Annotated in this window: 66 protein-coding genes and 1 pseudogene (2 of these 67 only partly in view); 23 read left to right on the top strand and 44 right to left on the bottom strand. The window is 63.5% G+C overall.

Annotated elements, in window-relative coordinates:
- From arsK to B5V02_RS05980, 7 genes are all read right to left on the bottom strand, one after another.
- Positions 1–668: the 5' portion of an arsenite efflux MFS transporter ArsK gene (gene arsK / locus B5V02_RS06010; RefSeq protein ID WP_111543257.1), read on the bottom strand. The gene continues 574 nt to the left of window position 1, outside the view; 668 of the gene's 1242 nt are visible here — the first part of the coding sequence; its start codon is at positions 666–668; the stop codon falls past the left edge of the window.
- Positions 661–2088: an NAD(P)-binding domain-containing protein gene (locus B5V02_RS06005; protein ID WP_111543256.1), complete on the bottom strand. Its 1428-nt coding sequence runs from the start codon at positions 2086–2088 to the stop codon at positions 661–663. The genes arsK and B5V02_RS06005 overlap by 8 nt, the downstream gene beginning before the upstream one ends.
- A gap of 44 nt (positions 2089–2132) precedes the next feature.
- Entirely contained in the window at positions 2133–2453 is a 321-nt protein-coding gene (locus B5V02_RS06000) for an ArsR/SmtB family transcription factor (protein WP_111543255.1), read from the bottom strand.
- 63 nt (positions 2454–2516) lie between these two features.
- Positions 2517–2939, bottom strand: coding sequence for an arsenate reductase (glutaredoxin) (arsC, locus tag B5V02_RS05995; protein ID WP_111543254.1), 423 nt, complete (start codon positions 2937–2939; stop codon positions 2517–2519).
- Positions 2936–3625, bottom strand: a complete 690-nt coding sequence (locus B5V02_RS05990) for an aquaporin (RefSeq protein ID WP_111543253.1) — start codon at positions 3623–3625, stop codon at positions 2936–2938. The genes arsC and B5V02_RS05990 overlap by 4 nt, the downstream gene beginning before the upstream one ends.
- 5 nt (positions 3626–3630) lie before the next feature.
- The gene (locus B5V02_RS05985) at positions 3631–4140 is read right to left on the bottom strand and encodes an arsenate reductase ArsC (RefSeq protein WP_111543771.1); all 510 of its coding nucleotides are present in this window, start codon (positions 4138–4140) and stop codon (positions 3631–3633) included.
- Between the two features lie 11 nt (positions 4141–4151).
- Entirely contained in the window at positions 4152–4484 is a 333-nt protein-coding gene (locus B5V02_RS05980) for an ArsR/SmtB family transcription factor (protein WP_111543252.1), read from the bottom strand.
- 20 nt (positions 4485–4504) lie between these two features.
- Here B5V02_RS05980 and B5V02_RS05975 point away from each other — a divergent pair, with 20 nt between their 5' ends.
- On the top strand, positions 4505–4726 hold the full coding sequence (locus B5V02_RS05975; RefSeq protein ID WP_111543251.1) for a hypothetical protein: 222 nt from the start codon (positions 4505–4507) through the stop codon (positions 4724–4726).
- Here B5V02_RS05975 and B5V02_RS05970 read toward each other — a convergent pair.
- From B5V02_RS05970 to B5V02_RS05925, 10 genes are all read right to left on the bottom strand, one after another.
- Positions 4719–5417 (bottom strand): RES family NAD+ phosphorylase, encoded by a 699-nt coding sequence (locus tag B5V02_RS05970; RefSeq protein ID WP_111543250.1) that lies wholly within the window; start codon positions 5415–5417, stop codon positions 4719–4721. The genes B5V02_RS05975 and B5V02_RS05970 overlap by 8 nt on opposite strands.
- Positions 5411–5839 carry an MbcA/ParS/Xre antitoxin family protein gene (locus B5V02_RS05965; RefSeq protein ID WP_111543249.1) on the bottom strand — a complete coding sequence of 143 codons (429 nt, stop codon included), beginning with the start codon at positions 5837–5839 and terminating at the stop codon, positions 5411–5413. The genes B5V02_RS05970 and B5V02_RS05965 overlap by 7 nt, the downstream gene beginning before the upstream one ends.
- Positions 5840–5961: 122 nt before the next feature.
- Positions 5962–7395: an aldehyde dehydrogenase family protein gene (locus B5V02_RS05960; protein WP_111543248.1), complete on the bottom strand. Its 1434-nt coding sequence runs from the start codon at positions 7393–7395 to the stop codon at positions 5962–5964.
- A gap of 155 nt (positions 7396–7550) precedes the next feature.
- Complete coding sequence (locus B5V02_RS05955) at positions 7551–8018, bottom strand: GNAT family N-acetyltransferase (protein ID WP_111543247.1); 468 nt, start codon at positions 8016–8018, stop codon at positions 7551–7553.
- Positions 8019–8239: 221 nt separating this feature from the next.
- Positions 8240–8980: an SDR family oxidoreductase gene (locus tag B5V02_RS05950; protein ID WP_111543770.1), complete on the bottom strand. Its 741-nt coding sequence runs from the start codon at positions 8978–8980 to the stop codon at positions 8240–8242.
- A gap of 63 nt (positions 8981–9043) precedes the next feature.
- Complete coding sequence (locus tag B5V02_RS05945) at positions 9044–9640, bottom strand: flavodoxin (protein ID WP_111543246.1); 597 nt, start codon at positions 9638–9640, stop codon at positions 9044–9046.
- Positions 9641–9663: 23 nt separating this feature from the next.
- Positions 9664–10653 carry an aldo/keto reductase gene (locus B5V02_RS05940; RefSeq protein WP_111543245.1) on the bottom strand — a complete coding sequence of 330 codons (990 nt, stop codon included), beginning with the start codon at positions 10651–10653 and terminating at the stop codon, positions 9664–9666.
- Positions 10654–10672: 19 nt separating this feature from the next.
- On the bottom strand, positions 10673–11665 hold the full coding sequence (locus tag B5V02_RS05935; protein ID WP_111543244.1) for an aldo/keto reductase: 993 nt from the start codon (positions 11663–11665) through the stop codon (positions 10673–10675).
- Positions 11666–11714: 49 nt separating this feature from the next.
- Positions 11715–13133 carry an MFS transporter gene (locus B5V02_RS05930; RefSeq protein ID WP_208647042.1) on the bottom strand — a complete coding sequence of 473 codons (1419 nt, stop codon included), beginning with the start codon at positions 13131–13133 and terminating at the stop codon, positions 11715–11717.
- Between the two features lie 19 nt (positions 13134–13152).
- On the bottom strand, positions 13153–13548 hold the full coding sequence (locus B5V02_RS05925; RefSeq protein WP_111543243.1) for a (R)-mandelonitrile lyase: 396 nt from the start codon (positions 13546–13548) through the stop codon (positions 13153–13155).
- A gap of 152 nt (positions 13549–13700) precedes the next feature.
- On the opposite strand from B5V02_RS05925, the gene B5V02_RS05920 reads away from it, so the two are divergent.
- From B5V02_RS05920 to B5V02_RS05905, 4 genes and pseudogenes are all read left to right on the top strand, one after another.
- A complete protein-coding gene (locus tag B5V02_RS05920; RefSeq protein ID WP_111543242.1) occupies positions 13701–14594 on the top strand; it encodes a LysR family transcriptional regulator in 894 nt (297 codons plus the stop codon).
- Positions 14595–14786: 192 nt separating this feature from the next.
- A pseudogene (locus B5V02_RS05915) lies at positions 14787–15784 on the top strand (carbon-nitrogen hydrolase family protein).
- A 173-nt stretch (positions 15785–15957) separates the two neighbouring features.
- On the top strand, positions 15958–16344 hold the full coding sequence (locus tag B5V02_RS05910; RefSeq protein ID WP_111543768.1) for an ester cyclase: 387 nt from the start codon (positions 15958–15960) through the stop codon (positions 16342–16344).
- Between the two features lie 147 nt (positions 16345–16491).
- Positions 16492–17553, top strand: a complete 1062-nt coding sequence (locus B5V02_RS05905) for a YeiH family protein (RefSeq protein WP_111543241.1) — start codon at positions 16492–16494, stop codon at positions 17551–17553.
- Between the two features lie 59 nt (positions 17554–17612).
- Here the strand turns inward: B5V02_RS05905 and B5V02_RS05900 are convergent, their stop codons facing one another.
- From B5V02_RS05900 to B5V02_RS05885, 5 genes are all read right to left on the bottom strand, one after another.
- Positions 17613–18110, bottom strand: coding sequence for a GAF domain-containing protein (locus B5V02_RS05900; RefSeq protein WP_111543240.1), 498 nt, complete (start codon positions 18108–18110; stop codon positions 17613–17615).
- Positions 18111–18289: 179 nt separating this feature from the next.
- Positions 18290–18772, bottom strand: a complete 483-nt coding sequence (locus tag B5V02_RS05895) for a GYD domain-containing protein (RefSeq protein ID WP_245445721.1) — start codon at positions 18770–18772, stop codon at positions 18290–18292.
- Positions 18773–18892: 120 nt separating this feature from the next.
- Entirely contained in the window at positions 18893–19051 is a 159-nt protein-coding gene (locus B5V02_RS40440; protein ID WP_167458376.1) for a hypothetical protein, read from the bottom strand.
- 149 nt (positions 19052–19200) lie between these two features.
- On the bottom strand, positions 19201–20838 hold the full coding sequence (gene groL / locus B5V02_RS05890; RefSeq protein WP_111543238.1) for a chaperonin GroEL: 1638 nt from the start codon (positions 20836–20838) through the stop codon (positions 19201–19203).
- A gap of 92 nt (positions 20839–20930) precedes the next feature.
- On the bottom strand, positions 20931–21269 hold the full coding sequence (locus tag B5V02_RS05885) for a co-chaperone GroES (protein ID WP_111543237.1): 339 nt from the start codon (positions 21267–21269) through the stop codon (positions 20931–20933).
- A gap of 247 nt (positions 21270–21516) precedes the next feature.
- On the opposite strand from B5V02_RS05885, the gene B5V02_RS05880 reads away from it, so the two are divergent.
- Together B5V02_RS05880 and B5V02_RS05875 are read left to right on the top strand one after the other, a co-directional pair.
- Complete coding sequence (locus B5V02_RS05880; protein WP_111543236.1) at positions 21517–21771, top strand: hypothetical protein; 255 nt, start codon at positions 21517–21519, stop codon at positions 21769–21771.
- Complete coding sequence (locus B5V02_RS05875; RefSeq protein WP_111543235.1) at positions 21768–22034, top strand: DUF1488 family protein; 267 nt, start codon at positions 21768–21770, stop codon at positions 22032–22034. The genes B5V02_RS05880 and B5V02_RS05875 overlap by 4 nt, the downstream gene beginning before the upstream one ends.
- Before the next feature lie 67 nt (positions 22035–22101).
- Here the strand turns inward: B5V02_RS05875 and B5V02_RS05870 are convergent, their stop codons facing one another.
- The 4 genes from B5V02_RS05870 to B5V02_RS05855 all read right to left on the bottom strand — a co-directional run bounded on the left by B5V02_RS05870 (position 22102) and on the right by B5V02_RS05855 (position 24034).
- The gene (locus tag B5V02_RS05870) at positions 22102–22323 is read right to left on the bottom strand and encodes a DUF6500 family protein (RefSeq protein ID WP_111543234.1); all 222 of its coding nucleotides are present in this window, start codon (positions 22321–22323) and stop codon (positions 22102–22104) included.
- 72 nt (positions 22324–22395) lie between these two features.
- Positions 22396–22587 (bottom strand): hypothetical protein, encoded by a 192-nt coding sequence (locus B5V02_RS05865; RefSeq protein WP_111543233.1) that lies wholly within the window; start codon positions 22585–22587, stop codon positions 22396–22398.
- Positions 22588–22592: 5 nt separating this feature from the next.
- On the bottom strand, positions 22593–22799 hold the full coding sequence (locus tag B5V02_RS05860; RefSeq protein ID WP_111543232.1) for a hypothetical protein: 207 nt from the start codon (positions 22797–22799) through the stop codon (positions 22593–22595).
- 167 nt (positions 22800–22966) lie between these two features.
- The gene (locus tag B5V02_RS05855) at positions 22967–24034 is read right to left on the bottom strand and encodes a diguanylate cyclase domain-containing protein (protein WP_111543767.1); all 1068 of its coding nucleotides are present in this window, start codon (positions 24032–24034) and stop codon (positions 22967–22969) included.
- A gap of 276 nt (positions 24035–24310) precedes the next feature.
- Here B5V02_RS05855 and B5V02_RS05850 point away from each other — a divergent pair, with 276 nt between their 5' ends.
- From B5V02_RS05850 to B5V02_RS05830, 5 genes are all read left to right on the top strand, one after another.
- Positions 24311–25348 carry a LacI family DNA-binding transcriptional regulator gene (locus B5V02_RS05850; RefSeq protein WP_111543231.1) on the top strand — a complete coding sequence of 346 codons (1038 nt, stop codon included), beginning with the start codon at positions 24311–24313 and terminating at the stop codon, positions 25346–25348.
- A gap of 63 nt (positions 25349–25411) precedes the next feature.
- Complete coding sequence (locus B5V02_RS05845; RefSeq protein WP_111543230.1) at positions 25412–26659, top strand: ABC transporter substrate-binding protein; 1248 nt, start codon at positions 25412–25414, stop codon at positions 26657–26659.
- Between the two features lie 209 nt (positions 26660–26868).
- The gene (locus tag B5V02_RS05840; protein WP_111543229.1) at positions 26869–27798 is read left to right on the top strand and encodes a carbohydrate ABC transporter permease; all 930 of its coding nucleotides are present in this window, start codon (positions 26869–26871) and stop codon (positions 27796–27798) included.
- Positions 27798–28655, top strand: a complete 858-nt coding sequence (locus B5V02_RS05835) for a carbohydrate ABC transporter permease (protein WP_111543228.1) — start codon at positions 27798–27800, stop codon at positions 28653–28655. Before B5V02_RS05840 ends, B5V02_RS05835 begins: the two co-directional genes overlap by 1 nt.
- 22 nt (positions 28656–28677) lie before the next feature.
- On the top strand, positions 28678–30657 hold the full coding sequence (locus B5V02_RS05830) for a glycoside hydrolase family 127 protein (protein WP_111543227.1): 1980 nt from the start codon (positions 28678–28680) through the stop codon (positions 30655–30657).
- A gap of 36 nt (positions 30658–30693) precedes the next feature.
- On the opposite strand, the gene B5V02_RS05825 is transcribed toward B5V02_RS05830, so the two are convergent.
- The 6 genes from B5V02_RS05825 to B5V02_RS05800 form a co-directional block, all read right to left on the bottom strand.
- Positions 30694–31269 (bottom strand): dihydrofolate reductase family protein, encoded by a 576-nt coding sequence (locus tag B5V02_RS05825; protein WP_111543226.1) that lies wholly within the window; start codon positions 31267–31269, stop codon positions 30694–30696.
- Positions 31270–31355: 86 nt separating this feature from the next.
- Complete coding sequence (locus B5V02_RS05820; protein ID WP_111543766.1) at positions 31356–31841, bottom strand: SRPBCC family protein; 486 nt, start codon at positions 31839–31841, stop codon at positions 31356–31358.
- Between the two features lie 197 nt (positions 31842–32038).
- Positions 32039–32572: an SRPBCC family protein gene (locus B5V02_RS05815; RefSeq protein WP_111543225.1), complete on the bottom strand. Its 534-nt coding sequence runs from the start codon at positions 32570–32572 to the stop codon at positions 32039–32041.
- Positions 32569–32937 carry an ArsR/SmtB family transcription factor gene (locus tag B5V02_RS05810; protein WP_111543765.1) on the bottom strand — a complete coding sequence of 123 codons (369 nt, stop codon included), beginning with the start codon at positions 32935–32937 and terminating at the stop codon, positions 32569–32571. Before B5V02_RS05810 ends, B5V02_RS05815 begins: the two co-directional genes overlap by 4 nt.
- Before the next feature lie 87 nt (positions 32938–33024).
- Positions 33025–33759 (bottom strand): gamma-glutamylcyclotransferase, encoded by a 735-nt coding sequence (locus tag B5V02_RS05805; protein ID WP_111543224.1) that lies wholly within the window; start codon positions 33757–33759, stop codon positions 33025–33027.
- Positions 33760–33879: 120 nt separating this feature from the next.
- Positions 33880–34398 (bottom strand): Hsp20/alpha crystallin family protein, encoded by a 519-nt coding sequence (locus tag B5V02_RS05800; RefSeq protein ID WP_111543223.1) that lies wholly within the window; start codon positions 34396–34398, stop codon positions 33880–33882.
- Between the two features lie 200 nt (positions 34399–34598).
- On the opposite strand from B5V02_RS05800, the gene B5V02_RS40435 reads away from it, so the two are divergent.
- A complete protein-coding gene (locus tag B5V02_RS40435; RefSeq protein WP_167458375.1) occupies positions 34599–34736 on the top strand; it encodes a hypothetical protein in 138 nt (45 codons plus the stop codon).
- A 112-nt stretch (positions 34737–34848) separates the two neighbouring features.
- On the opposite strand, the gene B5V02_RS05790 is transcribed toward B5V02_RS40435, so the two are convergent.
- Entirely contained in the window at positions 34849–35757 is a 909-nt protein-coding gene (locus B5V02_RS05790; protein ID WP_111543221.1) for a LysR family transcriptional regulator, read from the bottom strand.
- A 122-nt stretch (positions 35758–35879) separates the two neighbouring features.
- Here B5V02_RS05790 and B5V02_RS05785 point away from each other — a divergent pair, with 122 nt between their 5' ends.
- Together B5V02_RS05785 and B5V02_RS05780 are read left to right on the top strand one after the other, a co-directional pair.
- Complete coding sequence (locus B5V02_RS05785; RefSeq protein WP_111543220.1) at positions 35880–37097, top strand: MFS transporter; 1218 nt, start codon at positions 35880–35882, stop codon at positions 37095–37097.
- Between the two features lie 54 nt (positions 37098–37151).
- Positions 37152–37844, top strand: a complete 693-nt coding sequence (locus B5V02_RS05780) for a DUF2270 domain-containing protein (RefSeq protein WP_111543219.1) — start codon at positions 37152–37154, stop codon at positions 37842–37844.
- A 108-nt stretch (positions 37845–37952) separates the two neighbouring features.
- Here the strand turns inward: B5V02_RS05780 and B5V02_RS05775 are convergent, their stop codons facing one another.
- On the bottom strand, positions 37953–38096 hold the full coding sequence (locus B5V02_RS05775; protein WP_111543218.1) for a hypothetical protein: 144 nt from the start codon (positions 38094–38096) through the stop codon (positions 37953–37955).
- Positions 38097–38326: 230 nt separating this feature from the next.
- On the opposite strand from B5V02_RS05775, the gene B5V02_RS05770 reads away from it, so the two are divergent.
- Together B5V02_RS05770 and B5V02_RS05765 are read left to right on the top strand one after the other, a co-directional pair.
- Positions 38327–38800 (top strand): helix-turn-helix domain-containing protein, encoded by a 474-nt coding sequence (locus tag B5V02_RS05770; protein WP_111543217.1) that lies wholly within the window; start codon positions 38327–38329, stop codon positions 38798–38800.
- Positions 38801–39063: 263 nt separating this feature from the next.
- Positions 39064–39531: an FAD-binding oxidoreductase gene (locus tag B5V02_RS05765; RefSeq protein ID WP_146606018.1), complete on the top strand. Its 468-nt coding sequence runs from the start codon at positions 39064–39066 to the stop codon at positions 39529–39531.
- On the opposite strand, the gene B5V02_RS05760 is transcribed toward B5V02_RS05765, so the two are convergent.
- The 6 genes from B5V02_RS05760 to B5V02_RS05735 form a co-directional block, all read right to left on the bottom strand.
- Positions 39528–40418: an SDR family NAD(P)-dependent oxidoreductase gene (locus B5V02_RS05760; RefSeq protein ID WP_111543215.1), complete on the bottom strand. Its 891-nt coding sequence runs from the start codon at positions 40416–40418 to the stop codon at positions 39528–39530. The genes B5V02_RS05765 and B5V02_RS05760 overlap by 4 nt on opposite strands.
- Positions 40415–41194: a hypothetical protein gene (locus tag B5V02_RS05755; RefSeq protein ID WP_111543214.1), complete on the bottom strand. Its 780-nt coding sequence runs from the start codon at positions 41192–41194 to the stop codon at positions 40415–40417. Before B5V02_RS05755 ends, B5V02_RS05760 begins: the two co-directional genes overlap by 4 nt.
- Positions 41195–41205: 11 nt before the next feature.
- Positions 41206–41799: a protein-S-isoprenylcysteine O-methyltransferase gene (locus B5V02_RS05750; RefSeq protein ID WP_111543213.1), complete on the bottom strand. Its 594-nt coding sequence runs from the start codon at positions 41797–41799 to the stop codon at positions 41206–41208.
- A 194-nt stretch (positions 41800–41993) separates the two neighbouring features.
- Complete coding sequence (locus B5V02_RS05745) at positions 41994–42566, bottom strand: hypothetical protein (RefSeq protein WP_111543764.1); 573 nt, start codon at positions 42564–42566, stop codon at positions 41994–41996.
- 148 nt (positions 42567–42714) lie between these two features.
- Positions 42715–42855, bottom strand: coding sequence for an ABC transporter (locus tag B5V02_RS41435; protein ID WP_111543212.1), 141 nt, complete (start codon positions 42853–42855; stop codon positions 42715–42717).
- Positions 42856–43059: 204 nt separating this feature from the next.
- Entirely contained in the window at positions 43060–43656 is a 597-nt protein-coding gene (locus B5V02_RS05735) for a L,D-transpeptidase (protein WP_111543211.1), read from the bottom strand.
- A gap of 226 nt (positions 43657–43882) precedes the next feature.
- Between B5V02_RS05735 and B5V02_RS05730 the strand changes: the two genes are divergently transcribed.
- From B5V02_RS05730 to B5V02_RS05710, 5 genes are all read left to right on the top strand, one after another.
- On the top strand, positions 43883–44635 hold the full coding sequence (locus B5V02_RS05730) for an SDR family NAD(P)-dependent oxidoreductase (protein ID WP_111543210.1): 753 nt from the start codon (positions 43883–43885) through the stop codon (positions 44633–44635).
- Positions 44636–44946: 311 nt separating this feature from the next.
- On the top strand, positions 44947–45372 hold the full coding sequence (locus B5V02_RS05725; RefSeq protein ID WP_146606017.1) for a hypothetical protein: 426 nt from the start codon (positions 44947–44949) through the stop codon (positions 45370–45372).
- Between the two features lie 467 nt (positions 45373–45839).
- Entirely contained in the window at positions 45840–46028 is a 189-nt protein-coding gene (locus B5V02_RS05720) for a DUF2934 domain-containing protein (RefSeq protein WP_111543208.1), read from the top strand.
- Between the two features lie 88 nt (positions 46029–46116).
- The gene (locus tag B5V02_RS05715; protein ID WP_111543207.1) at positions 46117–47412 is read left to right on the top strand and encodes a mechanosensitive ion channel family protein; all 1296 of its coding nucleotides are present in this window, start codon (positions 46117–46119) and stop codon (positions 47410–47412) included.
- Positions 47413–47947: 535 nt separating this feature from the next.
- Positions 47948–48211, top strand: a complete 264-nt coding sequence (locus B5V02_RS05710) for a hypothetical protein (protein ID WP_111543206.1) — start codon at positions 47948–47950, stop codon at positions 48209–48211.
- Between the two features lie 335 nt (positions 48212–48546).
- Here the strand turns inward: B5V02_RS05710 and B5V02_RS05705 are convergent, their stop codons facing one another.
- From B5V02_RS05705 to B5V02_RS05690, 4 genes are read right to left on the bottom strand one after another with little or no spacing between them, the layout of a single operon-like run.
- Positions 48547–48792: a MoaD/ThiS family protein gene (locus B5V02_RS05705; protein WP_111543205.1), complete on the bottom strand. Its 246-nt coding sequence runs from the start codon at positions 48790–48792 to the stop codon at positions 48547–48549.
- On the bottom strand, positions 48792–51056 hold the full coding sequence (locus tag B5V02_RS05700; protein WP_111543204.1) for a xanthine dehydrogenase family protein molybdopterin-binding subunit: 2265 nt from the start codon (positions 51054–51056) through the stop codon (positions 48792–48794). The genes B5V02_RS05705 and B5V02_RS05700 overlap by 1 nt, the downstream gene beginning before the upstream one ends.
- A gap of 1 nt (position 51057) precedes the next feature.
- Positions 51058–51534 (bottom strand): (2Fe-2S)-binding protein, encoded by a 477-nt coding sequence (locus tag B5V02_RS05695; protein ID WP_111543203.1) that lies wholly within the window; start codon positions 51532–51534, stop codon positions 51058–51060.
- Complete coding sequence (locus B5V02_RS05690; RefSeq protein WP_111543202.1) at positions 51534–52394, bottom strand: FAD binding domain-containing protein; 861 nt, start codon at positions 52392–52394, stop codon at positions 51534–51536. The genes B5V02_RS05695 and B5V02_RS05690 overlap by 1 nt, the downstream gene beginning before the upstream one ends.
- Positions 52395–52653: 259 nt before the next feature.
- Between B5V02_RS05690 and B5V02_RS05685 the strand changes: the two genes are divergently transcribed.
- Positions 52654–52961: the 5' portion of an SRPBCC family protein gene (locus B5V02_RS05685; protein WP_111543201.1), read on the top strand. 136 nt of this gene lie beyond the right edge of the window; the window shows 308 of its 444 coding nt (coding positions 1–308); its start codon is at positions 52654–52656; the stop codon falls past the right edge of the window.

Below are 52961 nucleotides of genomic sequence, written 5' to 3'. Positions count from 1 at the left end.
AGCATCAACAGGAACGCCGCCCGGCCGCGCCGCGGATCGAGCAGCGCGGCCGCTTCATGGGCCGGCCCGCGCTCTTGCGGCGTGGCCGTCGCGTGACGGCGCGACAGCCGCATCAGCCAGGCGTGGATCGGCAGGCAGAGCCCGAGATTGAGCGCGGCGAACAGCAGATACACCTCGCGCCATGTCAAATCCGCATGCAGCGCCGAGGTCAGCGGCCAAAACAGGGTCGAGGCAAACCCGGCGATGAGCGTCAGGTGGGTGATGCTGCGTTGCGGCCGGGGCACCCCGATCTGCACGATCGCCACGAAGGCGGCGCTGTAGAGGACGAAGCTGGAGGCCAGTTCCATTGCCAGCAACGCCAGAACAAACGTCACGCGGCCGGGCGAGACGGCGCACAGCGCCAGCGCGACGGCTGCCGCGACCGAGCCGATGGTCATGATGCGCCCGGCGCCAAACCGGTCGGCCCAGCGCCCGGCCGTGGGCGCGAACAGGCTGCCGGCAAACAGCGAGGCGGACAAGGCGCCGAACACCCACCCTTCCGCGAGGCCGAATTCCCTGGCCATCGCCGGCGCCAGGATCGAGAAGCTGTAATAGAGCGTGCCGTAGCCGATGATCTGGGTCAGCCCTAGTCCCCAGATCGCCTTGCGCAGGACAGACCGGTCAGGCATCGGCGCGTACGGCCTCCGTCGCCTTGGCGCCAACCGAGGGGCGGCCTGTCGCGCAACCGCAGCCCGACGCGCCCTTTGCCTTGGCGTCCGCATCCTCGATGCAGCAGGCATCGACATTGGCGGGCGCAGGTCCGCCGCAGCAGCCTTCGCTGTCCGATCCCGTCACGACATCGGCGCTGCACACGCCGGTCTCCGGCAGCACCAGCCGCACCTCGCGGGCCGCGACATGGTCTCCGGCAATGTCGGCGACCACCGAGCGGACCTGCTCGTAGCCGGTCGCCATGAGGAAGGTTGGTGCGCGGCCGTAGGATTTCGAGCCGACGATGGTGAAGCCGGGTTCGGGGTGCGCTAGGTCCCGGATGCCATGCGCGGGAACGGTGCCGCAGGAGTGGAAATTCGGATCGATCAGCGGCGCCAGCGCCGGCGGCGCTTCGACGGCGGGATCGAGCGCGATGCGGATTTCGCCGAGGAATGACAGGTCGGGCCGGAAGCCGGTGGTGACGACGATCCGGTCGACGGCAAGGCTGAACGGTTTGCCGGCCAGGCTGGCGTCGACGGCAAGCCCCTCGCTCTCCATCTCGATGCGATTGACGGCGAAGGCCGCCAGCATGTTCAGCCGTCCGTCCGCCATCGCCTGCTTGGCGGCGAGGCCAAGCGCGCCACGTTCCGGCAACTGGTCGTTCAACCCGCCGCCAAGCAGCCGGTCGACGCTGGCATGACGCAGCGCCCAAAATATCTCGGTGCTGGGCGCTGCGTCCTGCAGCTCCATGAGCGCCAGGGCGACGTTGATGGCCGAGTGCCCGCCGCCGATGATGAGGACACGCTTGTCCGCATAGCTGTCCCTGGCCTTGCCGACCACGTCGGGAATGCCGTAGGCGATGCGCCCGCAAGCCGCGCCTTCGCCGGGAACCGGCAGGCCGTCGACGCCGATGGGGTTTGGCCGCGACCATGTTCCGGACGCGTCGATGACGGCGCGCGCGAGAACGCGGTGCTCGCCGCAGGTATCGCGATAACCGATGACGAAGGGAGCGTCCTTGCGACCGTCATTGGCGACCTTGTCATGTCCCTGACGGGTGATCGCGGTGACCTCGGCGCCGAGCTTCAGGTTGTCGGCGATCCCGGGAAGTGCGGCAAGCGGCGCCAGATAATCGCGCACGATCTCGCCGCCGGTCGGCAGGCCCCGCATGTCCGGCGCCGTCCAACCGGAGTGGCCGAGCAGCGCCCGCGCCGCCGCGTCGATATTGTATTGCCATGGCGAGAACACCCGCACATGGCCCCAATCGAGCAGTGCAGCGCCCACGCTTTCGCCGCGTTCCAGGATGAGCGGACGGATGCCGCGTTCGACGAGATGGGCGGCGGCGGCGAGGCCGACCGGGCCTGCGCCGATCACCGCGACGGGAAGATTTGCCATCATGTCCATATGTTCGATCCTTCCGGTATCTTCGAATTACAGAGCAAAAAAAATCAGGCCAGCGCCTTGCCGACGGCAGGCGCGCAGGTGGCATCGGCGCAGCACTCGTCGGCGAGATAGCCGATCAGGGCATTCATGCCGGGATAGTTGGCGCGGCAGATCAGCGTCGTCGCTTGCCGCTCCTGCGTGACAAGGCCGGTGTCGACCAGCCGTTTGAGGTGATGCGACAGCGTCGAGGACGGGATGTCGAGCTTGCCCTGGACGCTGCCGACGGCAAGCCCACCGTCACCGGCGCGCACGAGGATGCGGTAGAGCTGAAGCCGCGTCGGGTTGCCGAGCGCTTCAAGCTGGGCGGCTGCTTTTTCGAGTTTCATGGAAATAAGCTACGCGGCGCCTGTCGAGTCGTCAACACAATTTCGAAAAATATGGAAATAGCGTCAGCCGAGCCGCTTGCCCGAGGCGTCGAAGACCACCTCGCCATCCTCCTTGGTGAACGCGCCGATCTGCGGGTTGGGCAGGATGTCCAGCACCTTTTCCGACGGCCTTGCCAGCACGACGCCGAGCGGGCTCACCACGATCGGCCGGTTGATCAGGATCGGATGTGCCAGCATGAAATCGAGGATCTCGTCGTCGGACCATTTCGGGTCGGCGAGGCCGAGTTCGGTATAGGGCGTGCCCTTCTCGCGCAGTAACTCACGCGGTGTCATGCCCATGGCCGCGATCAACTCGACCAGCCTTTCGCGCGACGGCGGCGTCTTCAGATATTCAATCACCTCCGGCTCCTCGCCCGACTGCCGGATAATGGCCAGCGTGTTCCGGGAAGTGCCGCAGTCAGGGTTGTGGTAGATCGTAACAGTCATTCGGCAGCCTTCATGTGTCTCATTGGTTTCGGTTCGGCAAGCAGCCAGCCCGCCAGGGCCATGGCCAACAGTGCTCCCAGCAATTCGGCGGCTACGAAGCCCGGCAGGTCGACCGGGCGGATGCCAGAAAACGTGTCGGAAAAAGCGCGGGCGATAGCGACGGCCGGATTGGCGAAGGAGGTCGAAGCGGTGAACCAGTAGGCGGCCGTGATGTAGAGCCCGACCAGCCAGGGGATCGCGTCGGAGCGGAAGCGCAGGCCTGCCAGGATGGTGAAGACAAGGCCGAAGGCGGCGACTGCCTCCGCGAGCCACTGCCCGGTTCCGGTCCGCACCGTCGCGGAGGCTTGCAGGATCGGCAGTTCGAACATGGCGTGGGCCAGAAACGTCCCGGCAATGCCGCCCGCGACCTGGGCGATGACATAGGCAAGCGCCGCGTTCGCCTCGATCTCGCGACGGAGCGCGAATACCAGCGTGACGACGGGATTGAAGTGCGCCCCCGAGATCGGTCCCAGTATCGTGATCAGCACGACGAGGATCGCCCCCGTCGGCAAAGTATTGCCCAGCAGTGAAACGGCGACGTCGTGCGTCAGCCGGGCGGCCATGATGCCGGAGCCGACCACGGTCGCGACCAGCAGCGCGGTTCCCAAGGCTTCCGCGACGATGCGGCGTGGCAGATCGTTCGCCACGGCGTTCAGCCGGCCTTCGGCAGGGTGCCGCCGATCTCGTCCAGGCGCTTCTGCAAGGCAAGCTTGTCGACCATGTTCATCGGCAGGCTGACGAAGATCGAGATGCGGTTGTTGAGCATGCGGTAGGCTTCGGCGAAGGCCAGGTGCCTTTCGGCGTCGGTGCCTTCTACCTCCGCCGGGTCGGGGATACCCCAGTGCGCCGTCATCGGCTGTCCCGGCCAGACCGGGCAGGATTCGTTGGCTGCGTTGTCGCAGACCGTGAAAACGAAATTCATCTCGGGAGCGCCTGGAACCGAGAATTCCTCCCAGTCTTTCGAGCGCGCGAAGGACGTGTCGTAGTTGAGGGTTTCCAGAAGCTGGAGGGTGTAAGGGTGGACCTTCCCTTTGGGATGCGACCCGGCCGAATAGGCCTTGAACTTGCCAGCGCCAACGCGGTTCAGGATTGCTTCAGCGAGGATCGATCGTGCCGAATTGCCCGTGCAGAGAAACAATACGTTGTAGATTTGATCGCTCATGGGTTCCTTCCTCAGCATTTGCAGGTCACAGCCTGGATAACTGGCTGACAGAGTTCCGGCGCGCCGTTGCAGCAATCCTCCATGAGGTAAGCAAGCAGGTCGCGGAAGCCCGTCATGTCGGCGACGTACCGGATTATTCGGCCGTCGCGCTCAGCGCGGATCAGCCCGGCATGGGCCAGCACCTTCAGATGCGCCGACATGGTGTTCTGGACCGTCTGCAGCCTTGTGGCGATCTCGCCCGCCGGAATGCCCTGCGGACCGGCGCGCACGAGCAGCCGGAAGACATCCAGCCGCGTCTCCTGGCCAAGCGCCGCCAGCGCGTTCAAACTGTCTTTCTTATCCATATATCCGTATCCTTGGATTTATGGATATCGACTTCACTGCGATCTGTAAAGCGATCCTGAGCAGCGCCTTGCAACTCGATCCGAGCGGGCGGCAAAGGTGGGTTTTGTTGGCAAGCATCCTGAGTGACGGAAGGCTGACCGTGACCGGCTTCCGGCCGCTGAAGCATGATCCTGAAAAAGGGAACCGGTTGTCCGAAGGGAGCGGGCTCGGAGAGAGAGCCCCGCGCCCTGCCATCATGTGACCGCCAGCACCTTTCCCGTATCGTGCTGGCGTACGAAATCCACTCGGGCGCCGTCCCAATGGTAGCTGTAATGCCGGCCCTGGACCGGGATGGCGATCGCGTCCGGCCAGAAGATGCCGATGCAGCCCCCGCCTGGCATGCGCACGCTGGTCCACACCAGCCCGTCGCTGCCGGCGGCCCGTAGCGCCCGCCCTTCCGCCTGCGAGGCGCTATAGTCGTCCGGATCGAGCACGCCGGGCACCGCGTTCACGTCATCGAGGTCGCGGTCGACGCTGCCGATCAGGACGCGGAAATCCGCCGTCCAGCCCGGATCCTCATTGGTGGCGCGCATGAATTTCTGATGGTGGTGGATGGTCTCGGCGAGCGCCACCTCTTCGCTGTCGCCGGCATAATAGAGTCCGTAGCTGCCATCCGAGAACCGGCCCGGCCGCAGGGTCGAACAATGCACGAAGGGCGCCATCACGAAGCTGGCGCCGGGGCCTGAAATCCGCCGGGCGGCCGACACCTTGCCGAGATCGCCGATCTCGAGCCGGATGCGCGGGTTCGTCTTCTCCTCGACGGCGGCCAGTGCCTCCCAGTCGCGCGGGTCGGCAATGTCCTCGAACAGGTCGATCGGCGGATGGATCGAGCGGATGATGCGGAAGGTCTGGTGCCAGTGGACGCGGCGACGGACCGCTAGCCCACTCACCATGCACCACGCTCCGCATCGAGCCATTCGCGCATCGCGGCAAGGTCGGCGATTTCGCCGCGCAGCATGAGGTCGAGCGCCGATTGGCCGCCGAAGATGGCATTGGGCTTGCGGATCCAGGCATAGCCGCGCGCCGGCTCCGTGAAGAGATAGCGCAGGCCTTTGTGGATGCCCATCAGATGCGCCATGCGGGTGCGCAGGTCGCGGTCGATCCTGCCGATGCCGCCCTCCTTCCAGCGTGCCCCAATCTTCCAACGTGCCCAGGTGCGCGCCGACATGCCGCCAAGCAGGATGCACGCCTCCAGGTCGGTGAGATTCCAGGCCTTGAACAGGTTGACGGTGGTGCGCGCCAGCGCGCCCGCCTCGTCGTCGGTGATGACGCTTCCCACCGTGGCCGGTGTGGTGACTATGGGCTGAAGCTGCATTTTTGCTCCTCACTATTGGCATATATATAGCATGTATTTGCCAATTGGCAAGGATAGGACCGTAAGCGCCCGGATGCGGGCCGCACATCATCAGGGCGGCCCTTGGCAAAACCGGGTCGTGCCTACTCGGCCGCCTCATAACCGGCGATGCCCTTGATCTCGAGGAAATCCTCGAGCCCGTATTCGGCATATTCGCGGCCGTTGCCGGACTGCTTGTAGCCGCCGAACGGCAGGCCGGCGTCCCAGGTCGGATAGTTGATGTAGACATTGCCGGTGCGCATGCGCGCCGCCACTTCGCGCGCCTTCTTCATGTCCTTGGCCTGGATGTAGGAGGCAAGGCCGTAGACGGTGTCGTTGGCGGTGTCGATCACCTCGTCGACGCTGTCATAGGGCATGATCGCCAGCACCGGCCCGAAGATCTCTTCGCGGGCAATGCGCATGTCGTGGGTAACGTCGGCGAACACGGTCGGGCGGATGTAATAGCCGCGGTTGAGTTCGGCCGGGCGGCCGGGGCCGCCGGCAACCAGCGTCGCGCCTTCATCGATGCCGCTCTGGATCAGATCCTGGATCTTGTCGAACTGAACCTGGCTGACGACCGGGCCGAGCCTTGTGCCGGCCGCGTCGGCGGGACCGACGGTGAACTTCTCCGCTGCCGCCTTGGCATAGCCGGCAGCCTCGTCGTGGCGATCGCGCGGCACGAACATGCGCGTCGGCGCGTTGCAGGACTGGCCGCTGTTGCCGAAGCAGCCGCCGACGCCCTTGGTGACGGCGTTTGCGAGGTCGACATCGGGGAACAGGATGTTGGCCGACTTGCCGCCGAGCTCCTGATGCACGCGCTTGACCGTGTCGGCGGCGGCCTTGGCCACCAGGATGCCGGCGCGGGTCGAACCGGTAAACGACATCATGTCGATGTCGGGGTGGCTGGACAGCGCCTGGCCGACGCCCGGTCCATCGCCATTGACGAGGTTGAACACGCCCTTCGGCACGCCGGCCTCGTCGAGGATCTCGGCGAAGATGATGGCGTCGAGCGGCGCTATCTCGGACGGCTTGAGCACCATGGTGCAGCCGGCGGCAAGGGCCGGACCGACCTTGCAGGTGATCTGGTTCAGCGGCCAGTTCCACGGCGTGATCAGGCCGACGACGCCGATCGGCTCCTTGACCACCAGATGATTGCCCTTCACATGGCGGAACTCGAACGACTTCAGCACGTCGGCCATCTTCTGCAGATGCGCGAGGCCGACGCCGACCTGGCTGTCGAGCGCGAACTGGCGCGGCGCACCCATCTCGCGCGACACGGCAAGCGCCAGATCGGCGCTGCGCTTCTTGTAGACCGCGATGATGCGGTTCAACAGTTCGAGCCGCTCGCCGACGTCGGTGAAACCGAACGTGCTGAAGGCGCGCTTGGCGGCGGCCACCGCCTTGTCGACATCGGCCTTGGAGCCGAGCGAAATCTGCGCGAAGGCATCCTCGTTCGAGGGGTCGATGACATCGAATGTGTTGGGAACCACGGGATCGACCCACGCGCCATCGATATAGAACTGCAGATTGTGTGACATGGTTTTCTCCCTGGGGTGCGCCGCATGGCCGTTCGCCGACCGTCATATGTGGCTAGAAATAACGATGCACAAACGCCGCTGTCAAACGCAAGAGCCAAGTGATTGAGCCAGCCTGTGCAATATGCCTTCGTCGTCCTGGGGCGGACCGCTCCACATCAGCCTGCCAGCCTCTTGCTCATATAGACCGTCACACCACCCATGAACGGCTCTTCCCGGTCCACGATATAGCCGCATCTTTTGTAGAGCGACACATTGGCCTCGAAGGCGCCATTGGTCAGCAGGCGAAGCTCGCGGCGTCCCGCTTCGATCGCCTTGTGCTCGGCCTGCTCCAGCAGCAGCCGGCCGATTCCCCTGCCCTGCGCCCGCGGTGCGACGCAGACATTCTCGATCCAGAGGTGATCCTCCGCCACCATGGTTTCGATCATCCCGACAATACCGCCATCCTCGACGGCAAGATCGAACGGATGCTCGGCAACGGCCTTGTCGTAATCGGCGCGCATCGGCAGCGGCTCGCGGCCGATAACCGGCACCCATTTGGCATAGGCGGCGCGCACGATATCCCTGATCGCGGGGGCATCCGCCGGCTCGGCCGGCCGAAGCCGGATGGAAGAAACGATGGTCATCACAATGCTCCAGGCATGAAAAACCCCGCCGGCGGATGTCGCGGGCGGGGCTGGAAACGAACGAACCGGGATCTATCGGACCGGTCTTTGTCGTCGCGCAATCAGCTTGCCGCTCCGCACTGTGCAGCGGCGGCGTCGCTTGGTGTTGGCGGGCGCAACGACGAACATGGCGTCAAGCTGGAGCAGGAAGGGCGGCGCTGTCAAGACGCCTCCAACGGCTTCTAGTATTCCTGGGCCGTCGGCCGGAACAAGATCTCGTTGATGTCGACCTCGTCAGGCTGGCTCATGGCGAACACCACCGTCCGGGCGAAGGAATCGGCAGGGATCGCCACCCGGTCGTAGAGTGCGCGCACGCCTTCGGCGACATCGGGCTCGGTGACGCTGTCGGGCAGTTCGGTCGCCATCGCGCCCGGCGAGATGATGGTGGTGCGGATGTTGTAGGGTTTTACCTCCTGACGCAGCCCTTCCGAGATGATGCGCACCGCGTGCTTGGTCGCGGCATAGACGGCGCCGCCCGGCCCGACCTTGTGGCCGGCGACCGACGACACGTTGATGATATGGCCACTCTTCTGCGTCTTCATGTGCGGCAGCGCGGCGGCGATGCCGTAGAGCACGCCCTTGATGTTGACGTCGATCATCCGGTCCCAGTCCTCGACCTTGCCGCGCTCGAGCGGCGAATGCGGCATCAGCCCGGCATTGTTGATGATGACGTCGACCCGGCCATGCATCTTGACCGCATGATCGACGAGACGCCGGACCTGGCCGACATCGGTCACGTCGGTCGCCAGGATGGCGTCCTTGCGGAGCGACAGCTCTTCGGCGAGCGCCTGCAGCCGGTCGAGACGCCGCGCGCCCAGCACCAGCTTCGCGCCCTCTTTGGCGAGAAGCCGCGCGGCGGCTTGGCCCAGCCCGCTGCTGGCGCCAGTGATGACAACGACCTTGTCCCTGATGTTCTCGCTCATCATCTCTTCCTTCTGATATTTGGCATTGCTGCCGGCGGCAGCCTCGGCGTTCCAGTTGGCGGCTCAGCCGGGCACGTCGACCCGGCCGAGCCAGCCCGTGACCTGCTCGAGCGTCTCGCGTTCCTGGTCGCACTGCTTGGAAAATCCCTCGATGAGCCGCGCCCCTGGCGCATGGTCGGCGAGGACTTTCAGGCTCTCCCCGAGGCCGTAGCCGCCATGGGTGATGAACGGCACCAAGGTCTTGCCGGACAGATCGTGCCGCGACAGGAAGGAGCGGATCACCGAAGGCGCGGTCATGCCCCAGATCGGAAACCCCAAGAAGACCGTTTCATAGGATTTGACGCCCGGCACCGTGGCGGCGAGCGGCGGTTCGAAGCCGGAGTCTCGCTGCTGTTGCGCCACGGCGACCTGTTCCGCGTAGTCTTCGGGATAGGGATTGGCGGTCTGGATCTCGAATATGTCAGCTCCGCGAGCCCGACCAATCTGGCGCGCGATGACGCGCGTATTGCCGGTGCGGGTGTAGTACGCCACCAGAATTTTGGCGCCGCCTGCCGGCCGCGCCTTCGACGCGCTGGCAGGCAGGCTCAATCCAGTGCCCAATGGCAATGCAAGCGCGGTCATCAGCGCACCCCGTCTTGAGAACAGGCTCGGTTTGCTCATCTCGGCCTCCTTGGCGCGTGCCTCTAGCGATCGATCCTTGCCGCTTGTTGCGGCGAATAGCGCTCTCCCTGCACGGCAATCGCCGAGACCGCGTTCTCGATGTCGCGAAGATCGTCGGCCGTCAGCGCAACGGCGGCCGATCCGATGTTCTCCTCGAGGCGATTGAGCTTCGTGGTGCCGGGGATCGGCACGATCCAGGGCTTCCGTGCCAGCAGCCAGGCGAGCGCGACCTGAGCTGGGGTCACCTTCTTCTCGGCCGCGATCGCAACGATCGCATCGACCAGAGCCTGGTTCGCCTTGCGGGCCTCCTCTGCAAAACGCGGGACGGTGTTGCGGAAGTCGCTGCTGTCGAACGTCGTGTTGGCGTTGATGGCGCCAGTGAGGAAGCCCTTGCCCAATGGACTGAAGGGGACGAAGCCGATCCCCAGTTCTTCGAGGACCGGCAGGATCGCCTCCTCGGGCTCACGCCACCACAGCGAGTATTCGCTTTGCAGCGCGGCGACCGGCTGCACCGCATGCGCGCGCCTGATCGTACGCACGCCCGCCTCGGAGAGGCCGAAATGCTTCACTTTACCCTGTTGGATCAAGTCTTTAACCGCGCCGGCCACCTCTTCGATGGGTACGACCGGATCGACGCGGTGCTGGTAGAGGAGATCGATGTGGTCGGTCCTCAGCCGTTTGAGCGAGGCCTCGACGACGTCGCGGATATGCTCGGGCCGGCTGTCCATGCCGTCGTGTCCGGCTGTACCAGTGATGTCGATGCCGAACTTGGTGGCGATCACCACCTGGTCGCGGATTGGCTGCAGCGCCTCACCGACGACCTCCTCGTTCTTGAACGGGCCATAGACCTCCGCGGTGTCGAAGAAGGTGACGCCGCGCTCGAACGCCGCCCGGATCAGGCGGACTGCATCCGCCGTCTCCATCGGTGCCCCGTAGGATTGGCTCATCCCCATGCAGCCCAGCCCGATGGCCGAGACTTCGAGACCGTTGTTTCCAAGTGTGCGCTTTTGCATTGTTGTTCTCCTTGCTTGCCTAACGATCAATCGCCGCGTCCAGCCCCGCCGACAGCGGTGCGCCCATGATGTCGATGGTGGCAAAGGCGGCGTCGATTTCGGCCAGGTCTTCGGCCGTCAGTTCGACGTCAACCGCCGCCAGATTGTCATCGAGATGCGCCACCTTCGTGCCGCCCGGTATCGGCACGATCCATGGCTTCTGGGCCAGCAGCCAGGCAAGCGCGATCCGGGCCGGCGTGGTGCCCTTGCGGCCGGCAAGCCCTTTCAGGAAATCGACCACCTTGAAGTTGGCCTCCAGTGCATCCGGGGTGAAGCGCGGGAAATCCTTCCGCAGGTCGTTGGGGTCGTCGAACCTCATGTCCCTGGTGATCGCGCCTGTGAGGAACCCCTGACCAAGCGGCCCCCAGGCGACGAGGCCGATGCCAAGCTCTTCGCAGACCGAAAACTTCGTCTGCTCGGGCTCGCGCATCCACAAGGAATAATGATCCTGGACCGCCGCCACGGGCTGCACGGCATGAGCCTTGCGGATGTTCGCGGTGCTCGCCTCGGACAGTCCGAAATGTTTGACCTTGCCTTCTCCGATGAGCGCCTTCACCGCTCCGGCGACATCCTCCATGGGCACGGCCGGGTCGACGCGGTGCTGGTAGAAAACGTCGATGCGGTCTGTCCGCAGCCGCTTCAACGAAGCGTCGACAACCTCGCGGATATGCGCCGGCCGGCTGTCGAGCCCGACCATCTCGCGCTTCTCGTTGATCTTGAAGCCGAACTTCGTGCAGATCAGAACATGATCGCGAACCGGTTCAAGCGCCTCGCCGACCAGTTCCTCATTGACGAACGGTCCGTAGCCCTCGGCGGTATCGAAAAGGGTCACGCCGCGCTCAACCGCCGACCGGATCACGCCAATTGCCTCCTTCTTGTCCGTGGCAGGCCCGAGACCGAAGCTCAGCCCCATGCAGCCGAGGCCGATGGCCGAAACCTCCAGGCCGCTTGTTCCAAGTGTGCGTTTTTGCATCGTGGTTCTCTCTCAATTCCTGTTGAAGGCCGCTGGCCCCATCTGGCGTTCAGGCGTTCGCGCCGGTCGCAACCGCCTGTGCCGCCTTGCGGGGCCGAACGATCAGGGCGCAGACGAGCAGCAGCGCCAGCGCCAGCATGGCGGAGCCGGCGGTGAGTGCCGTACCGACGCGGTAGGCGAGCAGCTCTCTTCCATGGAGCGCGCCGGCGCCGACGGCCGCCAGGGCAACAAGTACGCCGAGGCCGAGCGAGTTGCCGAGCTGATGGGCGACGTTGACGACGCCCGAGGCTGCGCCGGCATCGGCAGGCACCACGCCGGCAATGCCCGACGTGGTCAGCGGGCTGAGCGCCATGCCTTGCCCGGCGCCGATCAGCACCATCGGCAGTGCCACCCCGGTCAGGTAGGCCGTGTCGAACGAGGCGCGGCTCAGCCAGGCCATCCCCAGCAGGCAGAGGGTGAGGCCGCCGGCCAGCAGGCGGCCATTGCCGAACCGGCGCGTCAGCTGCGGCACCACCATCGCCACGGCGAAATTCACCATTGTCATCGGCAGGAAGGCCATGCCGGTCAGCGATGCCCTGTAGTTGAGGACGCCTTGCAGATATTGCGTGGTGAAGAAAAAGAAGCCGATCATGGCACCCAGGAACAGGATGCGGGCTGCGTATGCACCGGCGCGCTCGCGGCTGGCGAACAGCCGCAGCGGCATGATCGGCTGCCTTGCCTTCCACTCGTTGACAACGAAGACGCCAAGCAGCAGCACAGCACCGGCCAGCGACGCGATCGTGCCGGCATTCGTCCAGCCGGTGTCGGCCGAACGGATGAAGCCGTAGACAAGCGCCGTCATGCCGACGGTTGAGGTGAGTGCGCCGACGATGTCGAGCGCACCGGCGCGCCGCTCGGTTTCCACGATGTATCGGCGCGCGGCGATGATCATGGCGATGCCGATGGGGAGATTGATGAAGAAGCCGACGCGCCAGGAGATCCAGTCGGCAAGCACGCCGCCCAGCACCAGGCCGACGCTGGCCGCGACTCCGGCCACGGCGCTGTAATAGGACACGGCACGGGTGCGCTCGGAGCCTTCGGCAAAGGTGGTCTGCAGCAAAGCGAGCGTCGAGGGCGCCAGGATGGCGGCGCCAAGGCCCTGGATTGCCCGCGCGCTGATCATCCAGGCCGCCGATTGCGCCGCACCGATCGCCAGCGAGGCAACCGTGAACAGGGCGAGACCGACGATGAGCATGCGCCGGCGGCCCAGAATGTCTCCCGCCCGCGCGCCGAGGAGCAGGAAGCCGCCGAAGGTCAAGGTATAGGCGCTCTGCACCCATGCCAGCCCGGCATCCGTGAAGCCGAGGCCTTGATGGATCCTGGGCAACCCGGTGAGCACGATCGAGGTATCGAGCACGATCATGACATAGCTGACGAGGATGATCGCCAGGATGGCCGTTTTGTGCGGTGCGGTCGCGGGCATGGACATTTTTTGCTGGCTCCGGCGATCAGGCCTGGTACTGCGCGTCGCTGACATGCTCCATCCAGTCGACGGCCTTGCCGTCCAGCGCTTCCTGGATGGCGATGTGGGTCATGGCTGTGGTCGGTGCCGCGCCATGCCAGTGCTTCTCGCCCGGCTCGAAGCGAACCACGTCGCCGGGCCGGATCTCCTCGACCGGGCCGCCCTCGCGCTGCACGCGGCCGCAGCCGGCGGTGACGATCAGCAGCTGGCCGAGCGGATGGGTGTGCCATGCGGTGCGCGCGCCGGGCTCGAAGGTGACGGCATTGCCGGCCGCGCGCGCCGGTGCGATGGCTTGAAACAGCGGATCGATGCGCACCGTGCCGGTGAACCAGTCGCCCGGCCCCTTGCCGGAAGGCTGCGAGCCGCTTCGCTTGACGTCCATGGTCTTATCCCTTTTTGAAACGGAGCAAGTCGCCGCCGCCATTTTCAGGGCCGCCTGATTTGGCGCCCGATTGTGATGGTGCCTATTTAGGGCCTGCGATTGATCGCGATTAGCTGCTATATCCGGCATGTACTTATGAGAAGGATTCATGAATGTCGCGAGACAATCTGAACGAACTGACCGCCTTCCTCGCCGTCGCGCGTGAACAGAGCTTCACCAGGGCGGCGGCCAAGCTCGGCGTCTCGCAATCGGCACTCAGCCATACGGTGCGCGCGCTGGAGGAACGGCTGGGCCTGAGGCTGTTGACCCGCACCACGCGCAGCGTCTCGCCGACCGAGGCGGGCGAGCGCCTGTTGCGCACCGTGGGACCAAGGCTCGACGAGATCGAGACGGAGCTGACCGCCTTGAGCGCGTTGCGCGAAAAACCCGCCGGCACCATCCGCATCACCGCCGGCGAACATGCCGCCGATGCGGTCCTGTGGCCGGCGATCGCCGGGCTGCTGCCCGACTATCCCGACATCAGGATAGAGATCATCGTCGACTACGGCCTGACCGACATCGTCGCCGAGCGCTACGACGCCGGCGTGCGGCTTGGCGAACAGGTGGCGCGCGACATGATCGCGGTGCGCATCGGCCCCGACATGCGCATGGCGGTGGTCGGCGCACCGGCCTACTTCGCTGCCCGGCCAAAGCCGCGCACGCCGCAGGACCTGACCACCCACAATTGCATCAATTTGCGCCTGCCGACCTATGGCGGGCTCTATGCCTGGGAGTTCGAAAAGGCGGATCGCGAACTGAAGGTGCGCGTCGAAGGCCAGCTGGTGTTCAACACAGCCGCGCTGCGGCTGAATGCCGTGCTTGCCGGCTTGGCTCTTGCCTATCTGCCCGAGGACCAGGTGCGGGTGCACCTTGCCAGCGGCGCAGTGGTGCGGGTGCTTGCCGATTGGTGCCCGCCCTTCCCCGGCTACCACCTCTATTACCCCAGCCGCCGGCAGGCGACGCCCGCCTTCTCGCTGCTGGTCGACGCCTTGCGCTATCGCGGCTAGATGGAGTTGACGAAGCAGGATCGCATCGGCATCATCTGCGCGGCGTGGTCTGCGCCGAACCTCCAAGGGCTGTCCCCAGCACGGTCTTGAACGGAGGCAAAGGGACTTCGAGTCTCAGACCGCTGTCTTTGGTCCGATCGTTTCGAATGTGGTTGCTGGGGAACTCCATCCGGGACGTGAAAGGCCATGACAATGACGCAAAACGCAAATTTCAAACGTCGTGTGCGAGCTCGCGCTGCCAAGACGGGCGAGTCCTACACGGCCGCGCTCAGGCATTTTCACAGCAGTGGGCCGGACAATCCGGAGCCCGAAGCCAGATCGCTGCGATTGGCTGTGGCGCAAACCACTGTCCATGATGATCCTCGCAACATCGCCAAGTTGCGCGACAGCGGGCTGGAGATGCGACGCCTGATGAAAGAGGCGCGGCAGGCCGGAGCGAGACTGCTGCACTTTCCCGAAGGCGCGATCTGCTCCCCCAACAAGCGCATCATGTCGGCCAGTGGTCCCCAAGCAATCGGGCCTGCCGATTGGAGCCGGTTCGAATGGACCGTCCTCCGCGAGGAATTGGAGGCGACGCGCGCACTTGCACGCGAGCTTGGATTGTGGACGGTCTTCGGTTCGGTGCATCAGCTCAGCCAACCGCGCCGGCCGCACAACAGCCTGTATGTCGTCTCCGATCGGGGCGAACTGGTGACGCGCTACGACGAGCGCATGCTCTCGAACACCAAGATCTCGTTCATGTACACGCCGGGTTCGATCCCGGTGACGTTCGAGGTCGATGGGATCCGCTTCGGCTGCGCGCTCGGCATGGAATCGCACTTTCCGGAGATTTTCGTCGACTATGAGAGCCTCGATGTCGATTGCGTCCTGTTCTCGACAACCGGCTCGCCCGCCGATAGCCCGGCTCTCGCCGTCGAGATGCAGGGACACGCGGCAAGCAACAACTATTGGGCCAGTTTCTCGGTCGCTGCGCAACACGGCCTGACCGCGCCCCTTCGGGCATCGTGGCCCCCGGCGGCCGGTGGGCGGTGCAATGCCCAGCCGATGGAACACCCTCGATCGCCGTCGTCGATATCGACAACAATCCGGGAGACCCGGCCCGGCCGTGGCGGCGAACGGCACGAGCCGGAATTTATCAGCCGCATCTGGTGGAAGACGACCGGCGGAGCAACGACCGCGGCATATTCTAGCCAGGCGTCTCGAGCCGGGCGTCACGCCCAGGGGTCGGCTGGCGGCTTCCGGTCGACCGCTGGACTTACTGACGGCGGAGTACAATCCATCTGGATTGAATCCGCGGTCGTTCTATCTTCTCGTTTTGAGCTGTTCCGAACGCAAGTTCGGGATTTGCACCGGAGCAATCGCCGTGACCGACACCGATCTTACCGACACCTATCTCGGCTACATCGCTTGCCTCAACAATCAGGACTGGCGAAATCTCCATCGCTTCGTTCACGACGAGGCGCATTACAATGGCGAGCGGATCGGATTGGCCGGGTATCGCAAGATGCTGGAGCGGGACTTTTCCGAGATCCCGGACTTGTATTTCGACATCCAGCTGCTGATCTCCGACACGCCTTTCATAGCGAGCCGGCTTCAATTCAACTGCGCGCCGCGCGGAAATTTCCTTGGCCTGCCCGTCAACGGCCGGAAAGTCTCCTTCAGCGAGAACGTCTTCTATGAGTTTCTCGACGGCAGGATCAGGCATGTCTGGTCGGTCATCGACAAGGCGGCGATCGAAGCCCAGCTTTAATGCACGTCGCCTAAAGTACCTGCTGATTCCTGCATTGAGGCGAAACGGTAATCGTTCGTAAAAATCGATCATTCTGACGAAAATAATTCGTTGGAAAGATCGGTTCAGGAATGGCATTCCTCCAGCGTACCCGCCTGGAGCATTGCATTGTCTTCCCTTACCCACATCGCGAACGATATTCCGAAAAGCCTGATTTCCGCCGAACTCGCCCAAGGGCGAAAGTCCCTCAATTCGGTGTGGAACGGCGTTGTGCCCGGCATCGTGCTGGTCGCGATGATATCAGGCGTCGCCTTCTCGGCCCGCAATGTGTCCGGCTTCGCTTTGCTCAGCCCGATGATCCTCGCCGTCGTCGCCGGCATGATCTATTCCAACGTGCTCGGCACCCCCGCCCACGCCAAGGCCGGCATCGCGTTTTCGCAGCGCCGGCTGCTGCGTTTCGCCATCGTGCTGCTCGGCTTCCAGCTGACGCTTGGCCAGATGGTGTCGATCGGTGCCGGCGGCGTCGGCATCGTGGCGCTGACCCTTGGCGCCACCTTCCTCTTCACCATCACGCTCGGCCGGCTGATCGGCGTCGACGCCAAGCTGGCGCAGCTGATCGCCGCCGGCACCTCGATCTGCGGCGCCTCGGCCATCGTCGCCACCAACATCGTCACCGATGCGCGCGACGAGGACGTCACCTACGCCGTCGCCTCGATCACGCTGTTCGGCACCGTCGCCATGCTTGGCTTCCCGCTGCTGGCGCCGGTGCTCGGCCTCGACCAGCACGCCTTCGGCCTGTGGGCCGGCGCCTCCATCCACGAGGTGGCGCAAGTCATCGGCGCCGGCTTCCAGAACGGCACCCAGTCCGGCGAGACCGCGACCGTCGCCAAGCTCACCCGCGTCGCCATGCTGGCGCCGATGGTCGTCGCGCTCGGCCTGATGGCGCGCCGCAAGAGCCGCGACCAGACGGCAGCACGGCCGCCCATGCCATGGTTCGTCGCCGCCTTTGTCGCCGTTGTCGCGCTGAACAGCCTGGTCACCGTGCCGCCCGAAGTGAAGTCTGCGATGGCGCTCGCCACCACCATCATGCTGACCATGGGGCTGGCCGCCATGGGGCTGCAGGCCGACATCTCGCAGCTGCGCTCGCGGGGCCTGCGCCCGCTGGCGCTCGCCTTCTCGGCCTTCCTGTTCATCGGTTGCTTCAGCCTGATGCTGGTGAAGTTCGGCTAGACCAGGCCAGGCATGTTGAGATTCAGGTCAGGCCGGCCTCACCTAGATATCAATATGCCCTAGTCCTCGAACGAGCTCGCGGCGGCATAGATCGCCGCCAGCGTCTCGATGCCGGCCTGGTCGGCCTTGTCGAAGCGGCCGGGCAACGGGCTGTCGAGATCGAGCACGCCAAAGACGCCGTCATCGTCTTCGAGCAGCACGACCAGTTCCGAGCGCGAGCCGGCGTCGCAGGCGATGTGGCCGGGAAAATCATGCACGTCCTTGATCAGCATCGAGGTGCCGAGTTCGACCGCAGTTCCGCACACACCTTTGCCGACCGCGATGCGCACGCAGGCCGGTTTGCCCTGGAACGGCCCGAGCACCATTTCCTCGTCGGATTGCAGGAAATAGAAGCCGGCCCAGTTAAGGTCCGGCACCATCTGGAAGATCAACGCGGCGGTGTTGGCGGCGTTGGCGATCGAATCGCGCTCGCCGTCGAGCAAGCCCTTCAGCTGCGTGGCAAGGTCGCGATAGAACGCGGCCTTGTCTGACGTTTTGATGGCCTTGGCCGCAAACATGGCTTGTCTCCATATCGAGGATCGCGGTTCCGTTTCCGCAAGCTCTGCACCAAACGACCACCGGACGATACTAGCGTGAATTCCGGTCGCCGCGAAAGTCGGGAGAAAATGCCCTATCCGACACTCGGCAGCACGGCACGTCCAGCGAACCGTGCTGCCTTGATCAATAAGGCAGTCCATTAGCCCGCGGGTTTGTACGCGCCAGCAGCCTTGTTGGCAGCCGCGAGCACTGCCTTCATGTCGAGTTCTTCCAGTACAACCATCTCGGTCAGCGAGCCGCTCGCTCGCACCGCAAGGGATAAGCCCATCCCCGCAGCCTGGTCCGGCACCTCGCCATTGACAACGACGTCATAGATGCCGCGCGTGAACATCACGCTGCTCACCTTCCCGCCAACGCTTTCAAAAAGTGCCTTGACCGCAGCTTGCCTGTCTGAGCCTTGCATCAATCCTTTGGCGGCATGAGGCGCATAGTTTGCCAATATGGTCACTTTCATGGGTGTTCCTCCGAATGTTACTGTCTCGTGGCTGCTCAATAATTCGAGCGGCACGGACTGATTTATTTTTCGGTAACGACCGCAGGCGTCCTTGGACGCCTTGGCAGCCAAAGGACCCACTGCCGGATAAATATGCGCTGAAGCTAATATAATAACAATACCAGACACGCCGATACCGCCGACAGGAAGGTGTCCGGCTGGACCACGCTCGGTCGGCGTGATCGTCTCGCGCCGCTGACGCGCGATGTGGTGCTGGCGTTGCGTGGAAGCAGCGGTGGCGCCGAAGATTCACATCGGGCGTTTGGGTTCGCTCTTTGATGGCGCTGCCGTGTCGGAATCGGATTTCTTGTGCTTGTCGGCGGCAATCCTGCGGATGCGGTCGAAGCGGCTTTCCTCGGTGATTTCGGTCGTGACGACCGTCTCTGGCTTCTGCACGAACGTGATCATGGATCCGTCTCCTGGGCTAGAGGCCTGCGCGCCGGGAGAGACTGCCCCCGGCGGTAATTATCTGACTTCAGTGATGAGCCGGCGCGGCAGATTCAGGTCAGGCCCGCGAAGGTGGCTTTTATGAAACCACCTTCGCAGCCGGCTGAATCTTAGTAGCCGCCCATGCCGCCACCGCCGCCGCCGCCACCCGCAGGTGCCGCGTCCTTGGCCGGGATGTCGGTGATCATGGCCTCAGCCGTGATCAAAAGCGCCGCGATCGAGCCGGCATCCTGCAGTGCGGTGCGCACCACTTTCGCCGGGTCGACGATGCCTGCCTTGATCATGTCGACATAGACCTCGTTCTGGGCGTCAAAGCCCTGATTGTGGTCCTTGCTGTCGGTGAGCTTGCCGACGACGATCGAGCCTTCGACGCCGGAATTCTCGGCGATCTGGCGGATCGGCGCTTCGAGTGCGCGAAGCACGATCGAGATGCCCGCGGTGACATCGGCATTGGTGCCGGTCAGGCCGGCAAGCGCCGACCTTGCGCGCAGCAAAGCCACGCCGCCGCCGGGCACGATGCCTTCTTCAACCGCCGCGCGCGTCGCATTCAGCGCGTCGTCGATGCGGTCCTTCTTTTCCTTGACTTCCGACTCGGTGGCACCGCCGACGCGGATGACGGCAACGCCGCCGGAGAGCTTGGCCAGCCGCTCCTGCAGCTTTTCCTTGTCATAGTCCGAGGTGGTCTCCTCGATCTGGCCCTTGATCTGGGCGACGCGCGCCTGGATGGTGGCCTTGGTGCCGGCGCCGTCGATGATCGTGGTGGTGTCCTTCTCGATCAGCACGCGCTTGGCGCGGCCGAGCATCTCGATGGTGACGTTTTCGAGCTTGATGCCGAGATCCTCGGAGATCATCTGGCCGGCGGTGAGCACGGCGATGTCTTCCAGCATCGCCTTGCGGCGATCGCCGAAGCCCGGCGCCTTGACGGCCGCGACCTTGAGGCCGCCGCGCAGCTTGTTGACGACCAGCGTGGCGAGCGCCTCGCCTTCGACGTCCTCGGAGATGATCAGCAGCGGCCTGCCGCTTTGCACCACCGCTTCGAGGATCGGCAGCATCGCCTGCAGATTGCCGAGCTTCTTTTCGTGGATCAGCACATAGGGCTCTTCCAGCTCGACGCGCATCTTGTCGGCATTGGTGACGAAATAGGGTGAGAGATAGCCGCGGTCGAACTGCATGCCTTCGACGACATCGAGTTCGGTGTCGGCGGTCTTGGCTTCCTCGACGGTGATGACGCCGTCATTGCCGACCTTGTCCATCGCCTTGGCGATCATCTCGCCGACGCTGGCATCGCCATTGGCGGCGATGGTGCCGACCTGCGCGATCTCGGCCGACGACTTGACCTTCTTGGCCCGCGCCTTGATTTCGCCAACCACGGCGGTGACCGCCTGGTCGATGCCGCGCTTCAAGTCCATCGGGTTCATGCCGGCGGCGACCAGCTTGGCGCCTTCGCGCAGGATCGAGGCGGCCAGCACCGTGGCGGTGGTGGTGCCGTCACCGGCGAGGTCGTTGGTCTTCGAGGCCACTTCGCGCACCATCTGCGCGCCCATGTTCTCGAACTTGTCGGCAAGCTCGATTTCCTTGGCGACGGTGACGCCATCCTTGGTGATGCGCGGCGCGCCATAAGCCTTGTCGATGATGACGTTGCGGCCTTTGGGGCCGAGCGTGACCTTCACCGCATTGGTGAGGATCTCGACGCCGCGCAGCATGCGGTCGCGTGCATCGGTGGAGAATTTGATTTCCTTGGCAGACATGATTTTTCATCCAGTTCGGTTGAGGAAGGCAGAGCCCTGCCCTCCATAGATCAATGCTCGGAGCGCATCCCGAAGGATGCGCTTCGCTCCAGTCAGGCGGCCTTCTTGGCCTTGGTGGCCTTCTCGATGACGTCCGTCTCGCTCTTGTCGATGACGCCCATGATGTCGGCTTCCTTCATGATCAGCAGGTCCTCGCCGTCGATCTTGACCTCGGTGCCCGACCATTTGCCGAACAGGATGAAGTCGCCGGCCTTGACGTCAAGTGGAACAAGCGCGCCGTTTTCGTCGCGTGCACCGGGGCCGACGGCGATGACTTCGCCTTCCTGCGGCTTTTCCTTTGCATTGTCGGGAATGATGATACCGCCCTTGGATTTGGTGTCGCCTTCGGCGCGCCGGATGACAACGCGATCGTGGAGTGGCCGAAACTTCATGAGAACTTCCTTCTGGGGCCGGCATAGGCGGCCGCGCCCCTCCTATAGGCGCTTTGGCACTCGATAGATAGGAGTGCCAAAAATTATTCGCGGCCGGAATTAAATATTCAAAAGTATTATTTCGCCACCCGGTTTCGTGATATCGCCGGTTGGTCAAATAATTCAAAAATTTGAATTTTGCCGATTGAGTGCCTATTTATCGGACAAGTTCGTTTTCACGATTTCAGGGACAAGGGAGATTTCTTCGATGGCCGAAGGCAATCAGACGATCATGGAAAAAGCTGAAGCCCGCTTTGTCGACAAGCAGAAGAAAACGGCGGAGCGCAACAAGGCGACCGCCGAGTACATGTCCGAGGCACGGGCCAGGGAGATCAAGACGGCAAGGCTGCGGGAGTTGCGACTGGCCAAGGAAGAGGCAGACCGCGTTGCCGAAGCCCTGAACCCGACGCCGAAGAAGAAGCGGGTGGTCAAGAAGGCCGCCGCGACGGAGGTGAAGACATGAGCCTGACCTTTCCCAACCGCAGCCGCAGCTATGACGAAGCCGGCAAGCGCATTCGCTTCGTCGGCCATGACGGCATGTTCCAGATTTCGTTCTCCGTCGCCGCCGATGCCATGGCCAAGATGCAGCCGGCGACCGTGAGCAATGAAGCCGGCTACCTCGCCACATTCGACACCGAGAGCAGCGCCATCCGCGACGTGGCGTCGAGGGCCTACGACCGCACCCGAAAGAGCATGTATGTGCTGACGGCCGCCGATTTCGGCTGATCAGCCCAATGCATGTCGCTCGAAAGCGGCCTCGGTTTTGAGACAACGACATGCATGGAAACGAAGATTAAAAGTCCATCTTCTCGACCATGGTGCGTATCTTTTCAGCCTTTTCAAAATGGTCGAGGCGGTGGGTTCTGATCCACCATTCGGCGGCTTCCATCAACAGGTCGGGGTCGTCGTTCCGGTTGGCGAAGAACGCGTAGAACGATAGGCCGACGCCAGGCCCCTTTTCGGAAATCTTGCGGTCGCAGACCTCCAGTATCTTCTGCTTCAGGCTGGCTCTCACGGGGGACCTCTGATTTGCGGTGCGGCAGCTCTGCCGGCGGCCAAACGTCGCCCTCGGCAGTGGCTGGACAGGTCAGGACTTGCGCTCCGCCCTCTCGCGGCGCTTGACGTCACGGACATTCATCTGCACGACCATGTCCTCGGCCTCGCGCGGGCCCATCCCGACCATCACCTTTTGCCGGATCACGGCAGGCTGGCCGGTGAAGACATCGATGATGGTCCAGCTCTGGGGCAGCTCCATGCGCAGCGTGTAGCGACTGGCCATGCCGGTCAGCCCTGCATCATGAAGAACACCGCGGCCAGGATCAGCACTGTCCAGGCGACGACCGACAGCTTCAGCACCATGCCGCCATGCGCGGCCAGAAACTCCCGCAGCCGCAACGCGACACTTGCCGACGAGACCGGCGCCGTGACGGTGGCGACAGGCGACTTGGCGCCAAGTTTTCCAAACACGGGCAGCAGCGACGGTTCACGCACGGAAATGACCTCAGATATTGGGAAGGAGCCGGAGCAAGGATGCTCGCTTGCCTTTCATAGCACTCTTTTCGCGAGCGCCCTGCATGCCAAATGCAGATAGGGACTGCATTGGTGAAAGATGCGCGGGCCCAGTCGGCGAGGCCATGCAACAAGCCGCAGCCTGGTCCTCAGGCCGCGGCGCTGCGGCCTTTCGCGGCGGCGCTAGGCTTGAAGATGCGGAACGTGTTGCGCCCTGCCGCCTTGGCGGCATAGAGCGCGGTATCGGCCTGCATGAACAGGTCGCATGGCGCGCCCGCTGCGGCGAAGGCGATGCCGACCGAGGCGCCAAGCCTGAGCGACTGGCCGCATGCCGCGACCGGCTTGCCCATCGCCTCGATGATGCCGCGCGCCAGGCCGGAGACCGCGCCGCGGTCGAGATGCGGGCCGAGCAGCACCGCGAACTCGTCGCCGCCGACGCGCGCCACCAGATCCGCCTCGCCGCAGCCGTCCGCAAGGCGCTTCGCAGCCTCCTTCAGGCATTCGTCGCCGACGACATGGCCGAACGTGTCGTTGACGGCCTTGAAGCCGTCGAGATCGACCAGCAGCAGCACGCCGAGCGGGCGCCCCTCGTCCGCATGCGCAAGCCGCGCCTGGAAGCGGCCGCGGTTGGCCAGCCCCGTCATGACGTCATATTCGGCCAGATAGCGCATCCGGTCCGACAGGATCTTCTCCTCGGTGATGTCCTGCTTCATGCCGAAGATGCGCACCGGAACGCCGTCCTCGCACTCGACGGTCGCGGTGATGCGGATCCAGCGGCTGCGGCCGGCAAAGGTGGTGATCTCGGCGTCGAGATGGAAGCCGTTGCGCTCGGCGATCGCGCGGCCGCGCAAGCTGTCCAGCGCCTTGCGCGACTCCGCCGGATAGCATTTGATGATCTCGCTACGATCGAGCACTGAGCCGCGCGGCAGGTCGAACAGGTCATAGACCACATCGGTCCAGGTAAGCCGCTCGTCGGGCAGGCTGCATTCCCACACGCCGAGGCGCGCGGCGGCCGAGGCGCGGTCGAAGATCTTGCGGCTGTGGGCCAGCGAAAGCTCCTGCCTGGCGATCAGCGCCGCCTGTGCCGCGAGTTCCGCCTTGAGCCGGGCGATGGTGGCGGCTTCGCGGCGGCGTTCGTCGGAGCTGTCGTGCCCCGCCAGCCTGCCGGGCTGCGAGGCCCGCGCCGGGCCTTTCGGGGTGTAGGGCGTGTCGGGCATGTCGGGCATGTCGAGGCTCTGCTGTCCTGGCGGGCGACCACCATGGCGTGCAAGCGATTAACACTTCGCTGACGGGTGGCCCGGCTCGGCCGCAATTGCCGCGAAAATCCCACCCCGCAGACGGCTGCAACTTTTCCCTTGAACAAGCCCTGGATGTAGCCTAGCCTTGGTTTGAGAAAAGGTTTTTCCAACAGTTTTGACTGGGTTGGCCGCAAGGCTAGCCGTTTCTACGAACTGCAAGAGAAAACCTTTTCCCAGCTAAGGATTTTTGCCGCGATGGCATCGGAACCTGTCCCGATCTTTTCCAAGCCAGTCACCTTGCGTGACGTGGCGGCGCAGGCCGGTGTCAGCGTAGCCACCGCCTCGAAGGCGCTCAACGATCAGGGGCGCATGACCGCCGAAACGCGCGAGCGCATTCGCGAGACGGCCCGGCGTCTCGGCTTCAGGCCAAACAGCCTAGCGCAGAGCCTGCTCAGGCGGCGCAGCTTCACCGTCGGCCTGCTCACCAACGATACCTATGGCCGTTTCTCGCTGCCGCTGATGTCGGGCATTTCAGACGCGCTGGTCGACAATGGCGTCTCGGTGTTCCTGTGCAATGTCGAGGAGGATCCACGCCTCGGCCAGATGCATGTCGACGCCATGCTCGACAAGCGCGTCGACGGCATTATCGCCACCGGCAAGCGCATTGACCGCCATTTGCCGGTCGACCTGTCCAATCTGCGCGTCCCGGTGATCTATGCCTTCACCCAGCCCGATCCCGACGCCATCGCCTTCGTCTCGGACGATGCCGGCGGTGCACGGCTGGCTGTCGAGCATCTGTGCCGGCTCGGCCGCAAGCGCATCGCCCATGTGACGGGGCCCGCGAGCTTCGCCGTGGTGCATGCGCGGGCGCAGGCTTATCGCGACGTACTGGTCGAAAACGGCTTGCCGGTGACCGAGCCGCTGCTCGGCTCCTGGTCGGAAGCCTGGGGTCACGAGGCGGTGGCGCAGCTGTTCGACAGCAGGAATGAACGGCCGGACGCCGTCTTTTGCGGCAACGACCAGATCGCGCGCGGCGTCATCGATGCCTTGCGCGAGCGCGGCCTGAACGTTCCCGGCGATGTCGGCGTCATCGGTTTCGACAATTGGGAGATCGTGGCCGAGGCGACGCGCCCGCCGCTGACTTCGGTCGACATGAACCTGGTCGCCCTCGGGCGCGAGGCGGGGCTGACCCTGCTGTCGCTGGTCGGCGGCCAGCCCGCCGCGCCGGGCATTCGAAAACTGCCGTGCCGGCTGGTGGTGCGGCAGTCATGCGGCCATCCGCTGGATGGCTGAAAACCAAGCGCCGCGCAATCGGCGCCAAGCCGCGAACCGCGGCCAACCCTGGAGGAGGAGAACATGAGGAATCTGATTGCCAAACTGGCCCTGGCCGCTGCCGTTCTGGGTGGCGGCATCAGTGCCGCGGCCGCCGAGACGGCCAACATCTGGGTGCGCGCCGACGGCTCGAATTTCATGCCGAGGATCGTCGATGCCTACAACAAGGCGCACACCAACCAGATCAAGCTGGACATCATCCCCAACGCCGAGATCATCCCGAAATATGGTGCGGCGGCAGCCGGCGGCACGGCGCCCGACGCACTGTCGCTCGACCTGATCTACACGCCGTCCTTCGCCGCCGCCGGCCAGCTGGAAGACATCACCGACTGGGCGAAGTCCCTGCCCTATTTCTCGAGCCTGTCGCCAGCGCATGTGAAGACCGGCACCTACAAGGACCACATCTACGGCCTGCCGTTCTCGGCCGACGCCTCGGTGCTGATCTGGAACAAGAAGCTATTCAAGCAGGCCGGCCTCGATCCTGAAAAAGGCCCGACCAACTGGGCCGAGATCGCCGCCGACGCCGAGAAGGTCAACGCGCTCGGCGGCAACGTCAAGGGCTTCTACTTCTCCGGCAATTGCGGCGGCTGCAACATCTTCACCTTCACGCCGCTGATCTGGGCGTCAGGCGGCGACATCCTCAGCGAGGATGGCTCGAAGGCGACGCTGGACAGCCCGCAGCTGCGCGGCGCCATCGATCTCTACCGCTCGATGGTCAAGAAGGATCTGGTACCGGCAGGCGCGCAGACCGACACCGGCGCCAACTTCTTTGCCGCCTTTGCCGCAGGCAATATCGGCATCTCGCCATCCGGCGCCTTCGCCATCGGCGCGCTCAACACCCAGTATCCCGATATCGACTATGGCGTCACCTTCCTGCCGGGCAAGGACAGCGGCTGGTCGTCCTTTGCCGGTGGCGACAATTTCGTCGTCACCAAGGGCACCACGAAACTCGCCGTGGTGAAGGAGTTCCTCGATTTCGCCTATTCGCTCGAGGGCCAGACCATCCTGGCCAAGTACGGCAGCCTGCCGGTGCGCGGCGACATCGCCAAGGAGGCGCTGAAGGATCTCGATCCGCGCTACCAGATCGCCGCCGAGGCGATGGCCAAGGGCCGCACGCCCTATTCGGTGGTGTTCAACGATTTGATCAACTCCGCCAACGGCCCGTGGACGCAGATGATCAACGAGGTCTTCTTCGGCGACGACGTCGATGGCGCGATAGCCAATGCGCAGGAGACGATGCAGTCGATCATCGACCAGGCGCCGCAGAAGTAGCGGACGCCTGCCGGCCGCCCGTCCGTCTCCCTGGGCGGGTGGCCGCCCACCTCCCCTCGAGGGGAGGTCGGACCGCAGGTCCGGGCGGGGGTCGTCTCGGACGTGCTCGACGTTTTTTCTGTCGGCACGCTGCATAGACCCACCCCCGGCCTGCGGCCGGACCCTCCCCTCGAGGGGGAGGGAGACGCACCGCTAACGGAAGAACAGCCATGACCTCCATCGCAGCAGCAACCCCTGCCCCGCCACGCGCCCGAAAGCTGGTCGGTGCCGGCCGCCGGCAGTGGATCGGCCTGCTCTATGTCGCGCCGGCCGTCGCGCTGGTCGTCGTCTTCTTCCTCATCCCGCTTGGCATGACGGCGTGGATGTCGCTGCACAACTGGCCGCTGATGGGCGAGCACAGCTTTATCGGCCTTGGCAACTATGCCGCCATCCTGCGCGACACCAGGTTCTGGAACGCGCTCAAATTCACCGGTTACTACACCGTGATTGTCACCATCGCGATCTTCGTGGTGGCGTTTCCGCTGGCGCTGTTCGTCGAACGGCCGCGTCCGCTGACCAATCTCTACCGCACCATGTTCTTCATGCCGGCTGTTGTCGGCTTTGCTTCGGCGAGCCTGCTCTGGTCGTGGCTCTTGAACGTCGATTCCGGCCTGTTCAGCCCGGCCGCCTACGACCTCGGCCTGATCGACAGGAAGTTCAACCTGCTGGCCACCTTCCAGCCGGCTTTCTGGTCGATCATCGCCATGGTCGTCTGGAAGGTCGCCGGCTTCACCATGATCATCCTGATGGCCGGCCTGCAATCGATCCCTCAGGACCTCCAGGAGGCCGCCGTCATCGACGGCGCCGGGCCGTTCGCCAGGTTCAGGGCAATCACCCTGCCGCTGATGCGCCGCACGCTGGCGCTGGCGCTGATCCTGTCGGTCGCCGGCTCGATCCTCGCCTTCGACCAGTTCTACATCATCCTGCGCGGCGGCCCGCGCAACCAGACGCTGACGGCGGTCTACTGGATCTTCAACCAGTCCTTCGTGTCGTTCAAGCTCGGCTATGGCGCGGCACTCTCCATGGTGCTGCTGGTGATCCTGGTGGCGCTGAGCCTCGTCCAGCTGTGGCTGCTACGCAAGCCGGAGGGTCTCGACTGATGGCGCAGGCCGCCTCCCGCAACCGCCGGCTCGCCGCCCGTATCGCGGAGCATTCGACCGGCATTATCGCCTCGCTGCTGTTTGCGGCGCCGATCGTGTGGGCGGTGCTGTCGGCCTTCAAGCCGGCGCAGGAAGCGCGCCTGCCGCCGCTGCCGCCCTGGCCAACCACAGGCTTTTCGCTGGAGAACTATGCCACGCTCGACACCTTCGGCGACGGGCTCTGGGTCTCGGCGCAGAACAGCATCTACGTCTCGGCGATGACCGTCGTGCTGTCGGTCGCCGTCAGCGTGCTGGCCGGCTACGGCTTTTCGCGGTTTCGGTTTCCGTTCAAGGACCTGTTCTTCGTCCTCATCCTGTCGACGATCATGATCCCGTTCCAGTCGATCCTGACGCCGATCTTCCTGGTGCTGACCAAGCTTGGCCTGCACAACACGCTGACCGGCCTGGTCGGCGTCTATGTGACGCTGCAGCTGCCGTTCTCGATCTTCATGATGCGCAACGCCTTCGACGCGGTGCCGCGCGAGATCGAGGAAGCCGCCCGCATGGACGGCGCCGGCAATATCACCATGCTTTGGAAGGTGATGCTGCCGCTGGTCTGGCCGGGCGTCGTCACCATCGCGCTGTTTGCCTTTCTCGGCGCCTGGAACGAATTCCTCGCCGCGCTCGTGCTGATGACCGACCAGTCTAAATTCACGCTGCCGGTGATGATGACGGCGCTGCAGTCGGGCCGCTTTGGCGCCATCGACTGGGGCGCGGTGCAGGCGGGCGTCACCGTGATGATGGTGCCGTGCCTGATCCTGTTCCTGGTTCTGCAGCGCTTCTACATCCGCGGCCTGATGGCCGGGGCCGTCAAGTAAATCGACCGAATGGAGTAAGTTCATGACCGCATCGCCATCCGCCCAACCCTTCAAGGCAAATGAGTTGGAAAAGACGGGCAAGCCTAAACTCGCCTTCCGCCCGTTGCTGGTGCCGCAGGTCGACGTGCACGGCTTCTGGGGCGACCGCGCGGACGCGGTCGCCAGCGCCACCGCCGGCATCCTCTACGACCGCTGCGTCGAGGCCCGCATGCTGGAGCAGATCGACCCAGACCGGCCCTCGCCCGGCGTCGTCATCCCGTTCCATGTCAGCGACGGCTTCACCGCCCGCACGGTGACGACGCAGATGTTCTGGGATTCCGACTGGGGCAAGACCATCGAAACCGCGGCCTATTCGCTCTACCGGCGCAAGAACCCCGAACTGGAAAAGAAGATCGATGCCGTTATCGACATGTATGAGAAGCTGCAGCGGCCGGACGGCTATCTCTCGAGCTGGTATCAGCGCATCCAGCCCGGCCTGCGCTGGACCAATTTGCGCGACTGCCACGAGCTCTATTGCGCCGGCCACCTGATCGAGGGCGCGGTCGCCTACTACCAGGCCACGGGAAAACGCAAACTGCTCGATGTGATGTGCCGCTTCGTCGACCATATCGCCACGGTGCTGGGGCCGCAGCCCGGCCAGAAACATGGCTATTGCGGCCATGAGGAGATCGAGCTGGCGCTGGTCAAGCTGGCGCGGGTGACGGGCGAGCAGAAGTACATGGAGCTGGCGAAATACTTCATCGACCAGCGCGGCCAGCAACCGCATTATTTCGACGAGGAGGCCCGCGCCCGCGGCGCCGATCCGAAGGATTTCCATTTCAAGACCTATGAGTACAACCAGTCGCACATTCCGGTGCGCGAGCAGGACAAGGTCGTCGGCCACGCGGTGCGGGCAATGTACCTCTATTCGGGCATGGCCGACATCGCCACCGAATATGGCGACGACACGCTGCGGGCAGCACTCGACCGGCTGTGGGACGATCTCACCACCAAGAGCCTCTACATCACCGGCGGACTGGGGCCGTCGGCGGACAATGAGGGCTTCACCAGCGATTACGACCTGCCCAACGAGAGCGCCTATGCCGAGACCTGTGCCGCGGTCGGGCTGGTGTTCTGGGCCAGCCGCATGCTCGGCATGGGGCCGAACGCCCGCTACGCCGACATGATGGAACGCGCCCTCTACAATGGCTCGATCTCGGGCCTGTCGCTCGACGGCTCGCTGTTCTTCTATGAGAACCCGCTCGAAAGCCGCGGCGCCCACAACCGCTGGAAATGGCACCGCTGCCCCTGCTGCCCGCCCAATATCGGGCGCATGGTCGCCTCGATCGGCAGCTATTTCTACAGCCTGGCCGACGATGCTGTTGCCGTTCATCTCTATGGCGACTCGACCGCCCGCTTCGACATATCGGGCGTCCCGGTCAGCCTGACGCAGGCGAGCCGCTATCCCTGGGACGGCGCCGTCGGGATCACGCTCGAGCCGCAGGCGCCGGTGGAGTTCACGCTCCACCTGCGCATCCCGGACTGGAGCGCCAGTGCCGAATTGGCGGTGAACGGCGACCCGGTCAATCTCGACGATGTCACCAGCGACGGCTACGCCGCGATCCGCAGGACATGGAAAAAGGGCGACCAGGTCCGGCTCGATCTCGAAATGCCGATCGAGCGGCTCTATGCCAACCCGCAAGTGCGACAGGATGCCGGCCGTGTCGCGCTGTCGCGCGGTCCGCTGATCTACTGCGTCGAGGCGACCGACAATGAAAGCCAGTTGCATCGCCTGACGCTGCCCAGGACGGCACCCGTCGAAGCGCAGCTGCGGCCGGAGCTTCTCGGCGGCGTGGTGACGCTGTCGACCACCGCGCAAGCCGATGCCGGCGACGGCTGGCAAAGCGGGCTCTACAGGCCCGAGCCGCCAGCCACCACACAAACGCGCCTGACCGCCATTCCCTATTTCGCCTGGGATAACCGCGAGTCCGGCGAAATGCTGGTGTGGCTCAGGGACGGGTGAGAGAGCCTGTGGAGTTTCCAAACAGGCTCTGAGCGCTCAGCCGATCTTGTAGATCAGGCTCAGCCGCCCGCCCGGCAATTGCTCGACCTTGGTGAGTTCCAGGTCGCGGCGCTGCGCGGTGGTCGAAAACAGCACCTTGCCCTCGCCGGCGATCAGCGGATAGACGACGAGGCGAAGCTCATCCACCAGCCCGGCCTCGATCAGGCTGTCGACGATCGTCGATCCGCCCATCAGGTAGATGTCCTTGCCGGGCTGGCGCTTCAGTGCCGCGACATCGTCGTTGGACCTGAGAAACCGCGTCATCGGCCAGTTGGCTGAATTCAGCGTGTTCGACAGCACATAGTGCGGTGTCTTGGCGGCAAAGCGTGCCCAGGGCAGCTCTTCCCGCGCGGCGGGCTTGCCGGTCATCGGCAGCGGCTCGTCGGGCGCGTTCTGGATCGCGGTCCAGTACTGTTCGTAGCCTGGATACATACGGCCGCCGAGCAGGCAGGCATCGACCTGATCCGTCAGCCCATAGTCCTCCGCCCAGTCATGCACCCAGTCGGCGAAGCCGGCCGGCCCCTCCGCCTTGCCGTCGACGGAAATCTTCATGGCGGCGATCAATTTACGCATAGCATTCTCCTTGGCGCACAGAGGCGCGATATCCGGTTGAAATTTTCGCAGAGTGGTTTGGGGCGCTGCCGGAAGGCAGCGGTCTGTCAGGCGAGCGCGCGCTCGCTTTCGGTCATCCCTTCACCGACATTGGGATGGCCCTTGCCGGTCAGGATCAGCGCGCGAAGGCTGCCGTTGATGTAGGTGCCCCATCCCTCGGAGCAGGCTTCATAGCATTCATAGTCGGGCACCAGGCCGACATGGGTGAAGCGGACTTCCGTCTCGCCGCCCCCCGTTTCATCGCGCTTGGCGGTGATCTCGAACACGATCCGTGTGTCCGTCCATTCGGTCTTGTCATGCGTGAAGGAGAAGTGGTTCTCCAGTACGTGCCAGGCGACCTTCTTGCCCGGGATCAGTTCCGTCACCTGGATGCGGCAGCGATGCAGGTCCCGGTAGTGGTAGTCGAAGACGGCGCCGGTCTTGTCGGTGCGGCCTTCTATTTCCTGCGACCACCAGCCTCTGGCATTGGTGATGGCGGCAAAGGCGGCCTCGGGGCTGCAGTCTACGGTGAAGGTGGTGGCAAAGCTGTCCATGATCGTCTCCTTGGCGCACAAAGGCGCGGTTACGCGGCCCGCGGGCCGCGGTTCAAAACTTTCGGGAAATGTTTGGAAAGGCCGCTGCAGGCAGCGGTGGTCATGCGGGCCATCGCCCGCTTGTCAGTCGTCGTTCAGGCAAGTCTCGAAGTGCTTTCTCGCTATCGTCTCCTTTAGTAGATTGGCATTTCTCCTGTTCAGGCCGGCAGGCGCCGGTCGTAGTCCAGCCTCAATCTCGCCCAGCCATCCCAGAACGGCTCCGGCTGTTCTCCGCGCAAGCGGGCGGCGAGAATGTCGAGATGCATGTGCCAGCCGGGGGCGATGTTGAGCATCAGCGAACGGTCACCCAGGCGGCGATGGACGATGGTGAGCAGCACATCTTCGCCTTGCGGGGTGAGTTCGAAGGTGACGCCGCCGGTGCTGCCCCAGGTGATGACGAGCCGGTGCGGCGGTTCGATCTCGGTGATCTCGCCTTGCATGCTGTGCACGGCTGGAAATCCTGGCGGGCGCTCGCCGGCCGGTTCGGTCAGCTCGTCATTGCGCCAGGTCAGTTCGAAGGGCGAGCCGGCCTCTTGTCCCATCGGGCCAGCCGCCAACCACTGGCGGCGCAACTCCGAGTCGGTGATGTAGGCCCAGATGCGCTCAGCCGGACCCGGCAGCAGCCGTTCGATGGTCAAGGTGGCGGGCTCGGTGAGCGTGCCATAGGGGGTCAAGCCGTTGCGGTCGGTCATGTCTGATCTCCCTTCTTCTGCGTCGCGGATTTGCGCGCGTCGTCTTCGCGCAGCAATCGTTCCAATATGTCGAGCCGCCCCGTCCAGAAGCGCGAATAGGCTCCAAGCCACTCATGCGCGCTGGCCAGCGGCCCGGGCTCGAGGTGGCAGACATGCGTGCGACCAAGCACCTCGCGGCGGATCAGCCCGGCATTTTCCAGCACCTTGATGTGCTTGGAAGCAGCCGCAAGCGACATCGCGAACGGTTCGGCCAACTGGCTCACCGTGCGCCCGCCGCTAGCGAGTTCGCGCAGCATCTGCCGGCGGGTCGCATCGCCAAGGGCGTGAAAGACCTGATCCATCTCGTATGTGAGTAATTCAACCATGTAGTTGAATATGCATGCGCGGCTTTTGATTGTCAACCGTTTGGTTGAATATTATTTGAGACACTGAAAACGAGCGGTTGTTGCCCTTCAGCCGGCGACGTGGGCGCGGCCGATCTCCTCGGCCACCAGTTCCTGCAACTGCCACAGATTGCGGTCGCGAATGCCGCAGGCTTCAAGATGGCGGATGGTCTCGAAGAGGTACTCAGCACCCGAGCCCCAATGGCCGACTGCCGTGGCCAGCGTCGCCGCGATCGCCTGCTTGTCGAGCTTGCCGGCATAGCGCGGATTGCCGGGATCGACGACGAAGCCAAGCGCGCGGGCAACGCCGCCTTCGGTCCTGACCTGCAGCCAGCGCGGCACGTTGACGGCGGGCAGGATGGTCATCTCGCGACGCAGCAGCGCTTCGAGATTGGCCGCCACCGGATCGGCGATCTCGAACACCATGCCCTGGCACTGGCCACCGCGATCCAGCGCCATCATCAGGCCAGGATTCTCGACCGTGCCGCGAAACCGCTTGACGGTAAAACAGAACGAACGGTGCCAGCCGGTCGCCACTGCCCGCTCGCCACCCCTCACCTCGCCGACCGGCTTCCACAGCAGCGAGCCATAGGCGAACAGTTTTACGGGCCCAGCCGGCGCGCCGGCCAGCACCTCGTCGCGGATGCGCGCATAATCGGCGTCGGTCATGTAGACCATGCCCGGCGTCGGCCCGGCATCCTCGACCGCGCGCATGGTAAGAGCGACGAGTTCCTCGGTCAGTGCCATCGGCGCCTTGCGCGGCTCCGACTTGCATGGCGATGCAGAGGAAATGGCCTTGTTCATCCTTGCGCTCCCAGCCTCGCCGCCATGTTGCCGAAGGTTGGGAGATTCTCAAGGGCGACCGGCGCGAAATCCGCCGCTCGATGCCGGGCGTGCGCGAGAGGCCCGCCCGGCCAGTCTGTTCTAGTGCTTGGTGCTCTTGCCGCCAATTGGGATGCGCTTTGCCTTGCTCTGCGCCTTCTCCGACTTCGGCAAGGTGACGGACAGCACACCGTTGCGGAAATCGGCCGCGACCTTATCTTCTGCGACTTCGAAACCGAGCGGGATGCGACGTTCGAAGCGGCCGTAGAACCGCTCGGAGAACTGACGTTCCCTGTCCTCGGCTTCGGCGTGTTTTTCGCCGCGCAACGTCAGGACGCCATCATCGAGCAACACCTCGATGTCCTTCTCTTCCATGCCGGGTATCTCGGCCGTCACGCGGATCTCCTTGTCCGTTTCGGAGATTTCCACGCTGGGCCAGCCACCACCGGAAGAGAACCTGCCCAAGGACGGAAGCCGAGAATCGAAGCTGCGGAACATGTCGTCGACCAGGCGGCTCATCTCTCGACGCAGACCCGTGAACGGGTCCCGGTCGCCTTCGCGAAAGAGGCTCGGAGCCTGGTTGGTGTCGCGGCTCCACGGCATGAGATCACGAATAGTCATTGCACTTGCTCCCTTCTTAATTCTGTTTCTGGTTCGTTTGTATGCTCTGGCAATCATGCTCGAGGACAATGCGCCGTCGGGCGCAGGCATCGCTGCCGGCCCCGTTTGCGCTTGCTGTTTCGCTCTGCTTCTGGTCCGATCCGCTCCACATTTGGGAACCGGTCGCGGCTCTCGCGCGGCTTCATCGCCTCCGGCGCGTGATGCCCGAATTCGATGGTCACAAGGCCATCGATCAGGCCGGCGCCGCCCATCAAGCCGGCGCCCGCGTCTGCACCGGCCCCATCCGGCGCCGGCATGATCGATCTGGGGTTCGCGGCTATGACGTCAAGACCTGGTAATGCAATGTGATCGTTGAATGCAAAGCGTGTCTAACACACTGGCGAACCACTCATATTGGGCATGCCTTGGGTCTCAAGGGGCGCCAGCCGGATTGCCCGTTGCTCGCCCTCACTACGACACCAGCGGTATCGGCACCTCAAGCCCTTTGATCAGCGCGTCGCGAAACAGTGCGATGGGGCGGCCGAGTCGTCCGGCCGGCGGCCGGTGCAGCAGCCATGCGCGCACTTGCGGCTTGAAGTCCGGGCAATCGATGACCTCGACCACATCGCGCCACCGGCTGTCGGCGAAGGCGCCCGGCGTGACGATGCCGATGCCGTGGCTGCGCGCCACCAGCGACATTCTGAGGTCGACATTGAGCGCCTCCACCCCGACCTGGAACGGCAGCCTTGCGGCCTCGAAACTCTGGCGGATGAAGGCGCGAAACCCGCAGCCGTTTTCATTCATCACCCAGGGAAAGCGCGACAGCGAGGCAAGGTCGGCGGGTCTCGGCACGCCAATGGCGGGTGACGCAACCAGCAGCACCGACTGCACGCCGAGATCGTCGTGGACCAGTTCGTCCGGCGGCGCCACGCCTTCGGCGAGGCACACCGCCACCGCGTCGAGCTCGCTGCGCGCCACTTGCTCCACCAGCCTCGGCGACCAGCCGGAGGTGATGCGCAGCGTCAATTGCGGAAACGCGGCGCGCAGGCTGTCGAGCGGCAGCGCCAGCGCGGCATCGGAGAGATAGGGCATGATGCCCAGCCGGAACTCGCCCTTGACCTCGCCTTGCGGCGACACGCCGGCCTTCAGGTCTTCGAGCGAGCGCAGCACGCGGCGGCCATGCTCATAGGCCTCGCGGCCGGTGGCGGTCGGCTTCAGCGGCTTCGACTGGCGGTCGAGCAGCTCCGTTGCCAGCCCATCCTCCAGATTCTGGATGCGGCGCGTCACGCCCGGCTGGGTGAGGTTGAGCCGGGCCGAGGCACCGACGATCGAGCCGGTTTCGACCACGGCGATGAAGGCTTCGAGATCAGGGATGTTCATGCGCTTCTCGCATAATCATTATCGAATTGATTGAATTGTAGCATGATAATGCTTCGGCATAAAGTCCTCCCACGATATGCAATGAGGACCCAATGCTCGATACGCCAATGCCTGATACGCCAATGCCTGATACGAATGACGGCCAGATGGCCGGGCCGGCCGCGACCATCACCGGTCCGCAGACGCTACTCTTTGCCACCGCGGCCGGCATCATCGTCACCAATCTGTTCGCCCCGCAGACTCTGGTCGGCCTGATCGGGCCATCGCTCGGCGCCAATGCGGCAAGCGTCGGCCTCGTTGCGATGGCCACCCTGCTCGGCTACGCCGCCGGCCTGTTCTTCCTGGTGCCGCTCGCCGACCTCTCGGAAAACCGCGCCTTGATCCTGCGCATGCTGATCGCGGCGGCCCTGGCGGCCGGCGTCGCCGCACTGGCGCCCAGCGCCGCCGCGCTGCTGATCGTCCTGTTCATCCTGGGTGCTGCCTGCTCGGCCATCCAGATCCTGGTGCCAATCGCCGCCTCCATGGCTCCGCCCGGACAGGATGGCCGCGTCATCGGCGACGTCATGAGCGGGTTGATGGTTGGCATTCTCTTGGCGCGTCCGCTGGCCAGCCTGATCGCCGATGCCTGGGGTTGGCGCGCCTTCTACGGCCTCAGCGCCGCAGCCCTTGTCGTGCTCACATGCGTGCTCGCCTTCACCTTGCCGCGACGGCGGCCGGCAGCGAAATCGTCCTATGGCGCGCTGATCGCCTCGCTGCTCGACCTGCTGCGCGACGAGCCGGTGCTGCGGCGGCGGGCGCTGACAGCGGCCCTGGTGATGGCGGCGTTCAGCCTGTTCTGGACGGCGGTGGCGTTGCGCCTGGCCTTGCCGCCTTTCGATCTCGGCCAGCGCGGCATCGCGCTGTTCGCGCTGGTCGGCGCCGGCGGCGCGGTGGTGACGCCGGTGTTCGGCCGGGCCGGCGATCGCGGCTGGACGCGCTCCGCCACCATCGCCTGCCATCTCTTGCTGATCGGCTCGATGGCGCTCTCGGCCTGGGCCGGCTCCTTCCAGATGGGAGCCTCATGGGGACCCTTGGTGCCGATGGGTATCAGCGCCGTGTTGCTCGACATCGGCGTCACCGGCGACCAGACGCTCGGCCGTCGCGCCATCAACCTGCTGCAGCCCAAGGCGCGCGGCCGGCTCAACGGCCTGTTCGTCGGCATCTTCTTCATCGGCGGCGCCATCGGCTCGATGCTGGCCGGCATCGCCTGGACCTGGGGCGGATGGCCAATGGTCTGCGCCATCGCCGCCGCCTTCGGCCTTGTTGCCCTTCTGGTCGACTGGATCGGCGGACCGGAATGAGCGCCTGGGAACGATGTTGCCGGCAAACTGTTCTAGTCCTTGCCGGAGGATGTCATGAACGATGCGTCGGCAAAACCCGCGGGCCTCGTCCTTTCATCGACGGAGCGCGTGAATACGCTGTCGCATTTTCACCGCGCCGAGATCGCGCGCATGGCGGGATGGCGCGACCGGCTCGACAGGACGACGAACTGGGCGATCACGGTGGTGGCGGCGCTGCTTTCGGTATCGCTGTCCACGGCCAGTGCGCATCACGGCGTGCTGCTGTTCGCCATGCTGCTGATCCTGCTGCTGCTGTGGATCGAGGCGCGCCGCTATCGGTTCTTCGACTTCTACCGGGCTCGCGTGCGGCAGTTCGAACGCCACTATTTCGCGCAGATATTCTCCCCGCAGCCCGACTTTGCCTCTGATTGGCTGCTCGTCGTCGGCGAAGGCCTGCGCGCGCCGAAGTTTCTGCTATCGCAGCGCGCTGCGCTGGCGCGCCGCCTGCGGCGAAATTACATCTACCTGTTCATGATCCTGCTGCTGGCCTGGGTGGTCAAGATATCGACCCCCAGCCTTCAGACCGTGGGCCTCAGGACCGGGTTTGTCGGTTCGCTTCGCCAGGCCGTCGACAGCGCCGCCCTTGGCCCCGTTCCCGGTGTGGCGATCGTGGTTATCGTAGCGGCATTCTATGCCGGGCTGCTCGCCTTCGTCATTTTCGCGGCCGACGACGACGGCGAACTTTCCTTCGGCGACGTCCACGTCTGACGTCGACGTCTGGCGACAGGCGGCTGCAACGCAAATGGCGGCCCTCGCGTTGTCCTGGTCAGCCCGCGAAGGCGTTTGAGGGCGCCAAGCCGGGCAGCGGCAAGCCCGCTAGATGCCGAAGAATTGCCTGCCGATCATGTAGCCCAGCGCCGCCACGACCAGCGGAAACAGCGCCGGCGCGACCTTGCCGAGAGAGGAGACTTGCTGGTCCTTCGCCCGCGTGTGGCGCGCATTGCCGAGATTCTTGGTCATTGCTGCCTCAGGTTCGAACAATTCATTAGCAAACGCTGATTAACAGCATGGCCGCATTAACGGCTTGGAAAGAAATTAGATCAAATAGCGGACCATTGCCTGCTGCCGCCGATCTCGGCGGCAGCAGGCACATCGGCGCCCGCCGGGACGGCCTCCGCTCGGCCCCTTATCCGCCGAGATAGAGGCGGTGCAACTCGTCCGGCGACCTCACCCACATCGTCTCCGGCCTGATGCAGATGGCGATCGGCGAGGCGCACAAGCTCGACGAGGCCGGCAGCCGGCGCGTCGGCGAAAGCCTGATCCAGCTGGTCAACGGCCTGATCCAGGCGAAGCCCATGGCGCCCGAATTCCGCCGCTCGCCGCTGGAAGCGCTGCGCGAGCGCATCGTCGCCTATATCGACGCCAATCTGGCGCGCAGCAGCCTGTCGGCCGAAGACATCGCCCGCCACATGGGCTGCTCCCGCCGCTATCTGCACCGCGCCTTCGAAGGCGAAGGCGCCACCCTGGAACGTTTCGTCTGGCACCGCCGGCTGGAGCGCAGCAAGGAAGAACTGCTGTCCCCCGCCCGCGCCTCGGCCTCGATCTCCGAAATCGCGTTTGCCTGGCGGATCAATTCGAGCGCGCATTTTTCGCGGGCGTTCAAGAGCAGGTATGATGTGGCGCCAAGGGAGTTGCGGGAGAGGTTGCGGGCGGTGGTGCATTAGGGGGCAAAAACGGCTCTGAATGAGCTTGAGCCCGAAGTCGACCTTCGCAGACCGAATCCTGAATGGCTGCTTTGCGCCGCATCTCGGTCATCAAAGTTAGCAGTGTCACTGCCTAAAAGCGGACGTTAGTGACGCCGCGCTGGAGGTCGCGGTAGCGCCATCTCCGGACCTACGGATCGCCATCAGGACTGTCGCGTATCGGACCTCTTGCGGACCTTTGCGTGATTTGCCGTCGTCGCTGGCAAGACAGTTCGGGTCGCAATGTGTCAGTTAAAATCAAGAACAAGTGGGATTTGGATACGCAGTCACGGCATTGGGGCGGCTATGGCATGCTACTGGCGCGGATTTTCAAGGAACTTGAGACTGCCGAGCCGAACTGCACGGTCATAAAACCTCATCAGCCCGAATACGAGACGCTGCGTAAGGTGTGGAATGGCACGGTAGATCGGCGACCTGCCGCGATTGTCCGCCCGAGAACGGCCGCCCAAGTGGCAAAGGCCGTGCAGCTTGCGGCTGAATGCGGTGCTCTATTGGCAGTCAGGTGCGGCGGCCATAGCTTCCCCGGCTTGTCGACCTGCGATGGTGGAATTGTTCTCGATCTGTCGGCAATGAACCATGTCGTCATTGACCCCGTGTCCCGCGCCGCTGAAGTCGAGGGCGGTGCATTGCTTGGGCATCTGGATGTGGCAGGCGCCGCTGCCGCTGCCGGTGCCGGTGCCGGTGCCGGTTAGGGGATAGTTCGCCGAGGGCCACGGCGTAGCTGAATCTGGCGGGTACCGCAGCATTTTTTGAACTTCCTACCTGAACCGCAAGGACATGGATCATTACCGCCGCGTTGCAGCCGGCCGATCAGGGGGAGTATCGCTGCTGAAGGCAGGAGCGTCGCCACAAGGGCAGCCAACTTGGCTGAGATGCCCGGCACGATGAGGCGACGACCGGATTTGAACCCTCGCCACGCGCGTTCGGCTACAGCCTCCGGATCCAGCTTGGGCAGGATGTTGAAGAGCACTGTCTGATAGGCGCCGGACCTTTCGAGAAACTCCGTCGACACCGGCCCTGGTGCCACGCATGTGACCGTCACACCGGTTCGGCGCAACTCCTGATGAAGCGCCTCTGAGAAGAAGCGCACGAAACCTTTGCTGGCGAAGTACAAAGCCATATAAGGCCCGGGAACGAACCCGGCCACGGAACTGAGATTGAGCACCCCACCCCGTCGGCGCGCCACCATTCCCGGCAGAAAATGGAGGGTCAGTTCTGTGAGGGAATGTATATTAAGATCGATGATGCCGAGTTGACCATCAATAGGGAGCGCCGTCGCTGCGCCCCGTAGGCCATAGCCGGCGCTGTTGACCAGGACATCACAGATCAAGCCGTGTGCGGACAGAAAGTCCTCCAGGCGCGTTGGCGCATCGCCTGCCACGAGATCCAACTCGAGCGTGAATGCCTCGCCCCCCCCCTCCCGAACCTCAGCCGCCGCGGCGGCCAAACCCTCGGGCGAGCGGGCAACGAGCACAATCGCACCGCGCTCTCGTGCAGCGACGCTCGCAATCGCCCGGCCAATTCCACCCGAGCCGCCAATCACGACGACGGCTGGCCGGAATTCACGGTGCGAAATCATCTCGCGTTCCTCTGTCTTGAAGGAGCGGCGACACTTTGACCGAGCAGCAACACTTCATCGGCGACAGCGCCGTTCAGAATCTTTTCGAATCTCTCCAGCGCTCGTGCGACGTTCGCTCCATCCATTACCCGGTGATCGTAGTGGATGCGGACATTCACCGATCCATCTTCGCCGATCGGACCGTAGTTCAGAAGCGTGGTCAATGGTGTGAGCGGGTTGAGCGATTCCGCACCGAGGCCTGAATAGACGGACAGTTGGAAGGTACCGAAGTAATTTGCCCTTTGCCGGGCGATGTTCAATCCCAGCCACATAAGCAGCCACCTGAGGGGCGCGGGCGCACGGGCCATGCGCAACGCACGCCGGAACTCCGTGACCTCCAGGATCGGCCGTGACCGAGCCGCGTGGATGGACGCCTCAAGTTCTGTGATAGAGTAGCGCTCTGGGCCCTTGATGCAGCTCAACAGAACGGCCGGCTCGCCCTCATATTCGCGCTCGTGGGCAATCGAGGCTACGCTTACCGGATACTCGTAAAGCTGCGGCCAGGGCAATTTGACATAGGCGCGTCGAAGCTCGGGCGTCTCTCGGGCGAGAAGCGCGTATCCCTTCAGGAAGATCGCGGTCCAGGAGGGCCTGGTCTGTTGCGCCATTCTAGCCCTTACGAGTGGGCCGAGGTTCATCTGACGCTGCACCGCGACCCGTGGCACGCCGATCGAAAACCTCATCAGATCGCCAACAAGGCGCCGGGGCGCCGAAAGCTTGAGGGCTCGGCCTCGCATCAAATGTACCTCTAATAAAGATAAGGGACTATTCGCTTGGTCTTTTCCATATAGGCACGGTATTGCGGGCCGAAATTCTCCAGCATCATACGCTCTTCCTTGTCCACTCTCAGCAGGAAAAGGACTGCGAACCCAATCAAACCCGATATGCCCGCAATCCAGTTCGCCAGCAGAAAGACCTGGGCGAGGCCCATGAGCAGGAACGAGGTATACATCGGGTGGCGGACCAAGGCGTATGGTCCGGCGCAGATGAGTTCATGCCGTTCGCGAATCTCCAGCGTAATCGACCAGTTCCGGCCAAGTTCCTTGTGGGATCTGCGAAAAACCCATAGCGCGGAGCAGAAGATGATTGTGCCGAGAGCCACGGCCCACGCGCTGGCCGGGTGGTCAGCCGCTGCGGGCATGCCGGTGACAACATAGAAGGCAGGCAGGATTGCGAGGCCAAACAGAGCAGATGCAAGCCCGACGATGTCGGAACGTGAGCGGTAGCCAGTTACAATTCGCACGCGCCTCGCCCGGCGCTCGAAGGGATACCGGATCACGTACCAAGCAACGATGCCGATCACCCAAATGGCCTCGCCAAGTGAGGGTGCCGCAATGCTCACTTCAGGTCACCGGCGCCCTTTCTGCGGTCGCGACTGTAGCAGCTGCCCCTGAGTATGGCCACTTCACCCACCGCCTCGATTTCGTCACCGGCCGACCTTCAGGCGCAGCGATCCTCTCCGAGTTGATCCGCAGACGCGAAAGCCGGAGGGGCAGTACCGATCGCATTCGGTCCCATTCATCCCTCGAATCTTTGCTATGTATTCATCTCCCGAAGCTCGGTTATGAATTGTTGCGGCCGGAGCTGAATGGCGGGAGTCTTATATCCCATGGAATGCGCGATGTCCGCCACGAAGCCGTTGCAGTTCAAGACCGTCGCCTGCCAGACATGCGAGCTCGCCTGCAGCTTGCGGATGTAGGCAACGACTTTGTCGTATTCGGCCCGGGTCAATATGATTTGCCAGCTTGCGGATCTGTATGGTTCTTCCAGATCACCGTCGCTCCACCCGGTTTCGGCTGGCACCGGCACGACATGGCCCAGAACATAGGGAACCGCACTGTTCGAAGCCGGGTGAAGGCCCGCGACTTGGGGATCGATCATTCTCCCGGCCCGGTCTAGGCGCCCAAAAACTGCGTAGGTGTGGCCGTAGCTTAGGGCGTAGCGGGAGCGGAACTCGATGAAGTACCGCTCGTCCTTTTTTTGAGGCGCAGCTCCGCCATCGGCAGAAGATACGAAATTCGGCTGGGGCGGCAGGTCTTTCGTCTGACATGCCGTTGCCGGGAGGGCCACCAACGCCACAAGCAAGAGACGGCTATTTACAAGCGTCATCGCCGCGTCCATTCCCGAACTTCACAAAGCACAGACCTAATAACAGCCTATGCCCGCCAACCGCGCCGTAGGCTATGAAGCCGGCCAAAGCCCCGGCTGCGTATGTATGGGGAAGGGCTTGGCACCCCTTCCCCATACAAGCCGGTCCTTACTTAATCACTGGTTGCTCTACCGGAGCGGGTTCCGGCGGCGGGGCCTTCCCCTTTCCTTTGCCGATCCAGTCGTTCGCGCAGCCGCTCAGGCTCGCAACGGCGAGCACAGCAACCATTGCAATCAATGTCCTGCTCATCAAGCAATCCTTTCCCCGGGGGCGGAATAGCCGATACAATCGCCACAAATAACTTGCGACCGCACTAAACTACTCGCGAACTGCATCAAGGCCTAGTGCAGAAATGACACAGTTGGCACTCGGTGGCCGGGCGGCACATTTACGTGACGTGCTGGCAGAATTCACCATCCGCCGGAGATCAGGCGTGCGGCGCATCTCAGACTATCAAATAACCACCACCGTCGTGCCCAAAGGGGTACGGTCGTAGAGGTCAATGATGTCGTCATTTATCAAACGGATGCACCCGTTCGACACCTCCGTGCCTATCGTCCAAGGCTCGTCTGTGCCATGCACCCGGAAGTGGGTGTCGCGCCCGCCTTGATAGAGATAAAGGGCACGCGCACCAAGCGGGTTGTTTGGTCCGCCGGGGACCCCCCCTGCATACTGCACCAAGCGCGGCTTGCGCTTCATCATGCTGGCGGTTGGTGTCCACGACGGCCATTCCGCCTTGCGGCCGACGGTCGCTGTACCCTTGAACGAAAGTCCCTGCTCGCCGACGCCGACGCCGTAGCGCGTCGCCCACCCGTCCCTCTCGACGGCATAGAGGAAGCGTTGCGAAGTATCGACGACGATTATTCCGGGCGGCTCGCTTCCAGAATACCTCACACGCTGCCGCGTGAAGCGAGGATCCAGGCCCCTCCTTGCTGCGAACGCGGATGAAATCGGCTCCGCCGCCTGTCGTAACGCTGACGTACATCCGGAAACCATCAGAGCCAGACTACCCAGCACGAGCCCCCGGCGCGCAATGTGGTTATTGTCCATTTCTACCTGCTAAGAAAATGGTCAGCCTACCGCCGTCGTCTCTAACACTCCAAGGCCCGTCGGCCAAGTCTACGCCTTGCCCGAACTGACCTGGTTAGGCGCCACGCAGGTGACATGGTAAGGCGTAGGGTGAGTTCACAGGATTAACAAGGGAGTGGAGCGAAACTTCTTGCGATAATCATCTGCCTCTGTTCGGTTATGTCACAATGGGCAGAGGATAGAGACGATGAAGCCTGACTTCCAGGGTAAAGTCGCGATTGTGACCGGCGCGGGCTCCGGAATAGGAGCGGCCGTTTCACGGCAACTCGGACTAGAAGGAGCCGAGGTTGTTGTCGCCGACCTTGATGCTGAGGCCGCGCATTGCAAAGCCGCCGAAATACGCTCGCAAGGAGGCAGGGCCCACGACCTTGCGGTCGATGTCACGGATGCGGCAGCCGTGGAAAAGCTGGTCGAGTTCACTGTTGAAAAATGCGGTGGACTGGATATGGCGGTAAACAATGCAGGTATCGACGGCGTTCGAAAAGCAACGGCAGACTATCCGCTCGACAACTGGCACAAGCTGATAAACGTCAACCTAAATGGCGTTTTCTACTGCATGAAGTACGAAATCGCCGCCATGCTGGATCGGGGCGGAGGCGCCATCGTCAACATGTCCTCCGTTCTCGGTTCCGTGGGTTTGCCAACTGCGTCCGCATACACGGCAGCGAAGCATGGGGTTGTTGGACTGACCAAGGTTGCGGCGATCGAATATGCGAGATTGGGAATTCGAATCAATGTCGTCGGCCCCGGCTGGATCGAGACACCACTTTCGGAGCAAGTGGAGGCAGCAGCTAACCGGCGCATGGCAGACCTCCAGCCGATGGGCAGGCGCGGGAAACCGGAAGAGGTAGCTGCTCTTGTGTGCTTCCTCTTGTCCGATCAGGCTAGCTTTATTACCGGAAGCTACCATCTGGTGGACGGGGCTTACACCGCCCACTAGGTGGATGGTGGCGAGCGTCAAAGCGCAGAATGACGAGCAAGCGTGGCGTGCCAGTTAGGTGACGAAGGCCAAGGCGGCGCCAAAGCCGGCACACACTATGATGGTGAAGGCAAAAAGCGGCAGTAGCCAGCGCGGTCGTTGGGTGTGCCAGTCGTTCGGGCCATGTCGGTTCATGGCGCGTCCTTTCGCAGCCTTGTTTCCCGCCCCCCGTATGTAGCTGTAATGAGATACAAGAAAGGGTGCCGCAACGTAGTTAAGAGTTTGCTAATGCAAGGACGCATCGGTTCACCGAGGTCGGTAGTTTCGGTCAGATGTTGACTCCAACTCGCCGTGGAGACGCGTTTCTCATCGGCGATCTTTCACAGGCCACCCGTTTCAGTGGCTTGACCGACAAGGCCATCGAGCGAGCCGAATACGGGCTCCGGAACGACCCAAACGTCGCCGATTATTATCTCGTGATGAAGGCGAATGCCCTGACGGATATCGAAAAGTACGCCGAATCTGCTGCCCTGATCACGAAGGCGTCAGACTACCTGATCACTGTTCCGCTGCTACGTGCCATCAACGATGTCCATATTGGAAAAACTGACGATGCACGCAATGAAGTCCTCAAGGCGCTTGCCATGCAGCCGTGGCTTAAGGCCACGCGGTGGCGCGATATGACGTTCCATATCAATCCTGCAGTGATTGATCGACAGGTGGCCGACCTGGTGGCCGCGGGACTGCCAATGAAGTAGGTTTCGGTTGGAGGCCGGAGCACAGGCGTACAGCATCCTTCCCCGCCTCGTTAGTTACCTTCAGGATGCACCGATTTGAATGTCAGCTTTGGACCCTCCGCTGCTGAAAAGCTGCCAGTCCGCTTCCGGCCCAATTGCGGTCATTCCCGAGCACAGGCTGACATGACCGCTCCCGGCGCAAAGCGGATCCCTGCGTCTGTAGTCATTCGCTCCCTTCTCGCACGGTTTCGACCGCCAGCGATCCGGCGGGCAGAGCCTTCAATAGCTCGAGGCAACTACATTAATTTTCTTGCTCGTCCGGCGGCCTCCTCTGGCCGACTTGTGGCCTGCCAAAAAGCTCTCCCCTTGGTCGCATCAAGGTGAGGAGCGCCACGCGGTTCCGACAAAATCAGCCGCGGCCAAGGCCAGCATGGATCGTTTTGAGAGCACCAACGTTCCTTATGGTAAATCGAGATCAGGAGGAAACGATGGCCGACCAGAGTCGAGAAGATCGCATCCGCCAGCGTGCCTATGAGCTTTGGGAAAAGGAAGGCAAGCCGGACGGCGCCGACTTGCGTTTTTGGGAAAAGGCGATGGACGAGATCGACGAAGAGGATCAACAAAAGGATTCGTCCGACAAACGGCAACCTGCCGGCACGGGTTCGGCCGGCGCATAGCTGCCCGCAGAACGATGAATGCGTAGCTCCGAAATGGACCTCGAGACGAGTTGAGGTTCGTTAGCCGGTCCATAATGGTCGTGTGGCAATGGACGTTCGCGATGCCATCGGTCGAGCGCTGGCTTGGGCTAGCGGATGGTTCGGCTATGCCGCCACGCCGTGGATACTTTATCAGGCCGCCATCATCGTCACGCTGTTCCTCGCGGCCAAGCTCGCGGCGCGGCGCATCGAGCCGCTCGTGGAGGACCGGGCACGCCAGATCAAGGGCCATCCCGGACTGCTGAGGGTCGTGATTGCCCTGTTGCGGCGCACTGACTGGATCCTCTTCACCCTCTTCCTGCTTGCCGTGCTCAACCTCATGCGCGCCGTCACCTGGCCAAGCCGCACCCATCTTCTCCATATCGTGCTTTCGCTGTCCCTCGCCTGGCTCGTCGCGTCGGTGCTGTCGCGCATCATCCGCAACCGCCTCGTCGCCCGCCTTCTCGGCTGGCTGATCTGGATCTATGCAGCACTTGTCATCCTGGGTATCAGTGACGAGGCCGCGTCCTTCCTGGATAGCCTGGCAATCCCTTTGGGCGCGATTCGCCTTTCGGTTCTTGTGCTACTGAAAGCGGCGCTGCTGCTGATCGCCACGGTCTGGCTTGCGGTGGTCATTGGCAACTATATCGATGAGCGCGTCCGCATCTCCGAGGAACTGACACCCTCGATCCGCGTCCTTGTTGGTAAGATGGCAAAGATCGGTCTCGTGCTGGTGGCCGGCGCCTTCGCTATTTCCGCCGTCGGCGTCGACCTCACGGCGCTGACGGTGTTTTCCGGCGCGATCGGCGTCGGTCTCGCTTTCGGGCTGCAAAAGGTGGTTTCAAATTTCGTCTCCGGCGTGATCATCCTGCTCGACAAGTCGATCAAGCCGGGTGACACCATATCGCTCGAAAGCACCTTCGGCTGGATCCGCGAATTGCGGGGGCGCTTCGTCTCGGTGGTGACGCGCGACGGTCGCGAATTTCTGATCCCCAACGAAGACTTCATCACCCAAAGGGTCATCAACTGGTCGTTCAGCGACAACCTCGTGCGGCTCGACGTGAATTTCGGCGTCTCCTATGACGCCGACCCGCACAAGGTCAGCGAGCTGGCGATAGAAGCCGCGATCAGTGTCGGCCGGGTCGAAGCCGATCGGCGCCCGGTCTGCTGGCTCACTGGCTTCGGCGACTCCTCGCTGAATTTCGTCTTGCGCTTCTGGATCCGCGATCCCCAGCAAGGCCTGACCAACGTGCGCGGCAAGGTACTGCTGGCGCTGTGGGACACATTCAAGGCAAACGGCATTAACATCCCCTATCCGCACCGCGAGATTATCATGAAGGATGCTGGTGGATCGAGCGGGCGCTAGGCTCAGTCGGACCAGGAACATCTCGACCCAAAGGAAACGCCCTGTCGATCCAGCATCACTCGCAGAGTTTCTTGGAATCCTTACGCCGCCGCGACAATCGGTGCGCTAATCTTCGTCCCAGAAATCCTGCAACGATGCGTGGCGAAGGCACGGGACACGTCTTTGAGCACTGGCTCGCGTACCAAGCCGAGCGGGCAATCTAATTGATTTTCTTGCTCGTCCGGCGGCCTCCTTAGCAGCCGACTTGTGGCCTGCCAGAAACCTCTCCACTTTGGTCGCTTCCGGCCAAGTGCGATACATTAGCCACAGTTAATATTATTTGGAAATCCGGTCTTGCGCCATTGGCATAGGTGTCCCGTAATGGGCCAATATGTCTGGCACCGCAATTGCACTCTCAGCAATGCCGGGGTCGACGACCCCGGCAGTCGGGGGGTAAACTTTGGGGGGCCCCGCCGCTTCGCAAATGGAGCGGCGGGCTCTTTAACCGCTAATTCGAAAGCCCCCCAAAATCGCCAAAACTTTGGGTGCTGCAACTATGTATTTTCCCCAATTTCTGGTGGGCATGTTCGGGACGTCGCTCATCATGGCGATCTGGGCTGGCATAGAAACCGGTTCCATCCGGACGGCACTCGCTTGGGCTGTCCTCACGCTGATTGTATTGCAGGTTGGATATTTCCTGCTGATATTAGGGCTTTTCTATAAGCGCTCGACGAAAAGCACCGACGTAAACCCGGAGCCTGTCAATCCTGTCCAGCCGCTTCGTCGAGATGGTGGTGTTTCATCCCCGGGCGCCCAATAGGAGCCGGTGATGGTCTGGTGGTGTCGGGCCTAACGGCGGAGTGGAGCTTTTGCTCTTCGAGACTAGGGAAGTCTGAGCCTCGCCCACCCCACCTTCGAGAGGTTTATCCGTCATCGCAGTGACGTGAAAGCGGATGTGTCCGAACGACAGGACCAAGAGTAGCGCAGACTTCCACTCGTTCGACAGGTTGGAGCGGTGGCTACGGTGAGGTTGAGGTCGGCAGCGTAACGGCTGCTTTCTGACAAGTCAGTACCAAAGCAGACCGTCAACCTCCGGCTCATGCCGAGACGTTCGAGACCTTGGTGCTAAGCGATGGCAGCGAGACGCTTGTCCCACTATCCCCCCGCCAACCTCGGCAGCAGGAAAATCTCCGACCCTTCCGGCAATTCCTTCGACCAGGTGTCGCGATAGATCGTCCCGTCGATGGCGACGGCGATGCCGCGGTCGATCAAGGGCTCGAGGCCGGGATACTGTTCAGCCAGCTTCCTGAACAGCTCCCTTATGTCCTTGGCCTCGATCTCGACCTTGTTCTTGCCTCCGGCGGCCGCGCCAAGCGATCCCCAGAGCGTCACTTCGACCATCAGCCTGCCCGTTTCGCCTCGATCGCCGCCAGGATGCGTGGCGGCGACATCGGAATATGTGTCATCCGCACGCCCGCGGCGTTCGACACGGCATTGGCGATCGCCGCCAGCGGCGGCACGATCGATGTCTCGCCGACGCCGCGCACCCCATAGGGGTGGTTGGGGTTGGGTATCTCGAGGATCTGCGTGTCGATCATCGGCAGGTCCGAGCACACCGGGATGCGATAGTCGAGGAAGCCGGGGTTCTGAAGCCGCCCGTCCTTGCCGTAGATATACTCCTCGTTGAGCGCCCAGCCGATGCCTTGCGCGGCACCCCCCTGGTACTGCCCCTCCACATAGGTCGGGTGCACCGCCTTGCCGGCATCTTGCACGACTGTGTAGCGCAGCACCCGCGTGGCGCCGGTCTCGGGATCGACCTCGATATCGCAGATATGGGTGGCGAAGGAGACGCCCGCGCCATCGGCGACAAGCTCGCTGTGGCCGGCGATCGGTCCGCCGGTCTTCCCCGACGCGACCGCGATCTCCTTAAGAGACAGCCGCCCAAGATTGCCGTGCTTCTCGCCTTTGGCAATCGCGTGGCCGTTTTCCCAGACCACGTCGTCTACGGAAATGTCCCACATCTGCGCTGCGCGTTCCCGCAGGATCTTGATCGCGTTGCGGGCGGCCGAGATCGTCGCCATGGAGGACGAGAATGTGCCGCGGCTGCCGTCCGTCATGTCGTTGTAGCCGAGGCTGGAGGTGTCGGCGACGATCGCCTTGACCTGCTCATAGGCGATGCCGAGTTCCTCCGCCGCCACCAGCGACAGCGACGCGCGGGAACCACCCACATCGACGGTGCCGACGGCAAGCGAGACCGAACCGTCCATGCCGATGTTGAGGTCGGTGCAAGTCTGGCCGCCGAAGTTGAACCAGAAGCCGCAAGCCATGCCACGGCCCTGGTTCTTGCCCAGCGGCGCCTTCATGTGCGGATGGCTCTTCGCAGCTTCCAGCGTCGGGCCGATGCCGATCGGGCCATAGACCGGGCCGTAGGACGATCTGGTGCCTTCCTGCGCGGCGTTCCTGATACGGAACTCGACCGGATCCATGCCGACCTCCTTGGCGAGCTCATCGACGGCACTTTCCACCGCGAACGCCGCCATCGGCGCTGACGGCGCGCGATAGGCCGCGGTCTTCGGCCGGTTGACCAGCACTTCGTAGCCGACCGTCTTGACGTTATCGAGCCTGTAGCAGGCGAACGCCGTCATGGCGCCGATCTCGGCCCAGGAGCCGGCATACGGGCCGCAGCTATAGCGCAGCGTCGCTTCGGCGGCGGTGATGGTGCCGTCCTTGCGGGCGCCGATCCTCACGTCGACCGAGGTGGCGCTGGTCGGGCCCGAGGCGCGGAACACCTCGTCGCGGGTCATCACCAGCTTCACCGGCCGTCCGGCCTTGCGCGACAGCGCCAGCGCCACCGGCTCGGCCCAGACATGGGTCTTGCCACCGAAGCCGCCGCCGATCTCCGAGGAGGTGACGCGCAGCTTCGAGGCTTCCATGCCAAGCAGCTGCGCGCAGTGCTGGCGGTAGACGAAATGCCCCTGCGTGCAGACCCAGAGGTCTGCGGTGCCGTCGGAGCTGACGCTCGCCACGCAGGCATGCGGCTCGATATAGCCCTGGTGCGTCTGCTCGGTCTTGAAGGAGCGCTCGACGATGAAATCGGCGTGCCCGAAACCCTGATGGACATCGCCATGGCCAAACTGGCTGCGCTTGGTGACGTTGGAGGGTTTTACCGGCTTTTCCTCAAGCCCTTCGGTGAAGATGGCGTCGTTGATGAGAGGCGCGGAGTGCTTCATCGCCTCGTCGACATCGGTGACATGCGGCAACAACTCGTAGTCGACCTCGATCAGCTTCAGCGCCTGCCTCGCCGTGCGGGCGTCGACGGCTGCGACCGCGGCCACCGCATGGCCGTCATAGAGCGCCTTGCCGCGCGCCATGCAATTGTCGAGGACGTCGTACATGGCGGCATCGCCATCGGTGAGGTCCGGCAGGTCGGCAGCGGTGATCACCGCCTTGACGCCGGGGAGCTTCTCCGCCTTCGAGGTGTCGATCTTCCTGATTTTTGCGTGCGCATGCGGGCTGCGCAGAACACGCCCGACCAGTTGGCCGGCCATGTTGAAGTCGGCGCCGTAGCGGGCGCGGCCCGTGACCTTGTCGACGCCGTCGGGACGGATCGGGCGCGTGCCGACGGATGTGAATTTACGCCCCGAAAAACGCGGATCGAAATTCATCTCAGGCTCCCTTCATCACGCTGGCGGCGTCCTGGACGGCACGCACGATCTTGTCGTAGCCGGTGCAGCGGCAGAGGTTGCCGGCGAGGCCGAAGCGGATTTCCTCCTCGGTCGGGTCGGGGTTCTTGGCCAAAAGGTCCTTGGCCGCAATCAGGAAGCCGGGCGTGCAGATGCCGCATTGCAGCGCCGCATGCTCGAGGAATTTCTGCTGCAGCGGATGCAATTTGTCGCCATGCGCCATGCCCTCGATGGTCTCGACGCGCCGGCCTTCAGCTTCCGCGCCGAGCACCAGGCACGAGCACACCAGCCGGTCGTCGAGGATGATGCTGCAGGCGCCGCAGTCGCCGGTGCCGCAGCCTTCCTTGGCGCCCGTCAGCCCCAGGCGATCGCGCAGGACATCGAGCAGCGTCTCGTCCGGCTGGCAAAGGTACTCGACGTGGTCGCCATTGATTGTGGTTGAGACTGCTACACCAGCCATCATTTGCCTCCTGCACGCGCATAGGCTGAAGTGGCGGCCCGCTTGGCCAGCACACCCGCAACCTTCCTTCTGAACTCGACGGTGCCCCGCTTGTCGTCGATGGGACGGCAAGCCCCCGAGCAGACCTTGGCGAGCCTCTCAAGCGCGGCTTCGTCAAGCTTGGAGCCGATGAGAACCTGCGCGGCTTCCTCAACCAGAAGCACCGTCGGCGCCGCGGCGCCGATAGCCACGCGGGCCGCTATGACGACACCGCTCTCATCGAGCGTCAAATTCACGCCGGCGCTGACCACCGCGATATCCATCTCGGTACGTGGAATGAAACGCAGATACGCATCGCCCGAGCGCGGCGGGCGCTTGTCGAGCAGGATCGCCTCGATGATCTCGCCTTTGGCCAAGGACGTCTTGCCCGGCCCGGTCGGTACGCTCTCCACGGGAATCGTGCGCCTGCCCGCCGGCCCGACGACCGATGCCCTGGCGCCGGCCGCGACCAGCGCCGGCACGCTGTCGGCAGCCGGCGAGGCGTTGCAGAGATTGCCGGTGATTGTGCAGCGCCCCTGCACCTGCTTCGAGCCGATCAGCTTGGCGGCTTCGACGACGCCGGGCCATGCCTTCTTCAGGGCAGCGCTCTCTCCCAGGACGGCGCAGGGGACCGCGGCACCGATGCTGAAGCCGTCGGCCGTTTCCCTGATCTCGCTCAAGCCCTCGATCGCCTTGATGTCGACGATCAGGTCGGGTTCGACAAAGCCGCCCTTCATCCTCACCAGCAGGTCACTGCCCCCGGCGAGAATGGCGGCCGTACCGGCCGACCCGGCCAGCTGGCCAACGGCATCTTCGATTGAAAGCGGACGTATGTAGCGCATCGTCTCCCCTTGGTCATCGCGATCTCAGCGACCGTTATAAACAGTCTCCTCATAATGGCTATCCGGTTCCTCATTTGCAGCGATTAGGCCAGGCGCCGCAAAATCGAGTCCCAATCAACCTGAACTGGCGCACGCCAAGGCCTGCGCCAGTCGGGCAGGCTTGCGGCCGGGCCCTCAAAAATCTGATAGCCTGTGTCGGACTGGCCAAGCCCCGTTCGTCCTTGGGGCATCGAATAGGCATCATGAAAGGATATAGGATATGCCCGGCACCGTACGCTTGCATCGCGTCCTGACGACCAGCCCGGAGAAAGTCTATCGCGCCTTCGTTGAAGCGGACGCGCTGGCGAAGTGGCTTCCGCCGAACGGCTTCACCTGCACGGTTCATCATCTCGAGGCAAAGGTCGGCGGCTCGTTCAAGATGTCTTTCCGCAATTTCACGACCGGCGACGGCCATTCCTTCGGCGGCGAGTATCTCGAACTCGTTCCGGCCGAGCGCCTGCGCTACACCGACAGGTTCGACGATCCCAACCTGACCGGCGAAATCCAGGTGACGGTGATCTTGAAAAA

The sequence above is a fragment of the Mesorhizobium kowhaii genome, assembly GCF_003253745.1.
GTDB classification, from domain to species: Bacteria; Pseudomonadota; Alphaproteobacteria; order Rhizobiales; family Rhizobiaceae; genus Mesorhizobium; species Mesorhizobium kowhaii.
Note: the sequence above shows the minus strand (reverse complement) of the source record. Positions and strands in the feature narration are given on the sequence as shown.

Excerpts from the sequence above, each read along its gene's own strand:
- B5V02_RS06005 (WP_111543256.1), bottom strand. The coding sequence starts at position 2,088 with ATGGACATGATGGCAAATCTTCCCGTCGCGGTGATCGGCGCAGGCCCG.
- B5V02_RS06000 (WP_111543255.1), bottom strand. The coding sequence starts at position 2,453 with ATGAAACTCGAAAAAGCAGCCGCCCAGCTTGAAGCGCTCGGCAACCCG.
- arsC (WP_111543254.1), bottom strand. The coding sequence starts at position 2,939 with ATGACTGTTACGATCTACCACAACCCTGACTGCGGCACTTCCCGGAAC.
- B5V02_RS05985 (WP_111543771.1), bottom strand. The coding sequence starts at position 4,140 with ATGAGCGATCAAATCTACAACGTATTGTTTCTCTGCACGGGCAATTCG.
- B5V02_RS05980 (WP_111543252.1), bottom strand. The coding sequence starts at position 4,484 with ATGGATAAGAAAGACAGTTTGAACGCGCTGGCGGCGCTTGGCCAGGAG.
- B5V02_RS05975 (WP_111543251.1), top strand. The coding sequence starts at position 4,505 with ATGGATATCGACTTCACTGCGATCTGTAAAGCGATCCTGAGCAGCGCC.
- B5V02_RS05970 (WP_111543250.1), bottom strand. The coding sequence starts at position 5,417 with ATGGTGAGTGGGCTAGCGGTCCGTCGCCGCGTCCACTGGCACCAGACC.
- B5V02_RS05965 (WP_111543249.1), bottom strand. The coding sequence starts at position 5,839 with ATGCAGCTTCAGCCCATAGTCACCACACCGGCCACGGTGGGAAGCGTC.
- B5V02_RS05960 (WP_111543248.1), bottom strand. The coding sequence starts at position 7,395 with ATGTCACACAATCTGCAGTTCTATATCGATGGCGCGTGGGTCGATCCC.
- B5V02_RS05955 (WP_111543247.1), bottom strand. The coding sequence starts at position 8,018 with ATGACCATCGTTTCTTCCATCCGGCTTCGGCCGGCCGAGCCGGCGGAT.
- B5V02_RS05950 (WP_111543770.1), bottom strand. The coding sequence starts at position 8,980 with ATGAGCGAGAACATCAGGGACAAGGTCGTTGTCATCACTGGCGCCAGC.
- B5V02_RS05945 (WP_111543246.1), bottom strand. The coding sequence starts at position 9,640 with ATGAGCAAACCGAGCCTGTTCTCAAGACGGGGTGCGCTGATGACCGCG.
- B5V02_RS05940 (WP_111543245.1), bottom strand. The coding sequence starts at position 10,653 with ATGCAAAAGCGCACACTTGGAAACAACGGTCTCGAAGTCTCGGCCATC.
- B5V02_RS05935 (WP_111543244.1), bottom strand. The coding sequence starts at position 11,665 with ATGCAAAAACGCACACTTGGAACAAGCGGCCTGGAGGTTTCGGCCATC.
- B5V02_RS05930 (WP_208647042.1), bottom strand. The coding sequence starts at position 13,133 with ATGTCCATGCCCGCGACCGCACCGCACAAAACGGCCATCCTGGCGATC.
- B5V02_RS05925 (WP_111543243.1), bottom strand. The coding sequence starts at position 13,548 with ATGGACGTCAAGCGAAGCGGCTCGCAGCCTTCCGGCAAGGGGCCGGGC.
- B5V02_RS05920 (WP_111543242.1), top strand. The coding sequence starts at position 13,701 with ATGTCGCGAGACAATCTGAACGAACTGACCGCCTTCCTCGCCGTCGCG.
- B5V02_RS05900 (WP_111543240.1), bottom strand. The coding sequence starts at position 18,110 with ATGTTTGCGGCCAAGGCCATCAAAACGTCAGACAAGGCCGCGTTCTAT.
- B5V02_RS40440 (WP_167458376.1), bottom strand. The coding sequence starts at position 19,051 with ATGATCACGTTCGTGCAGAAGCCAGAGACGGTCGTCACGACCGAAATC.
- groL (WP_111543238.1), bottom strand. The coding sequence starts at position 20,838 with ATGTCTGCCAAGGAAATCAAATTCTCCACCGATGCACGCGACCGCATG.
- B5V02_RS05885 (WP_111543237.1), bottom strand. The coding sequence starts at position 21,269 with ATGAAGTTTCGGCCACTCCACGATCGCGTTGTCATCCGGCGCGCCGAA.
- B5V02_RS05880 (WP_111543236.1), top strand. The coding sequence starts at position 21,517 with ATGGCCGAAGGCAATCAGACGATCATGGAAAAAGCTGAAGCCCGCTTT.
- B5V02_RS05875 (WP_111543235.1), top strand. The coding sequence starts at position 21,768 with ATGAGCCTGACCTTTCCCAACCGCAGCCGCAGCTATGACGAAGCCGGC.
- B5V02_RS05865 (WP_111543233.1), bottom strand. The coding sequence starts at position 22,587 with ATGGCCAGTCGCTACACGCTGCGCATGGAGCTGCCCCAGAGCTGGACC.
- B5V02_RS05855 (WP_111543767.1), bottom strand. The coding sequence starts at position 24,034 with ATGCCCGACACGCCCTACACCCCGAAAGGCCCGGCGCGGGCCTCGCAG.
- B5V02_RS05850 (WP_111543231.1), top strand. The coding sequence starts at position 24,311 with ATGGCATCGGAACCTGTCCCGATCTTTTCCAAGCCAGTCACCTTGCGT.
- B5V02_RS05845 (WP_111543230.1), top strand. The coding sequence starts at position 25,412 with ATGAGGAATCTGATTGCCAAACTGGCCCTGGCCGCTGCCGTTCTGGGT.
- B5V02_RS05840 (WP_111543229.1), top strand. The coding sequence starts at position 26,869 with ATGACCTCCATCGCAGCAGCAACCCCTGCCCCGCCACGCGCCCGAAAG.
- B5V02_RS05835 (WP_111543228.1), top strand. The coding sequence starts at position 27,798 with ATGGCGCAGGCCGCCTCCCGCAACCGCCGGCTCGCCGCCCGTATCGCG.
- B5V02_RS05830 (WP_111543227.1), top strand. The coding sequence starts at position 28,678 with ATGACCGCATCGCCATCCGCCCAACCCTTCAAGGCAAATGAGTTGGAA.
- B5V02_RS05825 (WP_111543226.1), bottom strand. The coding sequence starts at position 31,269 with ATGCGTAAATTGATCGCCGCCATGAAGATTTCCGTCGACGGCAAGGCG.
- B5V02_RS05820 (WP_111543766.1), bottom strand. The coding sequence starts at position 31,841 with ATGGACAGCTTTGCCACCACCTTCACCGTAGACTGCAGCCCCGAGGCC.
- B5V02_RS05815 (WP_111543225.1), bottom strand. The coding sequence starts at position 32,572 with ATGACCGACCGCAACGGCTTGACCCCCTATGGCACGCTCACCGAGCCC.
- B5V02_RS05810 (WP_111543765.1), bottom strand. The coding sequence starts at position 32,937 with ATGGTTGAATTACTCACATACGAGATGGATCAGGTCTTTCACGCCCTT.
- B5V02_RS05805 (WP_111543224.1), bottom strand. The coding sequence starts at position 33,759 with ATGAACAAGGCCATTTCCTCTGCATCGCCATGCAAGTCGGAGCCGCGC.
- B5V02_RS05800 (WP_111543223.1), bottom strand. The coding sequence starts at position 34,398 with ATGACTATTCGTGATCTCATGCCGTGGAGCCGCGACACCAACCAGGCT.
- B5V02_RS40435 (WP_167458375.1), top strand. The coding sequence starts at position 34,599 with ATGCCCGAATTCGATGGTCACAAGGCCATCGATCAGGCCGGCGCCGCC.
- B5V02_RS05790 (WP_111543221.1), bottom strand. The coding sequence starts at position 35,757 with ATGAACATCCCTGATCTCGAAGCCTTCATCGCCGTGGTCGAAACCGGC.
- B5V02_RS05785 (WP_111543220.1), top strand. The coding sequence starts at position 35,880 with ATGCCTGATACGAATGACGGCCAGATGGCCGGGCCGGCCGCGACCATC.
- B5V02_RS05780 (WP_111543219.1), top strand. The coding sequence starts at position 37,152 with ATGAACGATGCGTCGGCAAAACCCGCGGGCCTCGTCCTTTCATCGACG.
- B5V02_RS05775 (WP_111543218.1), bottom strand. The coding sequence starts at position 38,096 with ATGACCAAGAATCTCGGCAATGCGCGCCACACGCGGGCGAAGGACCAG.
- B5V02_RS05770 (WP_111543217.1), top strand. The coding sequence starts at position 38,327 with ATGCAGATGGCGATCGGCGAGGCGCACAAGCTCGACGAGGCCGGCAGC.
- B5V02_RS05760 (WP_111543215.1), bottom strand. The coding sequence starts at position 40,418 with ATGATTTCGCACCGTGAATTCCGGCCAGCCGTCGTCGTGATTGGCGGC.
- B5V02_RS05755 (WP_111543214.1), bottom strand. The coding sequence starts at position 41,194 with ATGCGAGGCCGAGCCCTCAAGCTTTCGGCGCCCCGGCGCCTTGTTGGC.
- B5V02_RS05745 (WP_111543764.1), bottom strand. The coding sequence starts at position 42,566 with ATGACGCTTGTAAATAGCCGTCTCTTGCTTGTGGCGTTGGTGGCCCTC.
- B5V02_RS41435 (WP_111543212.1), bottom strand. The coding sequence starts at position 42,855 with ATGAGCAGGACATTGATTGCAATGGTTGCTGTGCTCGCCGTTGCGAGC.
- B5V02_RS05735 (WP_111543211.1), bottom strand. The coding sequence starts at position 43,656 with ATGGACAATAACCACATTGCGCGCCGGGGGCTCGTGCTGGGTAGTCTG.
- B5V02_RS05730 (WP_111543210.1), top strand. The coding sequence starts at position 43,883 with ATGAAGCCTGACTTCCAGGGTAAAGTCGCGATTGTGACCGGCGCGGGC.
- B5V02_RS05725 (WP_146606017.1), top strand. The coding sequence starts at position 44,947 with ATGTTGACTCCAACTCGCCGTGGAGACGCGTTTCTCATCGGCGATCTT.
- B5V02_RS05720 (WP_111543208.1), top strand. The coding sequence starts at position 45,840 with ATGGCCGACCAGAGTCGAGAAGATCGCATCCGCCAGCGTGCCTATGAG.
- B5V02_RS05715 (WP_111543207.1), top strand. The coding sequence starts at position 46,117 with ATGGACGTTCGCGATGCCATCGGTCGAGCGCTGGCTTGGGCTAGCGGA.
- B5V02_RS05710 (WP_111543206.1), top strand. The coding sequence starts at position 47,948 with ATGTATTTTCCCCAATTTCTGGTGGGCATGTTCGGGACGTCGCTCATC.
- B5V02_RS05705 (WP_111543205.1), bottom strand. The coding sequence starts at position 48,792 with ATGGTCGAAGTGACGCTCTGGGGATCGCTTGGCGCGGCCGCCGGAGGC.
- B5V02_RS05700 (WP_111543204.1), bottom strand. The coding sequence starts at position 51,056 with ATGAATTTCGATCCGCGTTTTTCGGGGCGTAAATTCACATCCGTCGGC.
- B5V02_RS05695 (WP_111543203.1), bottom strand. The coding sequence starts at position 51,534 with ATGGCTGGTGTAGCAGTCTCAACCACAATCAATGGCGACCACGTCGAG.
- B5V02_RS05690 (WP_111543202.1), bottom strand. The coding sequence starts at position 52,394 with ATGCGCTACATACGTCCGCTTTCAATCGAAGATGCCGTTGGCCAGCTG.